53 protein-coding genes and 1 other annotated feature (2 of these 54 only partly in view) are annotated in these 57,671 nt (G+C 42.7%); of the genes, 2 read left to right on the forward strand and 51 right to left on the reverse strand.

Features of this window, described 5'->3' with window-relative positions:
• The 16 genes from DFO73_RS16020 to DFO73_RS16095 form a co-directional block, all read right to left on the reverse strand.
• Positions 1–178: the 5' portion of a thiamine diphosphokinase gene (locus DFO73_RS16020; RefSeq protein WP_110065732.1), read on the reverse strand. It extends 470 nt beyond the left edge of the window; only the first 178 of its 648 coding nucleotides appear in the window; the start codon lies at positions 176–178; its stop codon lies off the left edge, out of view.
• A 108-nt stretch (positions 179–286) separates the two neighbouring features.
• Complete coding sequence (rpe, locus tag DFO73_RS16025; RefSeq protein ID WP_110065733.1) at positions 287–937, reverse strand: ribulose-phosphate 3-epimerase; 651 nt, start codon at positions 935–937, stop codon at positions 287–289.
• Between the two features lie 3 nt (positions 938–940).
• Entirely contained in the window at positions 941–1,822 is an 882-nt protein-coding gene (gene rsgA, locus DFO73_RS16030; RefSeq protein ID WP_110065734.1) for a ribosome small subunit-dependent GTPase A, read from the reverse strand.
• Positions 1,823–1,837: 15 nt separating this feature from the next.
• Positions 1,838–3,808 (reverse strand): Stk1 family PASTA domain-containing Ser/Thr kinase, encoded by a 1,971-nt coding sequence (gene pknB, locus DFO73_RS16035; RefSeq protein ID WP_110065735.1) that lies wholly within the window; start codon positions 3,806–3,808, stop codon positions 1,838–1,840.
• Between the two features lie 6 nt (positions 3,809–3,814).
• Complete coding sequence (locus DFO73_RS16040) at positions 3,815–4,564, reverse strand: Stp1/IreP family PP2C-type Ser/Thr phosphatase (RefSeq protein ID WP_110065811.1); 750 nt, start codon at positions 4,562–4,564, stop codon at positions 3,815–3,817.
• A gap of 5 nt (positions 4,565–4,569) precedes the next feature.
• Complete coding sequence (gene rlmN / locus DFO73_RS16045) at positions 4,570–5,655, reverse strand: 23S rRNA (adenine(2503)-C(2))-methyltransferase RlmN (protein ID WP_110065736.1); 1,086 nt, start codon at positions 5,653–5,655, stop codon at positions 4,570–4,572.
• On the reverse strand, positions 5,656–7,011 hold the full coding sequence (gene rsmB, locus DFO73_RS16050) for a 16S rRNA (cytosine(967)-C(5))-methyltransferase RsmB (RefSeq protein ID WP_110065737.1): 1,356 nt from the start codon (positions 7,009–7,011) through the stop codon (positions 5,656–5,658). It lies immediately after the preceding gene.
• The gene (fmt, locus tag DFO73_RS16055; RefSeq protein WP_110065738.1) at positions 7,008–7,958 is read right to left on the reverse strand and encodes a methionyl-tRNA formyltransferase; all 951 of its coding nucleotides are present in this window, start codon (positions 7,956–7,958) and stop codon (positions 7,008–7,010) included. The genes rsmB and fmt overlap by 4 nt, the downstream gene beginning before the upstream one ends.
• Positions 7,955–8,440, reverse strand: a complete 486-nt coding sequence (def, locus tag DFO73_RS16060) for a peptide deformylase (RefSeq protein WP_110065739.1) — start codon at positions 8,438–8,440, stop codon at positions 7,955–7,957. Before def ends, fmt begins: the two co-directional genes overlap by 4 nt.
• Before the next feature lie 73 nt (positions 8,441–8,513).
• The gene (gene priA / locus DFO73_RS16065; protein ID WP_110065740.1) at positions 8,514–10,928 is read right to left on the reverse strand and encodes a primosomal protein N'; all 2,415 of its coding nucleotides are present in this window, start codon (positions 10,926–10,928) and stop codon (positions 8,514–8,516) included.
• Complete coding sequence (gene coaBC, locus DFO73_RS16070) at positions 10,925–12,133, reverse strand: bifunctional phosphopantothenoylcysteine decarboxylase/phosphopantothenate--cysteine ligase CoaBC (protein WP_110065741.1); 1,209 nt, start codon at positions 12,131–12,133, stop codon at positions 10,925–10,927. The genes priA and coaBC overlap by 4 nt, the downstream gene beginning before the upstream one ends.
• Before the next feature lie 509 nt (positions 12,134–12,642).
• Positions 12,643–12,864: a DNA-directed RNA polymerase subunit omega gene (rpoZ, locus tag DFO73_RS16075; RefSeq protein WP_110065742.1), complete on the reverse strand. Its 222-nt coding sequence runs from the start codon at positions 12,862–12,864 to the stop codon at positions 12,643–12,645.
• 2 nt (positions 12,865–12,866) lie between these two features.
• Positions 12,867–13,481 carry a guanylate kinase gene (gene gmk, locus DFO73_RS16080; RefSeq protein ID WP_110065743.1) on the reverse strand — a complete coding sequence of 205 codons (615 nt, stop codon included), beginning with the start codon at positions 13,479–13,481 and terminating at the stop codon, positions 12,867–12,869.
• A gap of 10 nt (positions 13,482–13,491) precedes the next feature.
• Positions 13,492–13,755: an extracellular matrix/biofilm regulator RemA gene (remA, locus tag DFO73_RS16085; protein WP_026585597.1), complete on the reverse strand. Its 264-nt coding sequence runs from the start codon at positions 13,753–13,755 to the stop codon at positions 13,492–13,494.
• Positions 13,756–13,815: 60 nt separating this feature from the next.
• Positions 13,816–14,688 (reverse strand): YicC/YloC family endoribonuclease, encoded by an 873-nt coding sequence (locus DFO73_RS16090; RefSeq protein ID WP_110065744.1) that lies wholly within the window; start codon positions 14,686–14,688, stop codon positions 13,816–13,818.
• A 223-nt stretch (positions 14,689–14,911) separates the two neighbouring features.
• Positions 14,912–17,590, reverse strand: coding sequence for a calcium-translocating P-type ATPase, SERCA-type (locus DFO73_RS16095; protein WP_110065745.1), 2,679 nt, complete (start codon positions 17,588–17,590; stop codon positions 14,912–14,914).
• An 828-nt stretch (positions 17,591–18,418) separates the two neighbouring features.
• Here DFO73_RS16095 and DFO73_RS16100 point away from each other — a divergent pair.
• Positions 18,419–20,131: an Rqc2 family fibronectin-binding protein gene (locus DFO73_RS16100; protein WP_110065746.1), complete on the forward strand. Its 1,713-nt coding sequence runs from the start codon at positions 18,419–18,421 to the stop codon at positions 20,129–20,131.
• Between the two features lie 58 nt (positions 20,132–20,189).
• Here DFO73_RS16100 and pyrE read toward each other — a convergent pair whose 3' ends face one another.
• The 24 genes from pyrE to spoIIGA form a co-directional block, all read right to left on the reverse strand.
• Positions 20,190–20,822: an orotate phosphoribosyltransferase gene (gene pyrE, locus DFO73_RS16105; RefSeq protein ID WP_110065747.1), complete on the reverse strand. Its 633-nt coding sequence runs from the start codon at positions 20,820–20,822 to the stop codon at positions 20,190–20,192.
• Entirely contained in the window at positions 20,812–21,531 is a 720-nt protein-coding gene (pyrF, locus tag DFO73_RS16110) for an orotidine-5'-phosphate decarboxylase (RefSeq protein ID WP_110065748.1), read from the reverse strand. The genes pyrE and pyrF overlap by 11 nt, the downstream gene beginning before the upstream one ends.
• Positions 21,503–22,444 (reverse strand): dihydroorotate dehydrogenase, encoded by a 942-nt coding sequence (locus DFO73_RS16115; RefSeq protein WP_110065749.1) that lies wholly within the window; start codon positions 22,442–22,444, stop codon positions 21,503–21,505. Before DFO73_RS16115 ends, pyrF begins: the two co-directional genes overlap by 29 nt.
• A complete protein-coding gene (locus DFO73_RS16120; RefSeq protein ID WP_181396036.1) occupies positions 22,441–23,217 on the reverse strand; it encodes a dihydroorotate dehydrogenase electron transfer subunit in 777 nt (258 codons plus the stop codon). Before DFO73_RS16120 ends, DFO73_RS16115 begins: the two co-directional genes overlap by 4 nt.
• A complete protein-coding gene (gene carB, locus DFO73_RS16125) occupies positions 23,217–26,429 on the reverse strand; it encodes a carbamoyl-phosphate synthase large subunit (RefSeq protein ID WP_110065751.1) in 3,213 nt (1,070 codons plus the stop codon). The genes DFO73_RS16120 and carB overlap by 1 nt, the downstream gene beginning before the upstream one ends.
• The gene (locus DFO73_RS16130) at positions 26,408–27,514 is read right to left on the reverse strand and encodes a carbamoyl phosphate synthase small subunit (protein WP_110065752.1); all 1,107 of its coding nucleotides are present in this window, start codon (positions 27,512–27,514) and stop codon (positions 26,408–26,410) included. The genes carB and DFO73_RS16130 overlap by 22 nt, the downstream gene beginning before the upstream one ends.
• The gene (locus DFO73_RS16135) at positions 27,511–28,797 is read right to left on the reverse strand and encodes a dihydroorotase (RefSeq protein ID WP_110065753.1); all 1,287 of its coding nucleotides are present in this window, start codon (positions 28,795–28,797) and stop codon (positions 27,511–27,513) included. Before DFO73_RS16135 ends, DFO73_RS16130 begins: the two co-directional genes overlap by 4 nt.
• Positions 28,760–29,698, reverse strand: coding sequence for an aspartate carbamoyltransferase catalytic subunit (locus tag DFO73_RS16140; protein ID WP_110065754.1), 939 nt, complete (start codon positions 29,696–29,698; stop codon positions 28,760–28,762). Before DFO73_RS16140 ends, DFO73_RS16135 begins: the two co-directional genes overlap by 38 nt.
• Positions 29,699–30,050: 352 nt before the next feature.
• Positions 30,051–31,355 carry a solute carrier family 23 protein gene (locus DFO73_RS16145; RefSeq protein ID WP_110065755.1) on the reverse strand — a complete coding sequence of 435 codons (1,305 nt, stop codon included), beginning with the start codon at positions 31,353–31,355 and terminating at the stop codon, positions 30,051–30,053.
• Between the two features lie 141 nt (positions 31,356–31,496).
• Positions 31,497–32,039, reverse strand: coding sequence for a bifunctional pyr operon transcriptional regulator/uracil phosphoribosyltransferase PyrR (pyrR, locus tag DFO73_RS16150; protein ID WP_110065756.1), 543 nt, complete (start codon positions 32,037–32,039; stop codon positions 31,497–31,499).
• A gap of 235 nt (positions 32,040–32,274) precedes the next feature.
• A complete protein-coding gene (locus DFO73_RS16155; RefSeq protein WP_110065757.1) occupies positions 32,275–33,186 on the reverse strand; it encodes an RluA family pseudouridine synthase in 912 nt (303 codons plus the stop codon).
• Positions 33,158–33,652 (reverse strand): signal peptidase II, encoded by a 495-nt coding sequence (lspA, locus tag DFO73_RS16160; protein WP_110065758.1) that lies wholly within the window; start codon positions 33,650–33,652, stop codon positions 33,158–33,160. Before lspA ends, DFO73_RS16155 begins: the two co-directional genes overlap by 29 nt.
• Positions 33,653–33,731: 79 nt before the next feature.
• Entirely contained in the window at positions 33,732–34,019 is a 288-nt protein-coding gene (locus DFO73_RS16165) for a hypothetical protein (RefSeq protein WP_110065759.1), read from the reverse strand.
• A gap of 316 nt (positions 34,020–34,335) precedes the next feature.
• On the reverse strand, positions 34,336–37,107 hold the full coding sequence (ileS, locus tag DFO73_RS16170; RefSeq protein WP_110065812.1) for an isoleucine--tRNA ligase: 2,772 nt from the start codon (positions 37,105–37,107) through the stop codon (positions 34,336–34,338).
• A 244-nt stretch (positions 37,108–37,351) separates the two neighbouring features.
• Positions 37,352–37,613: a binding site (T-box leader), on the reverse strand.
• A 232-nt stretch (positions 37,614–37,845) separates the two neighbouring features.
• A complete protein-coding gene (locus tag DFO73_RS16175) occupies positions 37,846–38,364 on the reverse strand; it encodes a DivIVA domain-containing protein (RefSeq protein ID WP_110065760.1) in 519 nt (172 codons plus the stop codon).
• A gap of 137 nt (positions 38,365–38,501) precedes the next feature.
• Positions 38,502–39,275, reverse strand: a complete 774-nt coding sequence (locus tag DFO73_RS16180) for a YlmH family RNA-binding protein (RefSeq protein ID WP_110065761.1) — start codon at positions 39,273–39,275, stop codon at positions 38,502–38,504.
• 64 nt (positions 39,276–39,339) lie between these two features.
• Positions 39,340–39,603: a YggT family protein gene (locus DFO73_RS16185; RefSeq protein ID WP_110065762.1), complete on the reverse strand. Its 264-nt coding sequence runs from the start codon at positions 39,601–39,603 to the stop codon at positions 39,340–39,342.
• 6 nt (positions 39,604–39,609) lie between these two features.
• Positions 39,610–40,056 carry a cell division protein SepF gene (locus tag DFO73_RS16190; RefSeq protein WP_110065763.1) on the reverse strand — a complete coding sequence of 149 codons (447 nt, stop codon included), beginning with the start codon at positions 40,054–40,056 and terminating at the stop codon, positions 39,610–39,612.
• 1 nt (position 40,057) lies between these two features.
• Positions 40,058–40,747 (reverse strand): YggS family pyridoxal phosphate-dependent enzyme, encoded by a 690-nt coding sequence (locus DFO73_RS16195; RefSeq protein WP_110065764.1) that lies wholly within the window; start codon positions 40,745–40,747, stop codon positions 40,058–40,060.
• Between the two features lie 6 nt (positions 40,748–40,753).
• Positions 40,754–41,575 carry a peptidoglycan editing factor PgeF gene (gene pgeF / locus DFO73_RS16200; protein WP_110065765.1) on the reverse strand — a complete coding sequence of 274 codons (822 nt, stop codon included), beginning with the start codon at positions 41,573–41,575 and terminating at the stop codon, positions 40,754–40,756.
• A 70-nt stretch (positions 41,576–41,645) separates the two neighbouring features.
• Entirely contained in the window at positions 41,646–41,915 is a 270-nt protein-coding gene (locus DFO73_RS16205) for a YlmC/YmxH family sporulation protein (RefSeq protein WP_110065766.1), read from the reverse strand.
• A 128-nt stretch (positions 41,916–42,043) separates the two neighbouring features.
• Complete coding sequence (gene sigG, locus DFO73_RS16210) at positions 42,044–42,823, reverse strand: RNA polymerase sporulation sigma factor SigG (protein WP_026041699.1); 780 nt, start codon at positions 42,821–42,823, stop codon at positions 42,044–42,046.
• A gap of 187 nt (positions 42,824–43,010) precedes the next feature.
• Positions 43,011–43,730 carry an RNA polymerase sporulation sigma factor SigE gene (gene sigE / locus DFO73_RS16215; RefSeq protein WP_009330857.1) on the reverse strand — a complete coding sequence of 240 codons (720 nt, stop codon included), beginning with the start codon at positions 43,728–43,730 and terminating at the stop codon, positions 43,011–43,013.
• Between the two features lie 44 nt (positions 43,731–43,774).
• The gene (spoIIGA, locus tag DFO73_RS16220; RefSeq protein WP_110065767.1) at positions 43,775–44,713 is read right to left on the reverse strand and encodes a sigma-E processing peptidase SpoIIGA; all 939 of its coding nucleotides are present in this window, start codon (positions 44,711–44,713) and stop codon (positions 43,775–43,777) included.
• Positions 44,714–45,023: 310 nt separating this feature from the next.
• Between spoIIGA and hmpA the strand changes: the two genes are divergently transcribed.
• Positions 45,024–46,253: an NO-inducible flavohemoprotein gene (gene hmpA / locus DFO73_RS16225; protein ID WP_110065768.1), complete on the forward strand. Its 1,230-nt coding sequence runs from the start codon at positions 45,024–45,026 to the stop codon at positions 46,251–46,253.
• Between the two features lie 313 nt (positions 46,254–46,566).
• Here the strand turns inward: hmpA and ftsZ are convergent, their stop codons facing one another.
• From ftsZ to mraY, 11 genes are all read right to left on the reverse strand, one after another.
• The gene (ftsZ, locus tag DFO73_RS16230) at positions 46,567–47,709 is read right to left on the reverse strand and encodes a cell division protein FtsZ (protein WP_110065769.1); all 1,143 of its coding nucleotides are present in this window, start codon (positions 47,707–47,709) and stop codon (positions 46,567–46,569) included.
• 170 nt (positions 47,710–47,879) lie between these two features.
• Positions 47,880–49,166, reverse strand: coding sequence for a cell division protein FtsA (gene ftsA / locus DFO73_RS16235; RefSeq protein ID WP_110065770.1), 1,287 nt, complete (start codon positions 49,164–49,166; stop codon positions 47,880–47,882).
• A 127-nt stretch (positions 49,167–49,293) separates the two neighbouring features.
• Positions 49,294–49,656: a small basic family protein gene (locus tag DFO73_RS16240; protein ID WP_110065771.1), complete on the reverse strand. Its 363-nt coding sequence runs from the start codon at positions 49,654–49,656 to the stop codon at positions 49,294–49,296.
• On the reverse strand, positions 49,656–50,387 hold the full coding sequence (locus tag DFO73_RS16245) for a DUF881 domain-containing protein (RefSeq protein WP_110065772.1): 732 nt from the start codon (positions 50,385–50,387) through the stop codon (positions 49,656–49,658). Before DFO73_RS16245 ends, DFO73_RS16240 begins: the two co-directional genes overlap by 1 nt.
• Before the next feature lie 84 nt (positions 50,388–50,471).
• Positions 50,472–51,203 carry a DUF881 domain-containing protein gene (locus DFO73_RS16250; RefSeq protein ID WP_110065773.1) on the reverse strand — a complete coding sequence of 244 codons (732 nt, stop codon included), beginning with the start codon at positions 51,201–51,203 and terminating at the stop codon, positions 50,472–50,474.
• The gene (locus DFO73_RS16255; RefSeq protein WP_110065774.1) at positions 51,151–51,942 is read right to left on the reverse strand and encodes a cell division protein FtsQ/DivIB; all 792 of its coding nucleotides are present in this window, start codon (positions 51,940–51,942) and stop codon (positions 51,151–51,153) included. Before DFO73_RS16255 ends, DFO73_RS16250 begins: the two co-directional genes overlap by 53 nt.
• Positions 51,943–52,336: 394 nt before the next feature.
• The gene (gene murB / locus DFO73_RS16260; RefSeq protein WP_110065775.1) at positions 52,337–53,245 is read right to left on the reverse strand and encodes a UDP-N-acetylmuramate dehydrogenase; all 909 of its coding nucleotides are present in this window, start codon (positions 53,243–53,245) and stop codon (positions 52,337–52,339) included.
• A 68-nt stretch (positions 53,246–53,313) separates the two neighbouring features.
• The gene (gene murG, locus DFO73_RS16265) at positions 53,314–54,402 is read right to left on the reverse strand and encodes an undecaprenyldiphospho-muramoylpentapeptide beta-N-acetylglucosaminyltransferase (protein WP_110065813.1); all 1,089 of its coding nucleotides are present in this window, start codon (positions 54,400–54,402) and stop codon (positions 53,314–53,316) included.
• Positions 54,403–54,951: 549 nt separating this feature from the next.
• Positions 54,952–56,052: a stage V sporulation protein E gene (spoVE, locus tag DFO73_RS16270; RefSeq protein ID WP_110065776.1), complete on the reverse strand. Its 1,101-nt coding sequence runs from the start codon at positions 56,050–56,052 to the stop codon at positions 54,952–54,954.
• A 168-nt stretch (positions 56,053–56,220) separates the two neighbouring features.
• On the reverse strand, positions 56,221–57,573 hold the full coding sequence (murD, locus tag DFO73_RS16275; RefSeq protein ID WP_110065777.1) for a UDP-N-acetylmuramoyl-L-alanine--D-glutamate ligase: 1,353 nt from the start codon (positions 57,571–57,573) through the stop codon (positions 56,221–56,223).
• Positions 57,574–57,671, reverse strand: partial view of a phospho-N-acetylmuramoyl-pentapeptide-transferase gene (mraY, locus tag DFO73_RS16280; protein ID WP_110065778.1) — the end only. It continues 877 nt past the right edge of the window; the window shows 98 of its 975 coding nt (coding positions 878–975); the start codon falls outside the window, past its right edge — the gene reads right to left on this strand; it ends in the stop codon at positions 57,574–57,576.

The raw sequence follows: 57,671 nt of genomic DNA on the forward strand, positions 1-57,671 counted from the left end.
ACAATTCCTCCGGTGTCACTGAATCAAAATCGCCAAATGCAAGTTGTGGCTGAATGCCATTTTGGATCAGTGTCAGGACTCCCCTATCTACACCGACCCACATGTCGATATCTTTTTCATAAAGTGACAGCTCCGGAAGCAGGTCCTCCGGTCCCCCTGCCAGAATATTTATCTTCATTAATTATTCACTCCAATTTTAAACGCTGCATCAAGAGGCGCTCACAGCTGCTCTAAGAACTTTTCTTATGTTTGCAAAAAAGCCAGCTGCTGCACAGCTGGCTTCTTTTTATCTTGAACCTTTTAAAGCTGCAATCGCCTTGGCTCTGTCTGTTTGATTATAAATAGCAGATCCGGCAACCAGGACATTGGCTCCTGCATCGATACATTGCTTGGCTGTTTCTTCGTTTACGCCGCCGTCAACCTCGATTTCAATTTCAAGCCCTTTAGAATCTGCCATCTCCTTAACTGCTGCAATTTTCGAAAGGACGGAAGGAATGAATTTCTGGCCTCCAAAGCCAGGATTAACGGACATCAGCAGAACCATATCGATATCTTCGATGATATGCTCTATTGTATTTACCGGAGTAGCCGGATTTAGGACCACACCTGCTTTTACACCAAAAGACTTTATAAAATGGACGGTTCTGTGCAGGTGACGGGATGCTTCTACATGTACTGTTATATAGTCGGCTCCTGCTTTTGCAAATGCCTCAATATATGCATCCGGGTTTTCAATCATCAGGTGGACATCCAATGGAAGCTTCGTGACTGGACGAATAGCATCCACAATTAAAGGACCAATCGTGATATTGGGAACAAAATGGCCGTCCATCACATCCACATGGATATAATCTGCTCCTCCCCGTTCTACATCCTTTATCTCTTCCCCTAAGTTGGAAAAATCGGCTGATAAAATAGAAGGTGCGATTTTAACCATAAATTAATACCTCGGCTTTCTTTCTTTTATTTCCTGCAAAAACGTTTTGTAATGCTCATATCGATAGGAAGGTATTTCGCCGTTTTCGCTTGCTGTCTTTACTGCGCACTTCGGCTCTGCCATATGAAGGCATCCCCTGAATTTGCATTCCTCGCTTTTCACCTGAATTTCAGGAAAGCAAAAGTTCAGTTCCTCCATTTCAATATCAGTGAAATCCAGAGAACTGAATCCTGGAGTGTCAGCAACAAGCCCCTTGCCTACCTCGATAAGTTCTACATGCCTTGTCGTGTGCTTCCCCCTGCCCAGATGTGAAGATATATCATTGGTTTTTAGCTCCAAATCTGGCCTTAACACATTTAACAGAGAGGATTTTCCGACACCTGACTGCCCGGCAAACACCGAGATCTCACCTTCCAAATATGGCATAAGGTCCTTGACTCCTTCTTCCGTTTCGGAGGAAGCGAGCAGGACATCATATCCAGCCTGGCGGTAATCTGCTGCATATTGCTGAATCTGTTTATATTCCTTTTGATTTGTCAGGTCAATTTTTGTAATACAAATAATTGGCTTAATATGGTTATATTCAACCAGGACAAGGAACCGATCCAAAAGCGTTGTGCTAAACCCGGGCTCCACTGCGGAAAATACAAGAATAGCCTGGTCCACATTTGCAATCGGAGGCCGGATCAGTTCATTTTTCCGGTCCTTCACTTCCAGAATATAACCTTCGGTATTATTCTCGGCCTGGAAAACCACTTCATCACCGACGAGCGGGGTTACCTTATTTTTGCGGAAAACGCCGCGTCCGCGGCACTGGATCGTTTCATCACCGCTTAACACATAATAAAACCCGCTTAAGGCTTTAATAATTTTGCCCTCAGGCATAGCAACACTCCTTACTTAAGATTCTTCAGGATAAGGTACTTCATTTTGTTCATAAACCTGGCCATCTATTTGTACTTTATAGAAGCCATTTTGTTCCGGAGCAATAGTCATATCTATAGTTATGATTGTATCTTCCTCAATAAACTGATCCACTGCCGGTGCATCCCCAGTATTATTCATATCCCTAAAAAATATTTGAACATGCTGAGGCTCTCCCTCTACAGCAGGCTGGTATGGGACGTTTATATCCACATTCACCGTTTTTGGCGGGAGTTCTTCTTTACCTTTTGAAAGTACCACAGTAACCTTTTGGCCTCTTGTCAGGTTTGTTCCAGGTGCAGGATCTTGTTTTATAACCAGACCTTCTGGTACTTCATCATGGTACTCAGCTTCGGCATATTCTATTTTTAAGCCTGAAGACTCTTCATATTCCTGGAGGCCTTTTTCATTATATCCCTGTAAATTCTTCAATGAGATTGGAGCAGGGCCCTTGCTGACGGTAAATACCAATTCTGTTTCCTCAGGCACGACTAGATCGCCTTTTGAAAAGTTTTGGTCGAGGATGGTGCCTGCCGGCTCGCTTTCATTATTTTCTTCGGTCTTTTCTATGCTTTTAAAATTTTTGCCTTCAAGCAATCGAACCACTTCATCAAATTCGCGGCCCTGGTAGTCGGATAGTTCAAACTTTTCCTTGCCAGTGCTTTCATAGATGTCTATGGAGGTTCCTTCTTTAACGGTTCTACCAGCTTTCGGATCCGTTTTAACCACAAATCCTTCTTCTATTTCAGGGTCGCTGATCGGAATGGATTCATTGACGGTAAACCCTGCAGCAACAAGCTCTGCTACGGCATCTTCCACTTCTTTTCCAGATACATCGGGAACCTGGACATCCTTCGGCTCCAGGAGGTCTGGAAGAACAGTTACTGCCAGAACCCCTAATACAATAAGTGTCAGGAACATTGATACCAAAATGATCGGCCATTTCTTTTTCTTTTTCTTTTTTTCCGGCTTTTGCTTGGCAACCGGCTGGGTATCAGCCTTGGGATCTTTTGCGTGGACAAGCGTCTCATCCATATTTTGATATGGCCTGTCATCTGTAATGACAGGGATTGCTTTAGTGGCGTCATCATCAATCGGAGCCATAAATTTTTCTTCATGGAGCCGCTCTGGATCCAGCGCAGTTCTTATATCCTCTTCCATATCATCCACCGTATCATACCGGTGGAAAGGATCTTTGGCCGTTGCTTTTAAAACAATATTTTCGACGCTCTGCGGTATAGACGGATTCCACCTTTTTAGTGATGGTGTCTCCGATTGCAGATGCTTTAGGGCAATCGACACAGCAGATTCACCTGAAAAAGGCAACCTGCCAGTCAGCAGCTCGAACATTACAATTCCAAGGGAGTAGATATCCGACTTTCTGTTTGCCATTCCTCCCCTTGCCTGTTCAGGAGAAAGGTAATGAACAGATCCCAAAACAGAATTGGTCTGGGTTATACTTGTAGCACTTAAAGCCATTGCAATGCCAAAATCTGTGATTTTAACATTTCCATGCCTGTCTACTAAAATATTATGCGGTTTAATATCCCGGTGGATAATATGGTTTTGGTGGGCATGAGATATAGCGGAAGTGAGCTGTTTCATAATCTCCAGCGCTTCATCAATTCGCACCGGGCTGTTTTGCTGTATGTATTGCTTTAAGGTTTGTCCATCTACATATTCCATCACAATATAATAGATCGAATCCTCTTCGCCAACATCATAAATATTTACTATATTCGGGTGGGCTAAGCTGGTAGCAGATTGGGCTTCACGATGAAAACGGCGGATAAATTCTTCATCTTCGGCAAAGTCCAGCCGGAGTACTTTGACGGCTACATCGCGGTCAAGAATCATATCATGGGCCAGGTAGACATTTGCCATGCCCCCTCCGCCAATCATATCGAGAATTTTATAGCGGCCGCTTATTCTTCTGCCTTTAATCATTTTTTATCACCCGCTCTCACTGCCATCATAAAACTCGACAATCACGAGTGTAATGTTATCCTCGCCGCCATTATTGTTAGCCTGTTCGATAAGCACTGTGGCTTTTTCCTCAAGATTTCGTCCACTCTTGAGAATTTCGTCCATTTCCGATACTGTGACCTTGTTGGATAGGCCGTCAGAGCATAGCAATAATAAGTCGCCTTCTTCAAAAGTGATGGTTTTGATATCCATTTCAACCGATGATTCCGTTCCCAATGCCCTGAGAAGGACATTTTTTCTTGGGTGATGCTCGGCATCCTCCTTTGTAATTTGCCCTGAACGAACAAGTTCGTTCACAAGAGAATGATCTTCCGTCAGCTGCTGGAAACCTAATTCGTTTAGGATATAGCAGCGGCTATCCCCTATATTGGCAATGGTTGAGAAACGGTCCGTACAGATAGCCGCAACAATGGTTGTACCCATCCCCTCACACTCTGCGTTCTCATTCGAATGTTCAAAAAGGATTTTGTTCACCTGGTCAATATGCTGCCTCAGCCAATCTTCGGCTTGTTCAGCTGTTTGGATTTCTTCCGATTGTTCCCAGAACCCCTTTAGACTGGTTAAGGTCATTTCACTGGCAACATCGCCAGCGCGGTGGCCGCCCATGCCATCTGCGACGATGGCAAGGCGCTGCCCGCTGCTGTTCATAAAGATGCCGCCATTATCTTCATTATGCTGTCTGACTTTCCCACGGTCTGTCATAAAAACAGCTCTCATTAATGTCACCTCGTCTCCTCTTTTCGCTCCTTTGCACGAAGTTGTCCACATGCTGCATCTATATCATGACCGTGCTCGCGGCGAATCGTTACATTAACGCCATGTTTCTTTAATGTTTTTTCAAACGCAAAGATTTGATCCTTTGGTGTTCGCACATAATCCCTTTCAGGCACATAGTTTACCGGAATCAGATTGACATGGCACTTAACATCCTTGATGAGTTTTGCCAGTTCCTCTGCGTGCTCAACCTGGTCATTGACACCACCGAATAAACCATATTCGAAGCTGACACGCCTTCCTGTCTTATTAATATAATACCTGATGGATTCCATAAGATCAGGTAACTTATAAGCCCGGTTTATCGGCATCAGGCGGCTTCTGATTTCTGTATTCGGGGCATGGAGGGATATAGCAAAGTTGATCTGCATATTCTCATCCGCAAATTTATAAATTTTAGGGATGATGCCGCTTGTGGAAACAGTAATATGGCGCGCACCGATATTAAGGCCTTTGTCATGGTTGATGATTTTTAAGAACGAAAGCATATGATCATAGTTATCAAAAGGCTCGCCGATTCCCATTATTACAACCGAGCTGACACGTTCATTTGTTTCATCGAGTGCCTGTTGTACTTTTACGACCTGGGCAACGATTTCTCCTGCTTCCAGGTTGCGTTTTAATCCGCCTAATGTGGAAGCGCAGAAAGTACAGCCGATTCGGCAGCCTACTTGAGTTGTAACACATACAGAATTTCCATAATCATGCCTCATCAGCACGGTTTCTATCGAATACCCATCGTGAAGTTCAAAAAGAAATTTGATTGTTCCGTCAGCTGATTCCTGCTGGATAATGGTTTTGAGAGTTGTCAAAGAAAAATTCTCAGACAATAAATCCCTTAATCCTTTTGACAAGTTTGTCATTTCTTCAAAGGATGAGACTCTTTTTATATATAGCCAATCAAATATTTGTTCCGCACGGAAAGCTTTCTCATTATTTTCTTTAAGCCAGTTCTTCAACTCATGAAGCTGTAAAGTGTAAATGGATGGCTTTTGTTCGGCTGTTGCTGTTTTCTCAGTTGCTGTTTGTTCCATTTATTGCACCTTCTTTCTCAGACAGGCAATGTAAAACCCATCCGAACCTATATCTTGCGGCAAAATTTGCAGTTCATATCCGTCTATAAACGGAGCAATAGCTTTGGGTATTCGCTCCTGCACTGATATATCTCCTTCAAAGTCCGCATTTTCATTTAAAAATGACTGTACGACATGCTGGTTTTCTTCCTTGTCAACTGTACACGTACTATAAACTAGAATACCACCTTTTTTCAGCAAAGGCGAAACCGCAGCCAATAGATTTCCCTGAACCTCATGAAGATGGTATAAATCCTCTTCCTTTTTCGTGTATTTCATATCAGGTTTTCTTCTCATAACACCAAGGCCCGAACATGGAGCATCCACTAAAATCCGGTCAAAAGATTCTTTTTCATAATGCTCTTGCACTTTCCTGCTGTCAAGTGCATTTGTCTTTATGTTGGATAATCCCAGTCTCATGGCATTATCATTAATCAGCTTAACCTTATGCTCGTGAAGATCCAGCGAGATAACCTGTCCAGTATTTTGCAGCTTTTCCGCAATATGCGTTGATTTACCGCCAGGAGCAGCGCAGGCATCCAATATGGTTTCATTCTGATTTCCGCCAAGCGCATAGGCAACGAGCATGGAGCTCTCGTCCTGTATCGTTATCAGCCCTTTTTTAAAGGCCTGGGAGTTTGCCAAATTACCTCTCAAGCACTTAATGGCTACAGGAATAAACGGGCTCGCTTCCGCCTCATAGCCCTCTTCCTCAAGAAGCGATAAGCATTCCTCTCTTGAGGCCTTAACCTCATTGACCCTTGCAGTCTGCAGGGGCGCAGTCAAATTGATTTCGCACATTTTCTTCGTCTCTTCATAGCCAAGCTGATCAACCCATCTTCTTACGAGCCACAAGGGATGGCTGGTTTCAATGGAAAGCCGCTCTACCGGATCCTCAATTTGTTCAAGAGATGGCAGCCCTTGCCTTTGAATATTTCTCAGCACACCGTTAACCATGCCGGAAATTCCTTTATGTCCCTTCCGCTTGGCAATTTCCACTGCCTCGAAAATAGCTGCACGGTCAGGGATCTTATCCAGGTAAACCATCTGATAAAGGGTCACCCTTAACAGCTGCTTAACCCAGCTCTCGACTTTTTTATTTCCTTTTAAAAAGGGGTTCAAAAAGAAATCAAGGGTCATCCGGCGCTGAAGCGTGCCATAAGTTAATTCTGTAAGAAGTCCAATATCTTTCTGGCTGATTTCATTCTTTTTTATGGCGTTATTCAGCAAAAGATTGCTGTAGGACTGATTTTTTTCAATGGTTTCAAGCAGTTCTAATGCAGTTTCCCTGACATTTTTAGTCTTGTTATTCTTCATTCGCTCTCTCCCAGGCGGCCACCGGCGGAAAGATGGGAGCCTCCCCCTCTTAAAAATTGTTCTGCAGGCATCTTTCTCTTGCCCGAAGGCTGCAGCTCTGTTATTTTGATAGCTGTATCATTTCCGGTTGCAACTACTAACCCATCTTCTTCTAGCCGGATGATCGTCCCAGGTGCCTCGCTGCCTGCTAATTTAGTCTTTTCTGAACCCCAAACTTTAATCACTTTGCCATCAAATGTTGTATAAGCAACTGGCCATGGGTTCAAACCCCTGATATGATTGTAAATTTCCTCTCCAGTTTTGCTCCAGTCGATTTTTTCCTGCTGACGTTTAATGTTATAAGCGAAAGTGGCTTCCTCATCATTTTGCTTTATAGGTGTCAGCTCGCCTTTCAGCAGCTTTGGCAATGTTTCAGACAAAAGCTTTGAACCAGCTGCGCTTAATTTATCATGCAGGGTGCCTACTGTATCTGTCTCAGTAATAGGCACTTCCTCCTGTGTTAAAATATCGCCTGCGTCAAGCTTCTCAGCCATATACATGATTGTAATGCCCGTCTTATTCTTTCCCTGTAAAATGGAATAGTGGATCGGTGCCCCGCCGCGCAGTTCTGGAAGAAGCGAAGCGTGGACATTGATGCAGCCATGTTTTGGCGCTTCCAAAAGCTCTTTCGGCAAAATTTGGCCAAAAGCAGCAGTCACAATCAAATCAGGCTTAAGCGATAGAATTTTTTCCAGTTCCTCAGGCTGGCGGATTTTCTCAGGCTGGTACACAGGTATGCCCTGCTTTTGAGCTTCCACTTTGACAGGCGGAGGAGTGAGGACTTTCTTTCTTCCCACGGGCCTGTCAGGCTGGGTAACGACTCCAATCACATCATAGCCATCCTTTATTATTTGCTGCAATACCGGTACAGAAAAATCGGGTGTTCCCATAAATACAATCTTTGTCATTCAGCTTCCAATCCTTCCAACTCTTCTTCATTCAAATACTTGGTCACTTTTGATGTAAATAAAACTCCGTGCAAATGATCAATTTCATGCAGGATCGCTCTTGCCAGAAAGTCTTCAGCTTCAAGCGTATAGAATTTCCCTTTGCGGTCCTGGGCCTTTATTTTTACATAATCAGGCCTCGTAACTTCACCATATAAACCTGGAAAGCTTAAGCATCCTTCAGGTCCTGTCTGATTTCCGTCTGTTTCAAGAACTTCCGGATTAATCATCTCGATAGTGCCAAATTCATCATCTATATCAACGATGGCTATTTGCTTGCCAAGGCCGATTTGCGGAGCAGCCAGCCCGACACCGTCAAATTCAATCATCGTATCGTACATATCATTTAATAATTTGCCCAGCTTTTTATCAAAAACCTGTACAGGTTCGCATTCTGCCTCCAGGATTTCAGCCGGGTACGTTACTATTTTTTTAACCGCCAAAACATTTCCTCCATTTTTATCTATTTTCAACCATTTTTTGATTAATCATAACCGGATTTCCCAGCATAAATATTTACATTAAAATATATGGATTCAAGTCCACTGAAATGGCAAGGCCTCCTGCAGCAATTTCATGCTGATAATTATCAAGGACCTTTTTCAGTGCCTGACCAAGCTCAGGTTCCCGCTTGTATTTTATCAGACATTGATAGCGATATCTATTATTGATCCGCGGAATTGGCGATGCAACCGGGCCAAGTACAATGCTTTCCGCCGATAGGCGCGACTGAATATACTGTGTTATTTTTTCAGTTACGGAAACGGCCATCATTAATTCTTCATGGCTGACGGTAACAAGGGAGATATAGTAGAAAGGAGGGTATCTATGAATTTTACGGACCATCATTTCCCTTTCATAGAACTTATCGTAATCCTGCTCTCCTGCAAGCTCGACACTGTAATGTTCAGGTGTATAGGTTTGGATAATAACCTCACCCTCAAGCTCATGCCTCCCTGCGCGCCCGCTGACCTGGGTCAAAAGCTGGAAGGTTTTTTCCGAAGAACGAAAATCAGGCAGATGGAGCATTGTATCGGCTGAGAGCACACCTACTAAGGTAATATTGGGAAAATCAAGGCCCTTTGCAATCATTTGCGTACCAAGGAGAATATCCGCATGACCTTCCTGAAATTGGTCCAACAGCTTTTCATGGGATCCCTTTCTGCTGGTAGTGTCCACATCCATCCTGATGACCTTCGCTTCCGGCAAAACCTTTGCCAGCTCTTCTTCAACCTTCTGTGTCCCGGTTCCAAAATAACGGATATGTTCACTTTCACATTCCGGGCATGTATTTGGGACTGATGCTTCATACCCGCAATAATGACATTTCATTTGCTGGTTAAACCGGTGATAAGTTAAGGAGATGTCACAGTGCGGACAATTAATGACATAGCCGCAATCCCTGCACATAACAAAAGAAGAGTGCCCTCTTTTATTGAGAAATAATACAATCTGTTCCTTCTTTTCCAGCCGGTCTTTTATTTTATCAAGGAGCACCCTGGAGAACATGGAACGATTGCCTTCCCGGAGCTCTTCTCTCATGTCAACGATTTCAACTGACGGCAAAGACTGGTTATTCATCCTTTTAGGCAGGGACAGGAGCTGATATACTCCTTTGTGGGCTCTTGCAAACGATTCAAGCGAAGGAGTTGCACTGCCTAGAACGACTGGACATTTATACTTTCCAGCCCTTTCGATCGCCACATCCCTTGCATGGTACCTTGGGTTTTCCTCCTGTTTGTAGCTTGTCTCGTGCTCTTCATCAATAATGACAATCCCCAGGTTTTCAAAAGGAGCAAAGATTGCGGATCGCGCTCCGACAACCACCTTTACTTCCTTCCTTTGAATCTTTCTCCATTCATCATACTTTTCCCCTGCAGAAAGGCCGCTGTGCATAACGGCAACCTGATCGCCGAATCTTCCTTTAAAGCGATTAACCATTTGCGGAGTTAACGAAATTTCGGGAACCAGGACAATCGCTTCTTTTCCGTCCTGAAGAACCCTTTGAATCGATTGAAGATATACCTCTGTTTTGCCGCTACCTGTCACTCCATACAGCAAAAACGTTTCATGCCTTTTTTCCTCTATGGAATTCAGGATGGGGATAATTGCTTTTCTCTGCTCTTCGGTTAAGGGCAGTGGTTCTGTTCTTTTAAACTCCCGGTCCCCAAAAGGATTGCGATAAATCTCCACTTCTTTTTGACCAAGCAACCCTTTTTGAATGAGCCCTTTTATTGTTGACGAGGTTATTCCTAGGAAGGAGAATAGCTCTTTTTGTTCGACCGGACTGTCATCCTGAAGGAAGTATTCAAGCACCTCTTTTTGCTTGGTTGCATTAGCAGGCAGCTTTTCAATGTATTCCCCAAGGACATTTCGGTCTGCGGCGGGAAATACCTGCTTTACTTTTTTCTTTTTTACACGTTCTTTTACTTGATAGATAATGTCAATATTCCCATTGGAAGCTTCTTTCTGTAAAAGCGACAGAGTTCCATCCTTCACTGCTTCATCCCAGGTGATTGTCTCTGTATTTTCAAAAAGAGTTTGCACCTTTTCGGGAAGCGCCACACGGTCTGCCTTTTCCGCCAATACCAGTTTTTTTTCATATTTTGCCTTAAGGGCAGCTGGCAGCATTGCCTGGTAGGCTGATATTTTATAGCATAGTGTTTTCTGCGTCAGCCAATCTCCCAGAGACAGAAGCTCCTGATTCAGGACAGGATTTAAATCCATTGGTGCTGCAATAGACTTTAATTGACTGAATTCCGATTCTGTTTTCAGGCCCGTTACAAAACCTTGGATCTTCCTTGGTCCGAATGGAACGATGACCCTCATGCCAGGCTGAATTACACCTGCCAAATGGTCAGGTATTTTATAGTCAAACGCTCGGTCTGTCTGCTTGGCAGGTACATCAACAATTACACTGGCAATATTCATTTCTGCTCATCCTTTAGTAAAATCGCAGCTTCCTCAAGAATTTTTGCAGCAACATCTTTTTTGCTCATAAGAGGGAGCTCTTCTGAGGTTCCATCTTTTTTAAACAAGGTAACAATATTGGTGTCTGTCCCAAAGCCGGCACCTTCAGAAGTTACATTATTGGCAACGATCATATCGGCATTTTTCTTCTTCAGCTTGCCTTGTGCATATACATCAACCCGTTCCGTTTCAGCAGCAAAGCCTATTAAAATCTGGCCCTTCTTTTTCTGCCCGAGTTCAAACAATATATCTTTTGTTCTTTCAAGCTCCAATACTTCGTCTCCAGGCTGCTTCTTCATTTTTTGACTATAGCTCACTTTAGGACGATAATCGGAAACAGCAGCTGTTTTTATAACAATATCGGCATTTCCGTATTCTTCCATAGCGGCGTGATACATTTCTTCGGCGCTTTCAACTTTTATAAGCTTTAGGCCAGCTGGGGCTTTAATGGACACAGGTCCGGAAATTAAAGTTACTTCTGCACCTGCAGCAACTGCTTCTTCTGCAATCGCATAGCCCATTTTTCCCGAAGAATGGTTGGTGATGTATCGGACCGGATCAATTTTCTCCCTCGTTGGGCCTGCTGTAATCACAATTTTTCTGCCTGCAAGATCTTGTTTGGGCTTGCTGAAAAACAGGCTGATCGTCTCTGTAATCTTCTCAGGCTCTTCCAATCTGCCTTTGCCAACGTACCCGCAGGCAAGATAACCTTCAGAAGGTTCGATAAACCTGCAGCCAAAGCTATATAACGTTTCAATATTTTTCTGGACTGCCGGATGGCTATACATATGTACATTCATTGCAGGAGCAATCCAAATAGGCGATGTTGCAGCCAATAAGGTTGTTGTGATCATGTTATCCGCTATTCCGTTCGCCAGCTTTCCAATCACATTAGCTGTGGCCGGAGCAACAAGAATCAAATCTGCCCAGTCCGCCAAATCAATATGGGCAATCACCTTTGAATCTTTTTCATCAAAGGTGTCAGTATAAACATCGTTTCTTGACAAAGCCTGAAATGTTAGGGGAGCCACAAATTTTGCGGCAGAGTCACTTAATATAACTTTTACATTAGCTCCCGCCTGGGTAAGCTTGCTCGTCAATGCTGCTGCTTTATAAACAGCAATTCCCCCCGTAACGCATAGTAATATTTTTTTGCCTGTCAGCATTATTAGACCCCACCAATCTTAGCTAAAATAATCATATTTATTCAAAGGCCTGACGCTTCCTTGAAAAAGCTTTATAAAATGCTATTTTCTTTAAATGGTCAGTGCCGGACGTGTGATTGTATTTGTTGGCAAGAAAATGCCACGCTAGTTTTATTATGCAAGAAGTTCAGTCATTTTTCATCTATTAAAACCGAAGACCTTTAGTTAATGGAATTCTTTTCAATTTGCCTGTTGATTTCCGCGCAAACAGCTCAGCGGACCGGTGGGTGACCCAAGAGCCTCCTTAAGCATTAAGCCCGCGGGGTCTCCCTTTGATTCCCACTCCCGCAGGACATTAATTAAGCATCCATGAATAAACTCCGCACGAAGAAAATGCGAAAGCATTTGCGGGGATCCCGCGTATTCCGTTTCAATCAACAAAGTCCAAAATCAACATAAAGCTATACAAAGCTTAATAATTAAAAGAAATAAAAATAACAACCTTTTTGAAAGGTTGTTATTCAGCGATTTTACTCGTATGATTCATTAGCCTTTTTCTCGCCCAGACGGTAATGAAGCTGGTCTGCATGGATTTCTTCCAGGGCTTTGCCGACATTTTTATGTGATTTATAGCTTTCAAGCTGCAGCCTTGCGTTTAATTGCAGCTTACGTGCACGTTTGGCAGCAACGGAAACAAGTGAATATTTGGAATCAATCTTAGTCATTAAAGAATCAATAGAAGGATAAAGCATCTTTAATCAGCCTCCAGCATCTTTTTATATTTCGGTTCTACACGTTCCCTGCGGCAGTGTTCAGCTACCACAATGGATTTAATTCTCTCGCAGGCAAGGTCAATTTGATCATTTTCCACCACATAATCGTAGAGGTTCATCATTTCAATTTCTTCTTTTGCCACACTCATGCGATTGTTAATAATATCTTCCGTCTCTGTCCCTCTTGTGACAATACGGTTCTTAAGCTCTGATAAACTTGGAGGCACAAGGAAAATAAACAACCCATCAGGGAATTTCTCACGGACCTGGCGGGCTCCTTGAACTTCTATTTCCAGGAATACGTCTTTACCGCGGTCCAGAGTCTCTCTTACATAATCTACCGGCGTACCGTAATAATTCCCTACAAACTCGGCATATTCAAGCAGTTTGTCCTGACGGATCAGTTCTTCAAATTCCTCACGGGTTTTGAAAAAATAATCAACCCCGTTTACTTCTCCCTCTCTTGGCGCTCTCGTTGTCATTGAAATAGAATACTCAAACGAGGTATCAGGCTGTGAAAATATTTCTTTTCTAACAGTTCCTTTTCCTACACCTGAGGGTCCGGATAGAACTATTAATAACCCTTTTTCTTTCATTTAAACAATCCTACCCTTCCTCAATAATTTCATCACGGTCGTTTAATCGGTGCGCGACAGTTTCCGGCTGGACCGCAGACAATATGACGTGGTCACTATCCATTACGATAACTGCCCGGGTCCGTCTCCCGTATGTCGCATCAATTAAAGAGCCCCGGTCACGCGCGTCCTGAATAATCCGTTTGATTGGGGCAGATTCGGGACTAACTATAGATATTATCCGGTTGGCAGAAACGATATTGCCAAAGCCGATATTGATCAGTTTAATTGACATTTGGGTCCTCCAATCATCAGTTATTTATTTTGACCCCCAGAGCCGCAATCTAAACAACTGCTATTCAATATTTTGAATTTGTTCCTTCATTTTTTCTAATAGACTCTTTATTTCAACCACTTCTGCAGCTATCGCCGCGTCATTCGCCTTGGAACCAATCGTATTCGCTTCCCTGTTCATCTCCTGCAAAATGAAATCGAGCTTCCTTCCAACTGGTTCTGTAAGCTGAAGCGTTTTTTCAAATTGGCCAATATGGCTTTGCAGCCTTGTCACTTCCTCATTAATATCCGCTTTATCAGCAAACACCGCAACCTCTGTTAATATCCGCGGCTCATCAATCTGGCCATCCAGATAATCCTTTATACGCTTTTCCAATCTTTCCCGGTATTGCTGAACTACTTTTGGAGAGAACTCGCGCAGCAGGAGTACTCTTTTGCTTAATAGACTAAGATGGCTGCGGACATCTTTTTCCATCTCAAGCCCCTCAGCTTGCCGCATCTGAGTTAAATGCAAGCATGCTTCCTCAGCTGCTGAAAGGACATGCTGGCTCAATTCCTCATTGCCAGCATCCTTTTCTTCTACGCCAATCAGCTCTTCCCGAATAAGGTCCTGGATAGAGAGATCATTTTGGATATTGTACTTTGTTTTAATTGCAGTTATGTATTGATAATATTCATCTAAAAGTTCCCAGTCAACATTTACTTTTCGGCTGGCCAAACCATCGCCCTCAATTGTGACATAAACTTCTATTCTTCCTCTTTTAATATGCTCACCAAGCTTTTTCTTAATTTTATCTTCCATGTGCATCAGCTGCCTGGGCATACGCATATGAAACTCGGAAAAACGATGGTTTACAGTCCTAATTTCGACAGTAATGGAAAATTGCCCGGAATCTTTCTTGCTTCTGCCAAAGCCAGTCATACTTACAACCATTTTCTTACACTTCCTTTTGGAAAAAGCACAGCTTTTAAAAGAAGCTATCGTCTGAACAGTTCACCCTTCAAAAAAGAACAACAGACTTAGCTCACTTTGAAGACTGTGCAATCTATGGATAAAGATATAGTAATTTAATGGGGATTATAACTTGCAGTTATTTTTGCGCAAAAAAGAAAGGTAATAGAGTTCAGCTCTACTACCTTAAGGATTATAACATATTTTATTTTGTTTTTCTTGCCAAAAATGTACCGGCAAGCAAAAATGTTGGAATAGCCGACAGTCCGGTGATCATAAACCAGTCGCGCAGTTCAATCGGAACTGTGTGGAAGATAGGCTGCAGCGGCGGATAGTAAATAACAACGAGCACTAAAAGGAGGGATGAGATAACTGCCCACACCAAATACTTATTGCCGAAAGGATTCCTTGAAAAGACCGATTTTTCACTCCGGCAATCAAACACATGGATCAGCTGTGCCATAACCAAAGTGGCAAAAGCAACAGTCTGGGCATATGCCAGATGGTCAGGGTGTGCTTTATAGGCAAAAATAAACGCAAGCAATGTGACAAGACCGATTAAAAATCCTCTCGATACAACCTTCCAGCCCAGCCCCCTGGAGAAAACTCCTTCCTTTGGGCTTCTCGGTTTTCGTTTCATCACATTCTCTTCCGGCTGGTCAAGGCCGAGCGCCATCGCCGGCAGACCGTCGGTTACAAGGTTCACCCAGAGAATCTGGATTGGCACTAAAGGCAGCGGAAGCGCAAGCAGCATAGCGAAAAGCATAACCAAAATTTCACCAACATTTGAGGCAAGCAAATATCTGATAAACTTTCGGATGTTTTCGTAAATATTTCTTCCTTCTTTTATGGCGGCTTTTATCGTAGCAAAATTGTCATCAAGGAGAACGAGGGCAGATGCCTCTTTAGCAACGTCTGTTCCGGTAATGCCCATCGAGATGCCGATATCTGCCGCTTTTATCGCAGGAGCATCATTGACTCCGTCCCCGGTCATGGCAACAATATGGCCTCTATTTTGAAGCGCCTTAACAATCTTTAACTTATGCTCCGGTGATACCCTTGCAAAAACGGCCACATCTTCAACCACATCTTCAAGATCTTCGACCGACATCTCGGCAAGGTCTTTACCTTGCAGAACTTTGGATCCCTTTGTTAAAATGCCTAACTGTTTGGCAATCGCCTGGGCTGTAATGACATGGTCGCCAGTAATCATTACCGTTTTAATGCCTGCTTCCTTGCATTCCTTGACAGCTTCCCTGACTTCAGGTCTTGGAGGATCGATCATCCCCTGCAGGCCAATAAAGGTAAGCCCCTGTTCTGCTTCTTTTTCGTCAAGAATGACATTTTTTGAAGGAATTTCTTTATAGCCAATCGCAATAGTTCTTAAAGCTTGAGAAGCCAGTTCCTCAATGGCTCCCTGAATTTTGCCTGTAAGCTCCCTGGATAATATCTGGCGTTTCCCCTCCCAGAGAACCGCTTCACTCTTGCCGGCTAAAACATCAGGCGCACCTTTAGTTACGATAAATTGCCTGCCATTATGGTCCTTAACGACAACACTCATCATTTTCCGGGCAGAATCAAAGGGAAACTCATTAATGATCCGGAACTGATTTAACAAACTGCTTCGGTTATAGCCCGCTTTCATAGCAGCTACCAGCAATGCTCCTTCAGTCGGATCCCCTTCAATTACAAATTCATTATTTTTCTGCTGTATTTCCGCATGGTTGCAAAGCATCCCAAACATGAGCATCTGCTGAAGCGCCTTATCATTTTTAGGTTCAATTTGTTTATCATTTCGGTAAAATTGCCCTTGTGGCTCATAGCCGATTCCATCGACTCTCCACTCTTTTCCGCCGCTCCAGAGATGGGTAACAGTCATCTTATTTTGTGTCATCGTTCCAGTTTTATCTGAGCAGATAACGGAAGCACACCCAAGTGTTTCGACTGCCGGAAGTTTGCGGACAATCGCCTTTTTCTTTATCATCCTTTGGACACCAAGTGACAGGGCTACTGTAACTATGGCTGGAAGCCCTTCTGGAATGGCAGCAACTGCCAGTGATACACCCGCAAGGAACATTGTATATAACTCCTGGCCTTGCACCACCCCAGCTACAACAACTAGCACTGTTAGTAAAATTGCGGCAGTAATCAGAATCTTGCCGAGCTGTTCCAGCCTTCGCTGCAATGGCGTAACCATTGTTTCCGCATTTTGCAGCAGGTCAGCAATCTGTCCCATTGCAGTATTCATTCCTGTACCTACTACAACACCCAATCCATTGCCACGGGTCACCATCGTACCCATAAAAGCCATATTTTCCATATCGCCTATTGCCAGATTGGTAGTTTTTAAAGAACCGGTCGATTTCTGGACAGGCAGAGATTCACCTGTTAAAGCGGACTCCTCAATTTCCAGGCTATTCGACTCTATTATTCTCACATCTGCCCCAATTCTGTCACCCGTAGCAAATTTCAGAAGATCGCCGACCACAACTTCTTTCGAAGGGATCTTCTTCCACTGGCCATCCCTAAGCGCAATTACTTGGGGAGCTGATAATTCCTTAAGTGCATGAAGCGACTTTTCTGCTTTCCTCTCCTGGAAAAAACCTAAAAAACCATTTATGACCACAATTGCAATAATTGCTATCGCATCAATATATTCACCAAGCAGCCCTGAAATCAAGGTAGCGGCTAATAAGACAAGGACCATGAAATCTTTAAATTGACTAAAAAATAAGAGCAAAGCCGACTGCTTTTCTCCCTCTTTTAACTCGTTATAGCCATATTGTTTGAGCCGTTTCTTTACATTATCTTCCGTTAAGCCCGCCTTAATATCTGTATTTAATGCTTGCTCGACCTCTCTTTCATTCATTTCATGGAACTTCATCCGGACATCACACTTCCTCCTTTGTGGTTTGAGAAAAGCGGAGAGCGGCTTTGGACATCGGAATTAATTAAATTCTTGCTTGCTAAAATCAAGCATCCATCCTTTCCAGCAGCGCTCACAGCTAAACATTAAAGAGAATCCGCCAGGCGGCAGACCGTCCTGCTTCTTTTGCTAAATTCAAGTGAAGCAGAGTTGTCCAATCTCACTCTAAAGAAAGCTTATTCAGCCCCGTCCAAAAAAATGCTATTATTAATTAGAAAAGCGGAATTGGTTTGTCTATTAAGGGATTACCTGGTAAAATCGCTTCTTTGTAAAGATTAACTAGCATATCTTCCCTTTAGTTTGGGTAGTCGTCATTAATCGGGGGATTATCTGCCTTTTCCGATCCCGGTTCAGATTATGGTCGTTATTCAGTGGGATTAACTACCTTTTTCGCTCCCCGGTTCGGATTATCGTCGTTATTCAGTGGGATTAACTGCCTTTTCCGATCCCGGTTCGGATTATCGTCGCTAATCGGCGGGACTAACTACCTTTTCCACTCCCCGGTTCGGATTATCGTCGTTAATCGGCGGGATTAACTACCTTTTTTACCCTCTGGTCCGGTTATTCGTCGTTAATCGGCGGGATTAACGCCTGCATACACATTTCAAAAAGCTTTCGACCGTTACCCAGCGGATAAAAATCGTCAGTGATCTTAAACAGCTCAAAATAGAATCGGGCCTTTAGACTTGATTTTTATCATTTTAATGAAAGAATAATTCTATAACTTTAAATAAAAATTCCAGAAAAGCTAATAAAGCTATTTTTAAAAGAAGAGGATGTTCCAATATGTCATTTGATGGTTTATTTACAAGAGCTATGACTAAAGAGCTTATCAACACTTTAAAAGGCGGAAGAATCAATAAGATTCAACAGCCCTATAAAAATGAAATCATTGTGGTTGTGCGGGCGAACGGCAAAAACCACAAGCTTTTGCTGTCCGCCCATCCAAGCTATGCCAGAGTACAGCTTACTAAGGAATCGCACGAAAACCCTTCAGAACCTCCAATGTTCTGCATGCTTTTAAGGAAGCACTTAGAGGGATATATACTTGAAGATGTCCATCAAATTGAATTGGACCGGATTATTGTATTTGAAGTCAAAGGAAGAAATGAGATTGGCGATACGTCCTATAAGCAGTTAATCGTTGAAATCATGGGCCGGCACAGCAACATCACACTAGTGGATAAAACTCGTAACATTATCCTGGACAGCATCAAACATGTGTCGTTTGCGGTTAATAGCCATCGAGCAATTTTGCCGGGCCAGGAGTATGTACTTCCGCCGTCACAGGACAAACATAATCCGTTTGAAGCAGATGAACAGGAAGTGTTACGTAAAATTGATTTTAACAGCGGGAAAATTGATAAACAGCTGGTCGCCAATTTTGCAGGAGTTTCTCCGCTTTTTGCGAAGGAAGTTATTCATCATGCAGGGCTTGCCAATCGAACAACCGTTCCAAATAGCTTTTTGCATTTTATTAACCTGGTGAAAAACCATTCCATACAACCGTCTATTACATCCGGAGAGCAAAAAGAAAGCTTTTACTTATTTCCGCTCGAGCATTTAAAAGGCGAAAACAGGGAGTTCAATTCACTCAGTGAAATGCTTGACCGCTACTATTTTGGAAAAGCGGAAAGAGACCGGGTCAAACAGCAATCAAATGACCTGGAGCGCTTCATTGTGAATGAAAAAGAAAAAAATGAAAAGAAAATCGAAAAGCTGAAAAGAACTTTGAAGGAAGCAGAAAATGCCGATAAGCATCAATTATTCGGCGAACTGATTACGGCTAATATATACGCGATCCAAAAAGGAATGAAGGAAGTTGAAGTCATCAATTATTACGATGAAGATGGCGGAACCGTTGTTATTCCATTGGATCCTCGTAAGTCACCATCCGAGAATGCACAAAAATACTTTACAAGATATCAAAAGGCGAAGAACGCCATAATTGTTGTGAAAGAGCAAATTAAAAAAGCTGAAGAAGAAGCAGCCTACTTCGACTCTCTCCTGCAGCAGGTGGAAACTGCTTCAACAAGAGATATTGCCGAAATTAGAGAAGAGCTTGTTGAGGGCGGTTATATAAGGGAAAGACAAAAGCGCGGGAACAAGAAACAGCAAAACCTGAAGCCAAATCTCGATCGGTACATCGCCACAGACGGCACAGAAATATTGGTTGGAAAAAATAATAAGCAAAATGATTATTTAACCAACAAGGTGGCAGCGCGGGATGAAATTTGGCTGCATACAAAAGATATTCCGGGGTCACATGTTGTTATCCGCAGCAAGGAGCCAGACGAGAAAACTATACTTGAAGCAGCTTCCCTTGCGGCTTATTTCAGCAAAGCCCGCAATTCAAGCTCAGTACCGGTGGACTTCACCCAGGTTAGGCATGTGAAGAAACCAAGCGGTGCTAAGCCGGGATTTGTGATTTATGACCATCAGCAAACGGTGTATGTTACACCGGATGAAGAGACAGTCCTATTTTTAAAACAAAATTAAATAATTAAAAGAAAAAAGCAAGCGAAGATGCTTGCTTTTTTCTTTTTCGCAAAACAGGTTATTGTTTAACCTTCCCCCACTCAGCAGGATCTTTTCGCCACTCCATTAATTTCTCCATATCTTCTTCCTGAATATAGCCCTTTTCGATGGCAACCTCTGTTAGAGCTTCGAAATCTGTCAAAGTGAATGCCTCAATATTCTCTTCAGCAAGCATTTCTTTGCCTTTTTCAAGCTGGTATGTAAAGATCGCTGCCATACCCAATACTTCGCAGCCTGCTTCTCTTAGAGCCTTGACCGCAGTTATGGCGCTTCCCCCAGTTGAAATCAGGTCCTCTACAACGACTACCTTCTGTCCTGCTTCAGCTTTTCCTTCAATTTGTTTGCCTTTGCCATGCCCTTTTGCCTTGGAGCGGACATAGCACATTGGCAGATCCATCAAGTCACTTGCCCAGGCTGCATGTGGAATGCCGGCTGTGGCCGTTCCAGCGATGAGCTCGGCACCAGGAAACTTCTCATTAATGATTTCCTGAAGGCCCGCAGCAATTTCTTTCCTTACAGCAGGGTAGGATAATGTCAAACGATTATCGCAATAAATTGGGGCAAGCAGCCCTGATGACCATATAAATGGATCGTTTGGGTTTAAGGCAACGGCTTTGATGTCCAGTAATCTTTCTGCTATTTTACGCTTCATTGAGTACACCCTCCCATGATTGCTTGCATTGTATATATTTCTCAAATGGATTCTCCGATTTGGTAATTGAGCGTCCTACCACAATAGCTGATGCCCCTTCCGCTCTTGCGAACGTCGGAGTCGCAACCCGCTTTTGATCGCCAGCATCATCTGTTAACAACCGGATACCCGGTGTAACCGTTAAAAAGGATTCTCCTAAACGGGCGCTGATCTCCCTTGCTTCAAAACTTGAACATACCACACCATCAAGCCCTGCCTCTTTGGCCAGACTGGCATAATGCAGAACCGATTCATTCAGTGTGACAGGTATTAACTGCTCTGATTTCATTTGCTGCTCCGAAGTGCTTGTAAGCTGTGTAACTGCAATACAGAAGGGCCTTTTGCCCGAGCAGCGGCCTGCTTCTAAGCCTTCCAGAGCGGCTTCCATCATGGCTTTTCCACCGGCCGCATGAACATTGACCATATCGCAGCCTAGTCCTGCAAGGCCTTTCATCGCACTCTTTACTGTATTCGGAATGTCATGAAGTTTAAGGTCCAGGAAAATCTCATGCCCTTTTTCTTTTAATTCGGAAATAATGGATGGCCCCTCCTGGTAAAATAACTCCATCCCAACTTTCAAAAATAGTTTCTCATTCTCAAAGTGTGTTAGAAAACGATTTACCTCCTCTTTTCCTGCAAAATCAAGAGCAATAATAAGCGGCTTTTTCATGTTTCTTCCAGCTCCTTCCTGTGCACTCTGAAATATGTTCATACCCGAGTCTCTTTAAAAGTCCAGGCAGTTCATCAATAATTCTCGGGCAGACAAACGGGTCTACGAAATTCGCTGTACCGACTGCCACTGCGCTTGCTCCTGCATAATAGTACTCTATTACATCCTCGGCAGATTCGATTCCGCCCATGCCGATAATCGGAAGGGATACCTGCTGGCTGACTTCATAAATCATTCTTAGTGCAACCGGCTTTATCGCAGGTCCGGAAAGGCCGCCTGTTTTATTTGCTAGAATAGGGTTGCCAGTTTTAAGGTCCAGTCTCATGCCAATTAGCGTGTTGATCATCGTTAATCCGTCTGCACCGCCATCCTCAACCGCTTTTGCCATTTCTACGATATTTGTGACATTTGGAGAAAGCTTTACATATACGGGAACTTCTGAAACTTCTTTTACTTTTTTTGTTAAGTTCCTGGCTGTTTCTGGAATCGTTCCAAAGGCAATTCCGCCTGTTTTGACGTTCGGGCAGGAGATGTTGAGTTCAAGTGCATGTACATTCTTGGCAGCTGAAATTCTTTTTGCCACCGCAACATAATCTTCCTCCTGTGATCCGGCTACATTAGCAATGATGGGTACTTCAAATTGTTCAAGCCACACTAACTCCTCATTCACAACTTTTTCGAGACCGGGGTTTTGCAGCCCGATCGCGTTCAGCATACCTGCTGAAGTTTCTGCAACTCTTGGGGTTGGATTTCCAAATCGCGGCTCAGAAGTTGTCGCTTTAATCATAATTGCTCCCAGCTTACTCAAATCGTAGAGCTGGCTAAATTCTCTTCCGAATCCAAAACATCCTGAGGCCGGCATAATTGGATTTTTTAAATCAAGCCCTGGAAGGCTAATATTTAATGAGCTCATAGGACAACCTCCCCTGCTTTAAATACTGGACCGTCACTGCAAACCTTTTTATAGCTGTAACCTTCAGGATCATCCCCGGTATGGCAGACACATGCAAAGCATGCGCCGATTCCGCAGCCCATCCTTTCTTCAAGTGACAGATACACGTTTTTATGTCGATACTGACTTTCCAGCGCCTTAAGCATTGGTGTTGGGCCGCAGGAATAAAGAATATCGAAATCCAGTTTTAATTCATCTATTACATTCGTTACAAAGCCCTTTGTCCCGAGGCTGCCATCGGCTGTGGCAATATAGGTTTCTCCGAGCTGCGAAAATTTTTCTTCATAAAAGGCAGCACTTTCTGTTTGAAAGCCTAGTATATGAACTACCTTTACTCCCTGCTTAACAAGCTGCTTGGACAACTCATAAAGCGGTGGTACACCAATCCCTCCGCCAACTAGAAGGGCAGTATCCCCTTGTTTTGCTTCGTGGACAGGGAAACCATTTCCTAAAGGGCCCAGCACATCGACAGTATCACCAGCTTTTTTTTCTGAAAGCTTAACCGTGCCTCTGCCTTCAGCCCTGTAAATCATCTTAAATTGACTCAGGCCAGGAGCGATTTCAGCAATGCTGATCGGCCTTCTAAGCATGGGATCATAGCCCTCTGATACTTTTAAATGGACGAATTGGCCTGGCTCGGTCATTTCATGAACAAGCTCACCTTGAAGGGTGAGCTCGTAAATGTTATTTGCAATTTTATTTTGAGCGATTACTGTGCATAATTCCTGCTTGATCAAGATAGAACCGCCTCCCGAATTTGTTCTGGTTTATCCATCGCATCCGCGGAGAAATTCATAGATTCAATCACTCGAAGGATTGCTTCAGCAGTATCCAGTGAAGTTAAGCATGGCACGCCATTTTCAACAGATTCACGGCGGATCCGGAAGCCGTCCCGGGCTGGCTGTTTGCCTTTTGTTAAAGTATTTATGACAAACTGCGCTTCGCCATTTCTAATTACATCCAGAAGGTTTTGCCCTTCAGAGCCGATTTTCCCGGTCACTTTAACAGGTATGCCGGCAGATTGAAGGAATAGAGCCGTTCCGCTTGTCGCCATCAGTCTGTAGCCGATGGACACAAACCGTTTCGCAAGCTGCAGTGCTTCTTCTTTATCTTTGTCTGCCACTGTCATAAGTACAGTTCCGAATGGCTGGATTTTCATGCCGGAAGCAACAAGGCCTTTATAAAGGGCTTTTTCTAGTGTTGTGTCTTTCCCCATAACTTCCCCGGTTGATTTCATTTCCGGCCCTAAAGTGATGTCCACTCTTCTTAACTTGGCAAAGGAGAAGACCGGAACTTTTACAAAAACGCCGCTTCTTTCTGGAAGAAGGCCTGATCCGTACCCTTGTTGAGCTAATGACTGTCCTAAAATAACCTTCGTAGCTATTTTGGCCATCGGTACATTTGTAATTTTGCTCAAGAAAGGCACTGTCCGGCTTGAGCGCGGATTAACTTCAAGCACATATACCTCCCCTTTAGCGATTACGTACTGGATATTAAGAAGGCCGATAATTCCCAGCCCTTTAGCCATCTTTTGTGTGTATTCAACCAGCTTTTCTTTGATTCCCTCTGATATGTTTTGCGGCGGATAGACCGCGATTGAATCCCCAGAGTGGACGCCGGCTCTTTCAATATGCTCCATAATGCCCGGGATGAGGACATTCTCGCCATCAGAAATCGCATCCACTTCAATTTCTTTTCCGGTCAGGTAACGATCTATTAATACCGGGTGCTCCGGGTTAACTTTAACCGCATTTTCCATATAGTGAAGCAGCTCTTCTTCTTTGTAAACAATCTCCATGGCTCTTCCGCCAAGTACATAAGATGGACGAACCACAACAGGATAGCCGATTTCAGTTGCTATCGTGACAGCCTGTTCCACCGATAAAGCTGTCTTTCCTTTTGGCATTGGAATATCCAATTCAGTAAGAGCATGCTCGAATTTATCGCGGTCTTCTGCGCGGTCAAGGTTCTCAAGGGAAGTTCCGAGAATTTTCACTCCTCTTTCCACCAGCTTTGCAGCCAGGTTGATGGCGGTCTGTCCGCCAAACTGTACAACTACTCCTTCAGGCTTCTCCAAATCAATAATATGCATTACATCTTCAATCGTCAGCGGTTCAAAGTAGAGCTTATCGGAAATACTGAAGTCTGTTGAAACAGTTTCAGGATTATTATTTATAATGATTGCTTCGTAGCCTGCTTCCTTAATTGCCCATACCGCGTGAACTGTTGAGTAATCGAATTCTACTCCCTGGCCAATCCGGATTGGGCCTGATCCCAGGACAACAACACTTTTGCGGTTTGTTACTATTGATTCGTTTTCTTCTTCATAAGTTCCATAGAAATAAGGCGTTTCTGATTCAAACTCGGCTGCACATGTATCTACCATTTTATAAACCGGCAGAATAGCGTTAGACTTTCTCCAGCTGTAAACTTCCATTTCGCTCGTTTTCCAGAGCTTGGCTATAACCGAATCGGCAAATCCCATTTCTTTTGCCATTTTTCCTTTTTCCTCGTCAAATGGATTTTCTGCTAACACACGCTCAAAGTCTATTATTTTATTTATCTTGTGCAGGAAGAACAAGTCAATCTTGCTCCACTCATGGATTGCATCAATGGTTACTCCCCTGCGAATGGCTTCCCCTATATAAAACAGGCGCTCGTCTCCTGCTTTTCTTATCCGTTTTTCAATCAATTCATCTGAAATCAGTTCAGCATCTTTCAGTTCAATATGGTGGATATTTGCCTCAAGTGACCGGACTGCTTTTAAAAGGGATTCTTCCAGCGTACGTCCAATCGCCATTACTTCTCCAGTTGCCTTCATCTGTGTTCCAAGTGAACGGTTGGCAGATTCAAATTTATCGAACGGCCAGCGCGGTATTTTTGAAACGATATAATCCAGGGCAGGTTCGAAGCAGGCATATGTTTTTCCTGTAACAGGGTTCATCATTTCGTCAAGTGTCAGTCCTACTGCAATCTTCGCTGCAAGTTTCGCGATCGGATAACCTGTTGCTTTTGATGCAAGCGCTGAGGAACGGCTGACACGAGGATTTACTTCAATGATGTAGTAATTGAAGCTGTGTGGATCCAACGCGAGCTGAACATTACAGCCTCCCTCAATCTCTAGTGCGCGAATAATTTTTAATGAAGTGTTTCTTAGCAGCTGGTACTCGCGGTCACTGAGAGTCTGGCTTGGAGCCACAACTATCGAATCGCCTGTATGAATCCCAACCGGATCAAAGTTTTCCATATTACAGACAACAATTGCATTGTCATTGGAATCTCTCATTACTTCATATTCGATTTCCTTGAAGCCTGCGATGCTTTTTTCAAGCAGACACTGGGTAACAGGGCTGTTCTTCAAGCCGCTTGCCACAATTTCAATTAATTCTTCTTCGTCATGGCAGATTCCCCCGCCTGTTCCTCCGAGAGTGAAAGCAGGGCGCACAATTACCGGATATCCGATTCTATTTACAAATTCGAATGCTTCATCCAGGTTATGGATAATTTCACTTTCAGGTACAGGCTCGCCAAGCTCATTCATTAAACTGCGGAAAAGATCCCGATCTTCCGCTTTTTGAATTGCAGATAATTTTGTTCCAAGAATCTCTACACCGCATTCCTCCAAAACACCGGATTCAGCCAGCTCTACAGCCAGATTCAAGCCAGTCTGGCCACCCAGTGTCGGAACAAGGGCATCCGGACGCTCTTTCCGGATGATGCGGCTGACAAATTCGAGCGTCAGCGGTTCTATGTATACCGCGTCAGCAATTTCCGTATCTGTCATAATCGTTGCCGGGTTTGAGTTGACAAGGATCACACGATAGCCTTCTTCTTTCAGGGCGATGCAGGCCTGTGTGCCCGCATAGTCAAATTCCGCCGCCTGGCCGATCACAATAGGTCCCGATCCGATTACTAAAATACTTTTTATATCTGTACGCTTTGGCATGCTGCAGCACCTTCCTCTTTTTGTGTTTCAATCATTTGCAGGAATTGTTCAAATAACCCGTTTGCATCTTCCGGTCCTGGTGAAGCTTCCGGGTGGTATTGTACGGTAAAAGCTGGTACTTCTTTATGCTTCAATCCTTCGATCGTTCCATCATTTAACGCAATATGTGTAATTTCAAGCGGTGTGCCCGCAATCGAATTTTCTTCAACTGAATAACCATGGTTCTGAGAAGTTAAAGCTACTTTTCCTGTAAGCAGATCTTTTACAGGATGATTTGAGCCCCGGTGGCCAAATTTCATTTTTTCTGTATTGGCACCGCACGCCAGTGCAAATAGCTGATGGCCCAGGCAAATCCCGAAAATAGGCACATTTCCTAATAGCTCCTTAATCATTATGATGGCTTCCGGCACATCTTTCGGATCTCCGGGTCCATTGGACAGCATGACACCGTCAGGGCTCAAGCTGAGAATTTCTTTAGCTGAAGTATTGTAAGGAACAACGATCACATCGCAATCCCGCTTATTTAGTTCCCTTAAAATCCCGTGCTTCATTCCGAAATCTACTAGGACAACCCTGCTCCCGCGCCCTGGGCTTGGATAAGGTGTCTTTGTGGAAACCTGCTTTACCTGGTCGTTTCGCAGCTTTGTTGCACGCAATTTTTCAATGATCGTTTCAGGGTTTTCATTAATGCTGCAGATAGCCCCTTTCAGTGTTCCATGCTGGCGGATGATTCTTGTTAATTTTCTTGTATCAATTCCGGCAATACCCGGAATATTCTTCATCCTGAAATATTCGTCCAATGACTGCTCATTTCTCCAGTTGGAAGGATACTCGCTTGCTTCTTTTACAATAAACCCTGAAATCGCCGGGGAAATGGATTCAAAATCATCCCGATTGATTCCGTAGTTTCCGATTAATGGATAGGTAAGAGTAATAATTTGCCCGCAATAGGAAGGGTCTGACAATATTTCCTGATACCCTGTCATCCCTGTATTGAATACAACCTCTCCGATTGAATTCACATCACTTCCAAACCCTTTTCCGATAAAAATAGTTCCATCTTCCAGAATCAGCTGTTTTTTCATGCTTTTACACTCCCTCTGTTCCAGGCAATTTTTCCGTTAACCATTGTTAATACTGGCCAGCCTTTACAATCCCAGCCTGAGAATGGCGTATTTTTTCCTTTTGATAAAAACTGTGCAGGGTTAATTTTTTCCTGATGGTTCAAGTCCAGAAGAACCAAGTCAGCCTTTGCTCCAGTTTCTATTCTTCCTGACTGAAGGCTGAATGCCTCTGCAGGTTTAACTGTTAAGTAATCGATCAGTTGCTTTAGTGTAAAAATTTCTTTCTCTACAAAATGGGTGTAAAGAAGCGGAAAGGCTGTTTCCAAGCCGACAATTCCGAAAGGAGCCAGCACCATGCCCTCGCCTTTTTCTTCTGCTGTATGTGGAGCGTGGTCGGTTGCAATAAAATCAATCGTACCATCCAGCAGCCCATCGATTAAGGCGTCTCTGTCATCTGCACCTCTTAACGGCGGGTTCATTTTAAAGTTTGGATCCAGACCTGGAATGTCCTCCTCACAAAGCAGGAGGTGATGAGGGGTTACTTCCGCAGTGACCTTGATCCCCGCGCGCTTTGCATCTCTTACCACTCTTACAGATTCCTTCGTGCTGATGTGGCAGACATGATAATGGCAGCCTGCTGCTTCAGCAAGCAGAACGTCCCTTGCAATTTGTACAGACTCACAGACGGAAGGAATACCGTTCAGCCCATGCTCTTTAGCAAAAACTCCATCATGTACAGAACCTTTGTTAATGAGGGTATTTTCTTCACAGTGGGCGACAATCGGCATATTGATTTCTGCTGCTTGCTTCATTGCGTCAAGCATCATTGCTGCTGACTGAACTCCCACACCATCATCTGTAAAAGCAAATGCTCCAGCTTCTTTTAGCGCTTTAAAATCTGTTAATTCCTGGCCAAGCTCCCGAATGGTTATGGAAGCATATGGAAGTACCCGGACAGCAGCTTTCTCTTCAATGCGCTTATTCAGCTTTTCCATTTGTTCCTTTGTATCAGGAACCGGCCTTGTATTCGGCATCGCCGCAACAGTTGTAAAACCCCCTTTGGCTGCAGCCTTAGTCCCGGTTTCAATCGTTTCCTTCCTTTCTCCGCCCGGCTCACGCAAGTGTATATGCAGGTCAATAAAGCCAGGAGCAACAAGCAGGCCTTCTGCATCAATAATTTCCTGTGCTTCTCTTTCAATATTCGTGTCAATTTCGGCGATCTTTCCTGATTCAATGTAAATATCAGCTTTTTGGAATTCCCCTTTATTAGTAAGCAACTGGCCATTTTTGATTAATGTTGACATAATTAGCTCCCCCTTCAATTTGTTCAATGGATCTTTTCAAAACTGCCATCCGGATGAATACTCCATTTTGCATCTGTTTGAAGATTCTAGAACGCTCGCATTCTACCAAACTATCTGCAATCTCTACGCCTCGATTTACCGGGGCAGGATGCATGATTATGCTGTTCGGCTTCATTTTTTTCTCGCGTTCTTCTGTTAATCCGTAAGTAAGGTGATACTCTTCAGAAGTGCGGTTTGCTTTCGAATGGTGCCGTTCATGCTGAATTCTTAAAAGCATTACGACATCCGAGGTTTCGATGGCTGTGTCTATATCTTCATACACGCCATTTTCAAGCATTTCTTCATCAAACCATTCTTTAGGGCCCGAGAAAACCACTTTTGCTCCAAGCCGGACAAGTGCATCCGCATTGGATCTAGCCACCCGGCTATGTGAAATATCTCCAATAATTGAGACTTTTAATCCTTCAAAAGATCCGAATTCCTGCTTGATTGTCAGCAAATCAAGCAATGATTGTGTAGGATGGTGTCCGCATCCGTCCCCGGCATTCAGAATGGAAACCCCGCCTTTGCCTGTCAGTTCATCAAAATATCGATCCTTGCTATGACGGATGACTACTGCATGGACACCGATGGCTTCAAGCGTTTTTACCGTATCGTATAGTGACTCTCCCTTTGATACGCTTGAAGTGCTTACTTCAAAAGGGATTATATCCAGCCCAAGCCGCCTTTCTGCCACTTCAAAGCTGCATTTTGTTCTGGTGCTATTTTCAAAAAAGAGGTTGGCGACAAATACCTTGTTTTCAGGTGTCCATGTTCCTCCGTTTAAAAAGTACTGTGCATCTCCCAGAATTTTATTAATTTCTTCAATCTCTAAATCTGAGGTAGTAAGCAAATGTTTCATGTTTTCCCTCCTCTTTTATTCTAGGCTGTTACTTTGGCCTGTTGATTTCCGCTCCGGGTGCTCGTTTCCGCTTGGCATTTAGGGATCCTCCTCTGCTTGCGTCTGCGGGGTCTCCCTTCGACTCGCTTCTCCCGCTGGAGTCTCGCACCCTCCGCTTCATTCAACAGGGTGCAAAAATTAATAATTAGCTTTTTCACAGCCTTTTTTTAGCCCTATTTTTCAAAAAAGCACCCTGCCAATTTGGTCAGGGTGCTGAAAAGTTGAGGCCACCTGGCATTTGGGTACACTGGTCCCGTTTAGCCAAATTGCCGCCAACACCCTTTTAAGTCTCTCAGGACCTAGTTAAAAAGTGTTATGCTACATTAGTTTTTTTTTCGTTTTCACCTTCAAACATATCTTCCTTAGATTCTTCTCTGCCTGGAAGAATCAGGTTTAGGAGGACGCCGCTGATCGCAGCCAGGGCCATTCCTTCAAGTTTAAATGCCCAGATTTCAATATGCGCTCCGCCAATTCCCAGTACAAGGATGACTGATGCGATAACCAGGTTGCGGTTGTTTCCGAAGTCCACTTTGCTGTCAACAAGCATTCTTAAGCCGGAGGATGCGATGATACCGAATAGCAGGATGGATACTCCGCCCATTACTGGTGTAGGAATAGAGCTGATTAGGGCTGTAACCTTACCTATGAATCCGAAGATAATCGCAATGACTGCGGCACCTGCCAGTACATAGACACTGTATATTTTAGTGATGGCCAATACGCCGATATTTTCACCGTAAGTTGTTTTTGGCGGTCCGCCGATTAATGCTGAGATCATAGTTCCTGTTCCATCTGCAAGAATGGAACGGTGCAATCCAGGTTCCTTAATATAATCTTTTCCGACTACTTTTCCAAGTACAAGCTGATGGCCGATATGCTCTGAAATTGTTACTACAGCTACCGGAACCATTAGAAGTGCCAAATCAAGCGTTACCCTTACTTCATAATCTGCGAAAGGAAACAAGAACTCAGGCATTTCAAACCAGGCTGCCTGCTGAACTAATGAGAAGTCGATGATGCCCATTGCCAGTGAGTAAACATATCCGATTATGATTCCAGCCAGAATTGGCACCATGCTGAGCATGCCCTTTGCATAGATGGAGAAGATGATGGTAGCTGACAGCGTTACAAGCGCTGCCGAGAAATGCAGCATGCTGTATTCACCTGTTTCAGGGTTATTCATTGCCATGCCGACTGCTGTGCCTGCAAGTGCCAGCCCAATTACGATTATGACTGGGCCTACTACAATTGGCGGAAGCAGGTTCATGATCCAGCGATAGCCAGCTTTTTTAATGATTAATGCAACAGCTCCGTATACAAGGCCTGCCATGAAGCTTCCTATCATGGCTGCGCCAGGGCCGCCGGCTGCTTTTGCAGCGATGATTGGAGCGATAAAAGCGAAAGATGACCCGAGGTATGCCGGTACCTGCCATTTTGTGATGATTAGAAAGGCAATGGTTGCAAGTCCGCTGGAAATCAAGGCAATCGCAGGGTTTAACCCGACCAAGTATGGTACTAAAATGGTTGCTCCGAACATTGCGAATAAGTGCTGTAAGCTTAATGTCAGCCAGTGGGCCGGTGATGGGATGTCTTTTATATCTAAAATGGGTTTGTTCATTCAAATCTCTCCTCTTTGTTTTATTAAAAAACCCTCTTTGCTATTGAGACGCAAAGAGGGTGCAAGAGGGCAGCAAAAGACAGACTGCTTCTGCTGGGTTCCCCTTTGTCAGCCTCTCTGGACTGCATTTAAAAGGACTATTTATTTTTCGTATATACTTACTTGATCGTTTTCATCTACTTCCTTCAGCTTGACAACGATTTTCTCAGAGCTTGAAGTCGGTATGTTTTTCCCTACATAATCAGCTCTGATCGGAAGCTCTCTATGGCCCCGGTCAACTAGGACTGCAAGCTGAATTTGTGACGGCCGCCCGATGTCAATCAGGGCATCAAGAGCAGCTCTAACCGTTCTTCCTGTATAAAGGACATCATCCACCAAAATAACCTTTTGATCATTGATATCTTTTTGGATATCAGAACCTTTCACAAGCGGCTCTTGATTCTCAGTTTTTTTAGTAAGGTCATCTCTGTATAAAGTAATATCGAGCTCGCCAACCGCGATTTTTGCTCCTTCAATCTGTTCGATCCGTTCCGCTAAGCGGTTTGCCAGGTATATCCCCCTGGTCCGAATCCCAATCAGGATGCAATTCTCGATTCCTTTGTTTTTCTCAATGATTTCATGGGCAATCCTTGTCAGTGCTCTCCTGATTGCTTGTTCGTCCAGGACGATTGCTTTTTGCTGCATTCTGATCACCTCTTTTATTAACTCTGCCTGAGCTTGTCTGTTTATTTCCGTTCCACTTAGCATAATTTATAATAAAAAACCCTCTCACCGATATGGCGAGAGGGTAAACGAAGTCGTTTGCTGCAGAATGAGGACACTGTATCCCCTATTCTAATCCGTTTCCTTCCCAGCCTCTCGGGACTGTTTTAAAGGACTTATTCAACTAAAGTCATCTTATATTATATTTGGACAGCTGTCAACGATTATTTGCAAGATTATCTAAGAGCTCTTGAAAATAAGCAGGAAGCGATGCTTCAAATTCCAGGTACTCACCAGTCCTTGGATGGTCAAATCCAAGCACTCCAGCATGAAGGGCTTGTCCTCCCAGATCAAGGGTCTTCCTAGGCCCGTATTTGGGATCTCCTGCAAGCGGATAACCGATATATTTCATATGAACACGGATTTGATGGGTTCTGCCTGTTTCCAGCTGGCATTCAACAAACGTAAAATCTTTAAAGCGTTCGAGGACATGAAAATGAGTGACTGCATGTTTGCCATTGTCCACTACAGTCATGCTTTGACGGTCCTTGGGGTCTCTGGCAATCGGTGCATCAATGGTACCGTAATCATGAGGGATAACGCCATGAACGATGGCACGGTATTTACGAGTAACCGTTTTATTCATGAGCTGGTTAACAAGGCTTTCATGAGCCATATCATTTTTTGCGACCATTAGAAGTCCTGAAGTATCTTTATCTATACGATGAACGATCCCAGGTCTCATAACACCATTTATCCCCGAAAGATCTTTACAGTGGGCCATCAGGCCGTTTACAAGGGTCCCGGTTCCATGCCCAGCTGCAGGATGGACGACCATTCCTTTAGGTTTATTCACAACAAGGACATCCTGATCCTCATAATAAATATCCAAATCCATTTCTTCAGGTACAACATCCAATTCTGCGGGTTCAGGTATAGTGACCTCAATCTGATCATTTACCGTGCATTTATAATTTGTTTTCGGCTTTTGTCCATTTACAAGAACATTGCCATCCTTAATCCATTGCTGAACCTGGGTTCTTGACCACTCTGCATTCAGCGTGGATAATACTTTATCTATTCTTTCTCCTGCCTGTTCCTCAGGAATGATGTGTTCCATTTTCTCCATAAGATTTCTCCTTCTTTGCTTCTCTCTCTTCTAGCAGCATTTGGACCATCAGCATACCTACTCCAATCACCAATGCCGAGTCAGCGATATTGAAAACGGGGAAGTCATAGCCAAAAATATAGGTATTGATAAAATCAACAACTTCTTTCCGATATACCCTGTCAATAAAGTTTCCAATCGCTCCGCCCAGCATTAATCCCAAAGAGAGCCCCAGAAGCATTTTACCTTTAGCGGCTTTTTGAATGTAATAAATAATTCCAATTATGACAATGACGGTTATCACGTAGAAAAACCACATTTGACCCTGCAGGATGCCCCAGGCAGCGCCACGGTTGCGGTGCGATGTAATATAGAGAAAGTCTTCAATAACCTTAACACTTTCCCCCAATTCGAAGTTCTTTACAATCAGCCATTTTGTCAGCTGGTCAAGAGCAATCACAAACAAAGCAATTATGTAATAAAACACAAAGGCAACCCCCATATCTCATATCATTACCTTTGCATTTTAGCACAAACTGAATAAAAAACACAGCACACGCTTAAACTCAATGGTAGATTGATTTTCGGTAATACTTCCCGAGTTTGCTGCAATCCTCCATCGTTTTTAAAGTGGGCACCATTTCCAGCAAATCTGCCGGGAGCAGTTCACCTGAAATTTCACATTTCCCATAATCGCCATTTTCAATTTTTTTAAGCGCCTGCTCAATGTCATGCAGCTCTTCTAATAAAATTGGCTTAATTAAAGCGGAACTATTGCCTTCCATCAGCCTTTCCAATATTTCCTGTCTTGTATTACGGAGTTCTGAACAGAGCCCTTCTGCTTTTGCATCCATGCCTTTTCCTCCGTTCTATTGGTGTTTCCTTTATTATTTCTCGGAGGCGATTTCAGACACGGGCAAACTTTTAGCAAACGGCACAACATTTAACGAAGGTGGAATTATTTATTAAAACCCTTGGAACAATTCTCTAGGTATTACTTTATTATAAATTTGGCTTTCCTATTATAAGGCTGGAAGCCTTCCTTTCGTTCCTTTCTCGGACTTGAGGCAAAGTTAGGCAAGCCTTCACCTCTCTAAATGCAAATCCCGGCATGTGAAACATCCCCATAAATAAAAGCAGTCCCCCTAAAAGTTGGGGACCGCTCCATTATTAGGCCAAATGGCTATAATTATTTTTTACAACATCAGCACAGCGAGGGCAAAGTGTGTCGTAGCCCTCTGTCTGGCCAACTTCAGGTGTTACTGTCCAGCAGCGCTCGCAAGTTTCGCCTTCTGCTTTGGTAACAACAATTGCCGTATTTTCGAATTTCATGGCATTTTCAGGAGCATCTCCCAGGCTTCCTGCTACTTCAAAGCCTGAAACGATAAAGAGCTGCTGAAGGTTTTCCTGGATAGAATCCAGAAGGTTTTTAGCATGATCGTTAACATACAGAGTGATTTTTGCTGTCAGCGATTTGCCGATAACTTTTTCATTGCGTGCTTCTTCCAATGCCTTTAAAACATCATCGCGAAGCTTCATAAACGCCGTCCACTTTTCTTCAAGCTGCTTGGCATTTGGAAGCTCTTGATATTCCGGCATATCAGTTAATTGTACACTCTCTTCTTCTACATTTGGGATAAAGCTCCAAACTTCATCTGCTGTATGGGAAAGAATTGGCGCCACAAGTTTTGTAAGAGCAATCAAGCTCTCATAAAGTACTGTTTGGATTGCGCGGCGTTCTGCATTATCTTTTGCTTCAATATAAAGAACATCTTTTGCAAAATCAAGATAAAACGCACTCAGATCCAATGTACAGAAATTATTAACTGCGTGGTAGATGCCGGCAAATTCATAGCGGTCATAAGACTCACGAACGCTCTTGATCAATTTATTAAGCTTTACAAGCATGAACTGATCAACTTCGCGCAGGTTCTCAAATGAAACGGAATCGGCTCCCGGGTTAAAGTCAGCAAGATTCCCAAGCAAGAAACGGAAAGTGTTGCGGATCTTCCGGTAAACTTCAGCAACCTGTTTGAGTATTGCATCAGAAACACGGACATCCGCTTGGTAATCAACGGATGCAACCCATAAACGAAGGATGTCAGCACCAAGCTGGTTCATAACTTTGGCTGGTACGACAACGTTGCCGATTGACTTACTCATTTTTCTGCCTTCACCGTCCAGGGTAAAACCATGACTTAGGACCCCTTTATAAGGAGCTTTTCCTGTAACAGCTACTGCAGTGGATAACGAGGAGTTGAACCAACCGCGATACTGGTCGGATCCCTCAAGGTATAAGTCTGCAGGACGCTGCAAATCATCGCGTTCTAAAAGAACCGCCTGGTGGGAAGAACCGGAATCAAACCAAACGTCCATGATATCCGTTTCTTTTGTGAATTGGCCGTTCGGGCTTCCAGGATGAGTAAACCCTTCAGGAAGCAACTCCTTAGCTTCTTTTTCAAACCAAATATTTGAACCATTTTTACGGAAAAGACCTGATACATGTTCGATTGTCTCATCTGTAATAATTTCTTCTCCATTTTCCGCATAAAAGACAGGAATTGGCACACCCCACACACGCTGGCGGGAAATACACCAATCTCCGCGGTCGCGGACCATGTTGAACAGTCTCGTTTCACCCCATGCAGGATACCAATTGGTTTCCTTAACAGCTTCTAAAAGCTCATTGCGGAAATCCTTAATGGATGCAAACCACTGTGCAGTGGCACGGAAAATTACCGGTTTTTTTGTTCTCCAGTCATGAGGATAAGAGTGAGTAATGAATGTTAGCTTTAACAAAGCGCCAACTTCAGAAAGCTTTTCCGTAATTGGTTTGTTGGCAGCATCATAGAACAAGCCTTCAAATCCCGGCGCTTCATTTGTCATGTTTCCTTTATCATCTACCGGGCATAATACGTCCAATCCGTATTTCATACCAACATGGAAATCGTCTTCCCCATGGCCGGGAGCTGTGTGAACACAGCCAGTACCTGCGTCTGTAGTTACATGCTCGCCCAGCATAACAAGGGAGTCACGCCCATATAGAGGGTGCTCAGCAATTACATGCTCAAGCTCGCTTCCGTTAATTGTTTTAACAATATTATGGTCTTCCCATTCGAACTCTTTTGCTACTGACGACAATAAATCTTCAGCAACAAGGTATTTTTGGCCGCTTGCTTCAACTACAGCATAATTGAGCTCCGGATGAACAGAAATTCCAAGGTTGGCAGGAATCGTCCAAGGAGTTGTTGTCCAAATGATAATTTTCGTATCGTTATCCAATACGTTCTTTCCGTCTTTTACTTTAAATCCAACATATATTGATGGTGAACGTTTATCTTTATATTCAATTTCGGCTTCAGCCAATGCAGATTCAGATGACGGAGACCAATAAACAGGCTTTTTGCCTTTGTAAATATAACCCTTTTTAGCCATATCTCCAAACACTTTAATTTGCTGTGCCTCGTATTCAGGCTTCAGTGTGATATATGGGTTCTCCCAATCACCTCGAACGCCCAATCGCTTAAATTGTCCCCGCTGGCTGTCAATTTGCTCATAAGCATACTCTTCGCAAAGTTTGCGGAATTCCGCAACACTCATTTCTTTCCTCTTAACCCCTTTATTTGTCAAAGCCTGCTCAATCGGCAAACCATGTGTGTCCCATCCGGGAACATATGGGGCATTGTATCCCGACATAGACTTGGAACGGACAATGAAATCCTTAAGGATTTTGTTCAGGGCATGGCCGATATGAATATCGCCATTTGCATATGGAGGGCCATCGTGCAGCACAAACATCGGACGGCCTTTAGTGCGTTCCTGAACCTTTTCATAAATATTCATTTCTTCCCACTTTGCCTGAACTTCAGGTTCGCGCTTTGGCAGATTGCCGCGCATCGGGAATTCTGTTTTCGGCATTAATAAACTATCTTTGTAATCCATTCCATTTCCTCCTGTATAAAGTGAAACTTCAATCAGTGGGGCTTCCTTCATCCCCATTGATTGTTAGTTGAACCAATCGGGCCTCTATGGTCAGTTTGACTCCCGCTTATCCCCCTTCGATTCCTCTGAGTCTTGAAGTGGGAGTCTTACTGCCCGTTAGACTGCGACAAACTCATTAAATACCATGATTGCCAATGTGAGAGCAGATAAATCAACGGAAAACACAAAAAACCCTCTCATCCCTAAAAGGGACGAGAAGGTTTTATTCTCCCGCGGTACCACCCTTGTAGACGGAATTACTCAATTCCATCCGCTCAAAGCATTCTTAACGTGAATGATTCGCCTTGGCCTACTCGTTCTAAAGAATGTTCGGCAAGGAACTCAAGGGTGATTTTCCAATTTTCTGCTTATCCCCGGGCTTCCACCGTCCCCGGCTCGCTAGCAGAGTTCATATGCACTCTGCACTTAAGCTAAAAAAACTGTACTGTCCCTCTCATCGTTTATAAACAAGGTATTTACTTTGTTATAGGCTCTGTTAACCTTGGGTGTTGATTTCCACTGCAGACACTCGCTTTCCGCGGGCGGTCCGGGAGCCTCCTCGACGACGCCTTGCGCCTGCGGGGTCTACGTTTGACACGCTTCTCCCGCAGGAGTCTCGCGTCTTCCGCTCCAATCAACAAAATACTAATCTTTAACACAGCTTTGTTTTAAAATTATATGCGATATCTCCAGCTTTCGTCAAGCCAGTGATTCTTCCTCTTCTTTTAATGATTTAAGATCTGTAGAGTCAAGCTTATACTCCATTAGATGATCCCAGTCATCATTGTTCAGCATATCAAGCTGTGCTTCAACGAGCATTTTGAAACGGGTTCTGAATACTTTGGATTGTTTCTTCAGGTCTTCAATATCCAAAGCTATTTTTCTGGCTTTCGATAACGACTCATTAACAATCCTGTCAGCATTCTTTTCCGCTTCTTTAATGATCAGCTTTGCTTCCTTATGGGCATTGCGTTTAACTTCTTCTGCAGCTTCCTGTGCCACCACAATGGATTTATTCAAAGTCTCTTCAATTGTAGTAAAGTGGCCAATGCGATCGTTAACTTCATTAAGCTTTTCTTCAAGCTCCTTTTTCTCCCTAATCAGGATTTCATAATCTTTAATGATTTGGTCGAGGAACTCATTTACTTCATCTTCATCATATCCACGGAATCCTTTGCTGAATTCCTTGTTATGAATATCTAACGGTGTTAATGGCATAGGTGCCACCTCCCAGGTCTGTTGTTCTTATGTAAAAATTTGTCTGAGCCTGCTGGTTCTTTTTCATTATAACAGACTCCGCTATCTTTTGATTTATTTATTCGACAGGTTGCATCAATTTCCTGCATTATTTTAAATTATTTTTGTCTTCCTGCGATAATTCTCCATTTTTCCTTCTTGGTTTTCCCTTCAATCCCCATGATTTTGGAACGCCCATGCCCCCTGACTGAAATTATATCTCCTTCTTTGCATTCAAAGGAGGGGTTTTCAATTAATGTCCAATTGACTTTAACCAACCCCTGCTGGAGAAAAAGCTGTGATTTTTGCCTGGAGATATTATAAACAGCTGAAATGACTGTATCAAGCCTTAAGGAGGATGATGTGACAGAACATTCCCGCCATTCCTCACTGGTTTGGATCGCTTCAGCAAAGGGCAGCTTGCTAAGAGTTACAGAAGCTCTGCCGATTGACTCCAGCTGCAGGCGAATATAGTCCTCAACTTCTTCAGAAACAAAGAATTGGATCCTGTCGTCTTCGAAAAGAATATCCCCGAATTTCCCCCGCTTCAATCCAAGGGACATCAGGCTGCCTAAAACCTGGGGATGTTCGAGTGTAATAAACTTTTTTGGATATTCAACTTCATATAAACAAATCTGAAAATCATCCTTATCACTTTCGTAATAATCAGGGAATATAAGAGCCCTTTTCCTTTCTGCATTAGCTGTACCTCCAAATAAATCCCACTTTATCCCTAAATGCTGGCCTATTATGCTTATAAGAATATGCTGCTCCCTCGGATCAAGAAAATCGGTAAGCTTTGGAGCATATGTATTTTCCACCTGATCCTTCCAATTGAGGACCTGGTCAATAAACTCTTTTTCTTCCGGACGGAAGTGCTGATAGATGCTCATTTATTTGCAAATCCTCCTTTTATACAAAATAAAAAAGGGACCTTTGATAGCCCCATTTTTACGCTTATGCAATCCAGTAATAAAGCTGCTGCAATCCACCTGTAGCGAATCGCAAAACTAGGATGGCGACGATTGGCGAAATATCGATCATGCCTAGCGGAGGAATAATTTTGCGGAACGGTTCAAGATATGGCTCGCAAATTCTAGCAAGAAATTGGCCGAAAACTGATTCCCTCGCATTTGGAAACCATGACAGCAGAATATAAATAATCAATGCCCATGAGTAATAATAAATTGCAGATGACAAAATCCCAAATATTAATTCCATTAAAAGTTACCACCTCGTATTTTCGAATTCTTGTTCCTTCATCAATTGAGAAATGCTTCCCGAAACTTCAACGTTATCAGGCGTGCATAAGAAAATATCTGTCCCGACCTTTTGAATATCTCCGCCGATGGCATAAACAGTTCCGCTTAAAAAATCAACGATCCGTTTAGCCTGGTCCTTATCAATTCTTTGCAGGTTCACCACAACGGCCCTTCTATTTTTTAGCTGATCAGCAATATCCTGTGCTTCCGCATACACACGCGGTTCAACAAGGACTACTTTAGAAGATTTCTGCACACTTTGCAGGCTGACAATATTTTGTTTTTGAACTGGCTGCTGCTGTTTTTGCACCTGCTTTACCGGTTCTCTTTCTTCTTCGATGATTTCCTCTTCCTTATAGTCATATTCATCATCCAGGAAGAAAAATGTTTTAAATTTTGATTTTATACTCATTTTATTGAACCTCCTGATCCTTTTCGCCTACTAAAGCAGTTCCAATTCTCACCATGGTAGCCCCTTCTTCAATGGCGATGCCAAAATCGTTGGACATGCCCATTGAAAGTTCTGTGCATGGAGCAAAATCGTAATTAAGATCCCTCACCTCTGCTTGAAGGTCTTTCAGCTTCCGGAAACAGGAACGCAGCTGATCTTCGTCGGAAGTGAACGGCGCCATCGTCATAAGACCGATGATGTTCAGGTTCTTAAACTCTCCCATGCTTGAAATGAATTCAGCTACGTCTTCAGGATTAATTCCCTGTTTGGACTCTTCCCCAGAAACATTGACCTGAACAAAACAATTTATTTTTTTTGATGCCCGCTTATCAATTTCCTTTGCAAGGGAAATCCGGTCCAGTGAATGAATAAAATCAACCTTATCTATAATGTTTTTTACCTTCCGGGTTTGAAGTGTGCCGATAAAGTGCCAGGTCGGCTTGTCCTTTAAAACTTCCCACTTGGCAAGGAGTCCATCATCTCTGTTTTCACCTAAATGATCAATCCCGGCCTCAACGGCTTCCAGGGCCCTTTCTGTTGAAACATATTTGGTAACCGCAATAACTGTTATATCCTCAGGATTACGTTCCACTTTTTCGCACGCTTCCAGAATGGCAGACTTTATTTGGTTTAAATTCTCTTCAACTTTCATTTAGCTTCAGACTTCCTCCTTCCATCCGATAAAGCTCATCATTCTGCCTGTTCTCCCTTTATCTCTTCGATGGGAGAAGAAATAGTCCTGATGGCAGCTTGTACAATATTCCGTAATTGTAATATTAGCTTCAAAAATACCAGCATTCAAAAGGATTTGCTTATTCAGCTCTTTCAAGTCTAGATGGTACTGATTGTCATTAATTAAATTATATGGCTTTATCTCGACATCTTCTAGTATTTTTTGCACTTTTGAAATGACACGCTCATCAACAATGTAACAACTTTCACAAATGGACGGCCCTATAACCGCTCGAACCTCAGCTAAATCAATTCCTTCATTGCTGTAAAACTTTGCCATTTCTCTGCCAATTCCCCCGACTGTACCCTTCCAGCCTGCATGGGCAATACCAATTGCTCCAGTTTTTTCGTGCAAAAAATAAAGCGGCACACAATCTGCATAACAGAGAGTTAATAGCACACCTTTTTCATATGTAAAAAACCCGTCAGTGCCAGAAAAAGAATCCTCATATAGAAGCGCGCCCTTTCCCTGGTCACCCTTGGATATCTTTTGGATTCTTACTTCATGTGTTTGTTCCGCACCAACCCATTTATCTGGAGAAAAACCAAGCAAGCCAGCCACATGCTTGCGATTTTGGCTGACCGCTTCATAGCTGTCATTCACATGCAGCCCTACATTGAGAGCATTGAACTCATTTTGGCTGCAGCCTCCATTCTTGGTTGTGAATCCTGCAGTTATATTAGGAAAACGATCTGTCCATTCTTTTATCATAAAATACTCTTTATTTCTAAGAGAAAATGGCTCCATACTTTTAACCCCATTTTATTTTTCTATAGTTTACCATAGAGTTAGCCCCGTTTACAGCTATAACAGCTCGTTACGCCTTTTCCTCGATATATTTCAGCTCAGTTGTATCTTTGTAGCGAACCAATATGACATCTTCGCCGATTTTCAATATGTTTTTCCACGGAATGACAATGTCCTCATCCTTACCGAAAAAGCCTAATACTTTACCAGCTCCGCCTATAACAACAGCTTCGATTTTTCCAGTGTTTATATTGATGTCAATATCCCCAATATTCCCAAGCTTTCTTCCATCCGCAACATTTACAACATCCTTCATCTGAAATTCAGATATTTTCACCATCGAGACTTCACTCCCAATTTTATGTTCTTATTAAATATATGTTTGCTGCTATAGGAAAAATGTTAGAAAAGGAGCGAAAAGTATAAAAGCTAAAGGCTGGTAAAGCAAAAAGCAGCCAAAATGGCTGCTCAGCTTTGAATATTTTTATTCATTTGTTTAATGGCTGCTTTTTCCAGCCTGGAGACTTGTGCCTGGGAAATTCCAATTTCCTCGGCCACTTCCATTTGGGTTTTTCCCTGGAAGAACCGTTTCCTTAGTATAAGCTTTTCTCTTTCATTCAGCCTCCGCATACCTTCTTTTAATGCTATTTCTTCAATCCATTGAATATCCTTGTTTCGTTCATCGCTCAATTGATCCATCACGTAAATCGGATCTCCGCCATCATTATAGATCGGTTCAAATAAGGAGACAGGATCCTGGATGGCATCCAATGCGAAAACAATTTCTTCATGCGGAACATCTAGCTCTTTGGCAATTTCTTCAGCTGTCGGTTCTCTTGAGGTTTTACTCATCAAGCGTTCTCGCACTTGCAGCGCTTTATAAGCAATATCCCTTAATGACCGAGATACGCGTATAGGGTTATTATCCCGCAGATACCTTCGGATTTCCCCTATAATCATTGGGACTGCATAGGTGGAAAACTTAACGTTTTGACTTAAATCAAAATTATCAATAGATTTCATGAGACCGATACAGCCGACCTGGAACAGGTCATCAACAAATTCGCCTCTGTTATTAAATCGCTGGATCACACTTAAGACGAGACGCAGGTTGCCGTTGACGAGTTTTTCCCGTGCGGTTATATCCCCCTTATGCATTTGCTTGAAGAGCTCTCTCATTTCTTCGTTTTTTAAAACTGGAAGCTTTGAAGTATCAACACCGCAAATTTCTACTTTATTTCGAGTCAATCCATTTCCCTCCTCACAGGAGCTGCTGTACAAAAAACAGTATCTCCTTGAGCAGGAAAAATATGCACCGGCTATTCTGCCCAACGGATGGGCAAATGCTCAAAACATCATGAACACTAGGTTTTTCACTTGCAAATTTTTGTAAAAAAATTATTAATAGGATTCCTTAAAAACTGTTCTGAATTTTCTATACCATCTTATTAAATTCCTTCTTCAATCTTTTAATGATCCTTTTTTCCAGGCGGGATATATAAGACTGGGAAATCCCAAGCATATCTGCTACGTCTTTTTGGGTTTTTTCTTCCCCAGACCCAAGCCCAAACCTCAGCTCCATGATCTGCTTCTCCCTGTCTGAAAGCTGGTGCAAAGCCTTTAGCAGCAGCTTTTTATCAACATTGGCCTCCAGGTCTTTGGTAATAATGTCATCCTCAGTGCCAAGAACATCGGAAAGCAGCAATTCATTCCCATCCCAATCTATATTTAATGGTTCATCGAAGGAGACTTCAGAGCGAATTTTATTATTTCTTCTTAAGTACATAAGAATCTCATTCTCAATACAGCGGGAAGCGTATGTAGCCAGCTTAATTTTTTTCTCAGGATTAAAGGTATTTACCGCTTTAATCAGACCGATTGTTCCAATGCTGATCAAATCCTCAATATTAATGCCCGTGTTTTCGAACTTTCTCGCAATATAAACAACTAACCTGAGGTTTCTTTCAATCAGAATGGATCTTGCTGCTTTATCCCCTTTCGGAAGCTTAATTAACAGCATTTCTTCTTCTTCCTTGCTGAGAGGAGGAGGGAGTGCTTCGCTGCCGCCTATATAATAAACTTCATCTGTTTTGATCCCCAGCTTAATTAATAATTTATACCAATAATAGGATAAGCGAAGTTTTAACTTTTTCATGAATTGTCCTCCTTCTAATTTATGTTTTTGCTGAGTATAGTATATTAACTTACCTTTGCATCCGGATTTATTTTACTTGTACCAGTAAGCATTTTAGGATGAACGATACATTGGAAAGCATCATCAGCGGAAAGCTGCTGCATGGAAAAGGAGACCAATCCCCTTTCTACTTCGATTATTTCATTTTCTTTTCCAAGAACTATGCGGTCAGGTTTAAAAGCAATGATAAGCTGATGTTCTTGTCCAACTACCTTGCATGGAATAACCCTCATTTTATGCTCCCATTCTCCGCCTATCGATTCATTTCCTAGTATTATTTCCTCAGGGTTTCCAGCAATTTTTATTATTTCTTGAGGAAACTGTTCGAGCCTGTCTTTAATCGAAATAAACATGACCGGCATCTTCGAAATAGGATCATAAAGCTGGTTGCCGCTGTCAATCAGGCCTTTAAAACGATATTCCTTTTCCTCAATAACAATTAGTACTTGGACCAAGGAATCATATTGAATTTTGGTCATTTCAATCCCTTCAATATTCCTTTTTGAAAAATGCCAGGCCAGCGGAAAGCCCAGCAGCACGAACAGCCAGCTGATCGGGTCTCCAAACCCTTTAACACTTGCCAGCATAACTGAAGAAGAAAGCTGAAAATCGAATTTAATAAAATAATGGATGCCGATCAAGGATCCTCCAATTAGAAATGTAGAAAAATAAAAAGTCATAAGTCCTTTTAGAAAGTAACGTAACCGCTTAAAGCCAAATGCAGTAAGTACCATGGCAACAGAGAATAATAATTTTGTTATGGGGTGTCCAGAATAGGCATTTAATGGAGTAAAAACTAATAATATAATAACCGAACCTACCAAGCCTCCCGCAAAAACTCTCCAGAGACGAACTTCTCTTTTTAAAATAATGGCTGTCAAATAAAGGAGGAGGCTATCAAACATAAAATTTAATGCCCAGATAATATCCAAATATACCGCCAATTATCTTCCCCCTTAAAAAGCTAAGCACTTAAATAAACCATAGTGAAAGCCTCCAAAATTCTGGGGAAGCTATGATGCTATGATTCTGTTAGAAAAAAGTATAGCGCATATCAGGAGATAAAGTGTGTCACTTTCTGTAAGCAAAACGATAGAAATTTTCCCTATTCCCTTCGGATTTTGTCAGTATTTTTCCTTTTTTAGCTCTTTAAATGTTTTTGTTATTATTCAATAGTGTGATGTACATCACATATTTCCTTTTTTATATGACCTATAATTATAGTGAAAATATAAAAAAAGGAGTTTTGCTGAAATGCTAGACACAAAAACGATTGAAATTATTAAAAGCACTGTACCTGTACTCGAAAAACATGGCGAGGATATTACTAAAACTTTTTATAAGCTAATGTTTACAAATCACCCTGAACTATTAAATATTTTTAACCACGCAAACCAAAAGCAGGGGCGTCAGCAGAAAGCGCTCGCAAACTCTGTTTATGCCGCTGCAAAATACATTGACCAGCTTGAAGTCATCTTGCCGGTTGTAACACAGATCGCCCATAAGCACCGTTCGCTGGGGATTAAACCGGAGCATTATCCAATTGTTGGGGAGCATTTAATCCTTGCAATAAAAGAGGTTCTTAAAGAGGGGGCTACAGACGAAATTATTGAGGCATGGACAAAAGCCTATGGAGTTATTGCAGATGCTTTTATCGGCTTGGAAAAGAGCCTTTATGATGAGGCCTCCCAGAAACCAGGCGGCTGGAAGGATTTCAGGACATTTACCGTTACTAAGAAAGTTAAGGAAAGCGATGTAATCACATCATTCTACTTGAGTCCAGTTGATGGCGGAGATATTGCCGACTATCTGCCAGGCCAATATATAAGTGTGAAGCTAAATATCCAAGGGGAAGAATTTAAACACATCCGTCAATACAGCCTATCTGATTCTCCAGAAAAAGCATACTATCGTATTTCTGTCAAGAAGGAAGAAGGAACGAACGAGAAGCCGGAAGGAAAGATATCCAGCTATCTTCACAATGAATTAAAAGAAGGCGATCAAATAGAAATAAGCGCTCCAGCAGGAGAATTTGTTCTCGAACAGACTGATCAATCAATCATACTCCTAAGCGGCGGCGTTGGGATAACCCCTATGCTAAGCATGCTTCGCCATCTTGATGCATTAGGCATGACTAACGAAACTGCCTTTATCCATGCCGCAATTAATGGAAATGTTCACGCTTTTGCTAAGGAAGTAAAAAATATAGAAGAAAATAATCAGTTGGTAAAAGCGTATTTCTGTTATGAAAATCCATCCGAAAAGGATAAGGAAGAGAAGTCCTACAATAAAGAGGGTTATATAACATCTGAATGGCTAAAAACAATTGTTTCCAATATGGATAGCCTGGTTTATATGTGCGGTCCAGTACCGTTTATGCAAGCCATGTACGAAGCATTGCTTGAAGCAGGTTTCAAAAAAGAAAATATCCGTTATGAATTCTTCGGTCCTTCAATGGAATTAAAAGAACCACAATCTGTATAAAGCAAAAAAGCATGGACCTGATATCAGGTCCATGCTTTTCTCGCAGGCTCAATTAACTTGGGTGGTGATTTTCCCAGCAGGCACTTCCCTTACCGAGTGCTTTCAGGAGCCTCCTTTGCGTTCTATGCCTTTGGTGTACAATTTTCCCCCAGGACTTTGGAAGAACATTCTTTAATAAGCATTTTCGAGGATTCTCGAGCCTTCAGTTCCAATTAACACACTTCTAATCAGCAAATAGCTTAAGCACAGCTTTCTTGAAAAAACACCTGGAATCATAGACTATCTCTGATTCCAGGTGTTTATTTATTTATCATTATCTCCTGCGGTTGCGGTTGCGGAGGAAGGTTGGAATATCCAGAGTTTCTTCTGGCTGGTGAGACTGGTTGCTTCTTACAGGCTCTTGTGGAGCTTCCTCTCTCTTTTGCTCACGTTTGACCGTTCCCATGCTTGGTGCAGCTTTCGGCTGTCCAAATGAAGGTCTGGTTGGTTTAGGCTGGATGACTTCCTCGTTAAATCCGGTTGCAATAACCGTTACAACGATTTCATCCTTAAGATTTTCATTAATAACAGAACCGAAAATCATGTTTACGTCCTGATCTGATGCAGAAGCAACAATATCGGCAGCTTCCTGAACTTCATACAGGCTCAGGTTGGATCCGCCTGTGATATTCATCAGAACCCCCTGGGCTCCGTCAATTGACGTTTCAAGCAATGGTGATGATATGGCTTTTTTCGCCGCTTCAGCAGCACGGTTTTCGCCTGCCGCAACACCTATCCCCATTAATGCTGATCCTTTATTGGACATAATCGTTTTTACATCTGCAAAGTCAAGGTTGATTAGCCCTGGTACGGCAATCAAATCGGAAATACCCTGTACACCTTGGCGAAGAACATTATCCGCTTCCCGGAATGCTTCAAGCATCGGAGTGCTTTTATCAACAATTTCTAAAAGCCTGTCATTAGGAATGACAATCAAAGTATCAACAGCTTCTTTCATGGAAGCAATGCCGCCGGCAGCCTGGGTAGAACGCTTTCTGCCTTCAAACGTAAATGGGCGGGTAACAACTCCAACTGTCAAGGCACCTAAATCACGGGCAATTTGGGCAATTACCGGAGCAGCCCCTGTTCCAGTTCCGCCTCCCATCCCGGCAGTAACGAAAACCATATCCGCGCCTTTTAGAGCTTCTTCAACCTGCTCCTTGCTTTCTTCGGCTGCCTTTTTGCCTACCTCAGGGTTTGCACCAGCACCAAGGCCTCTTGTAAGCTTTCCTCCAATTTGCATTTTCACTTCAGCTTTTGACAGGTTCAACGCCTGGGCGTCTGTGTTAACTGCAATAAACTCGACACCCTGCACACCGTGTTCAATCATTCTATTTACTGCATTGTTACCGCCGCCTCCAACGCCGATTACTTTAATGGTTGCTAATGAATCTAAATTCGTATCAAATTCCAACATGACTAATCCTCCTAATTCGTCGATATTCCTAAGAACACCTTTTTCTGATTCGCTTTTTTATTTGCACCGTGGAAATAGTCTTTGCTGTCTATTTCGCCGTGCTTGTCTTTTTTGCTGATAGCCCAATGGCTGGTTATTCCGTTTCCAAAACCCATGCGAATCAAATCAAGTTATTCGAAAAAGTATCCGAGGAACTTTTTAACTCTTGATGTGATTTTTTCTTCCGGCTGTTTTTCCGGCTTTGTTTTTGGTTGCGGTTGTTGTTTCTGAACTCGTTTCTCTTTTGTTTCCGGAACAGTTACTGGATGCTCCATTCTTCTGCCCTGTATCTTGGCATTCTTGTAAGCAAACTTGATCAGTCCGACAGCTGTTGTATATTGAGGTTCCCTTACACCAATATAATCTGGGATTGCTATGCGCACCCTATTTTGGAAAACGACCTGTGCCAACTCCAGTATTCCCTGGGTATTTGCTACGCCCCCGCTAAGGACATAGCCCCCCGGAAGATCCTTGGCTCCAAGGCGCTTTACCTCGTGCTGGATAAGGTCAAATATCTCTTCCATCCTCGCTTCAATAATGTCCGATATTTCAAGCTGGTTAAATTGCTGATGCTGGTCGCTGCCAATGATCGGAACACTAAATACTTCATCTTCGGATGCATGGTCATAGAATGCATAACCATGCTTTGTCTTAATGTTTTCTGCATCTTCAGTAGATGTACGAAGGCCAATTGATAAATCTTTTGTTATATGGTCCCCGCCGACTGGGAGGACACTGGTTGCCTTCAATACTCCGTTTTCAAACAAGGCGATTGTTGTAGAACCGCCGCCAATGTCCACAAGTGCCACTCCAAGATTCTTTTCATCTTTCGAAAGGGCAAAAGCTCCTGCTGCCAGCGGCTGAAGCGTAATATCCATAATTTCAAGACCGGCACGTTCTACACAGCGCAGTGTGTTATGTAATATTGTTTTGGATCCGGTAATAATGGTGCCTTCCATTTCGAGGCGCACACCGATCATTCCGCGGGGATCGCTAATCTCATCTAATCCGTCAACGATGAACTGTTTAGGGATTACATCAATGATATCTCTTTCAGGAGGGATGGATACGACCTGTGCCGCATCAATAACCCTAGCAACATCCTCGTCTGTAATTTCCCTATTTTCGCTGGAAACAGCTACTACCCCATGTGATGGCTGAAGCATAACATGATTGCCTGTAATACCTACAATCACATTTTTAATCTCCATTCCTATCATTCTCTCAGCCTGTTCAATTGCCTTTTTAATAGAATGAACGGTTTCGTCTATATCAACAATGGAGCCTTTGCGTAACCCTTCAGACTTCACATTGCCCACACCAATAATATTTAAAGAGTCATTGACCATTTCCCCAATGATTACTTTCACACTGGATGTACCGATGTCAAGACTAACATATATTTCATTGCTGTTCATTCTCTGGCACCTCCTTTAGCAATTCCGATTATTATTGAACAACAATCATTTTTTTGTTGTTTGTGTAAAATAAGTAGTTTATCTATAAAATTATTCGTCAAAACTAATATATTCCCTTTTTTAAATATCAATTTTTTTCTGTTTTTTCTTGGTTTTGGGACCATTTTGCAATTAGAATACGCCTTATTACCGCAATATTTTGGAATAGCCTGACTCCAAATGCAAAAACGGCTGCTAAATACAAGTCTACACCAAGATGGACACCCAGAAAAGCTAAACTTGCTGCCAGTAAAATATTAAAAAAGAATCCGGAGACGAAAACTTTTTCATCATAGATATTTTGAAGCTGTGCCCGAATTCCTCCGAATAGAGTGTCCAGTGCAGCAAGGACAGCGATGGATAAATAATTTGAGTATTCCTCAGGGATTGTTATATCCGTTAATAAACCAAGTATAACCCCTATGATTAATCCTAAAATAGGAAGCCACATTATGATTTGCCTCCTTCTTCAGGTTTCACAGGCTCCATATATCTGATTCTGAGTGCTTCGTCATAAGCCGGAACGGTAACAGGACCTTCAGGCTTATGCACCTTTACCCGAAGATTGTCTATGAAGAATTCCTCTGCAGATTTTGATACCTGCATTCGGTTGAACAGCTTCTCGGCAGACTGAGCGTTCTCTGTTATTACTTTTATTTCAATAGGGAGCCGGTTTAGTGCATATCCGTCTATCATTGTTTCCCTGTTGATATCACGGATAACAGTAGTGTTGATGACCCGTCTCTCATCAATGGAAATATGCTGGGCATCATACATATTCAGCTCATTAACAAGCCTTTTAAGTAAATCAGGTGAGATAGAGTCTACTTGTTTCCCTAGAAGCAGTTCTTCATAAACCGGTTCAATGGTCAAAATGATCCCCGGTCCCGTCACTTCACTTAATCCGGCTTCCATTCTTAATTCCTCCAGCGTTTCACGCAGCACTTGCTCCTTGCTTTGTTTGCGCTTTGTTTCATATTGGGCAATTTTCTCTTCGTTTGAACTGATCTCGCGAAGCAGCTTCAATTGCAATTCCTTTTCTTTAAGTAAATCCTCTCTTAGCTGCCATGTATCCCTTGTATCACGAACGACAGGTTCTTTTACAGTTTGAAACTGTACGGCAATCATAAAGCCGATGACTACCGTAATAAAAGTAAAGCTGAGTTTCTTTTTGCTGTCCACTTTAATTCCACCTTACTTTCCCGTATAAATCCTTTTGTGGACACATCGTTAAATTAAAAGGGAAGAATATTGAATTGATCGGCTTTAAGTCCCCAGTAACGGTTCCATGATAATTTCATCATTTTTTTCAAGTGTAAATTGGATGTTTTCATCTACCAATGTATCCTTAACTCCGCCTGTTAAATTGAGAGCTGACGAAAGAACATCTGCATCACCTATAGCCGTGATAACAAAGGGGGCTGGATGCTGGTAGCCGTCTACTTCAATCACTGGCCCGTTGCAAACTACATAGGAGCTGTGGGATAGCCTCTGCCCATTTATAGAGACTGCGGCAGCTCCGGAAATATATAGCTCATTGACAACCTTAAATACATGGTGTTCATGAACTATATAATTATTGATGTTTTCCTCATCTGGATTATAATCCCCATCTGCAAGGGTAACCTCTACACCCTCACCCTTTACTTTAACTTTACCGAGGTGCATCCTATATTTTTCTGCATCCTCAGCCAGGTTAAAATAAACCTGAGCTTCCTGGGACAGCTCTTTTTCAATTTCCAGGACATTTTCCTGCTTCTCATTCAGTTCCTTCTGAAGTGCCCTGTTTTTTTCCTCCAGTTCAACCAGCTGATTTCGAAGTTCCAAATCTCTTTCCCATTGCTTTCCCGTCATTGCGGATTTATCATTTTCCCCCTGGGTTAGGTGGTAGGAAAAGGCCATCATATAACCCAGCACCAGAAAGACCAATGAGAAAATGACATGATTACCCTTCACCTTCATTTTCTTCTTCAACCTTTTCAGCTCCCTCTGTCTCATATTCTTTAAAATAAGAGCCTACTTCCAAGTCGATGATGCCTTTTATTTCAGGATCCAGCTGGCTTACGATAGAGGGATAATGTGCCATTTTTTCTGAAAAACTTCTTAATGTTGCACTAACCTCAAAACCATCATTCATATAAAGAGTAATATGAAAAGAATCAGTATCTTTAGGAGTATGCTGTATCTCGGATATGGAATTTAAGACTTCTTCAGGCAAGGTCTCCAGTTCCCCGATCATCATTTTAAGTATATCCCCTTCTGAAAACCCGCTAAGGATAGGGGCGTTAACAGGAATCTCGGCTACCTTTACATCCTTTAAAATTTTCCCATTCTCCAAAACCGGCAAATAATGTTTCTCTTTTGTTATGTAGGCAATGCGCTTTAGTTCATCCACCTTTATGGCAACCGTGTTTGGCAAATGAATCTTTACATCGGAAGATTTAATTTCGGGCAGCTCTTTAAGCTTACCCTCGATAACCTCTTCTTCAACCTTCCAAATATTTGTTTTTTCAGTAACACCGCTGATTTGTATTATTTCTTCTTTATCATAAATTGAATTTCCGGATACCCTAATTTGCTTAATGTGGCTTAAGGGCGATTGAAAGTATATAACTAAAACAATCAGCGAGAAGAAAAGCAGGAGCAAAAAAATCAGCCTTCTATTCGCTTTTTTCCTCCTCTGCTGTTTCAGTTTTGGTATTCGATCCTCAAGCGAGACAACCTTACTTTTCTCCATTTTAAAATTCACCCCACATAGAAATGCGCAAGGCCCCGCCTATCGGCGACAAACTTAAGACCTCGAGCCGATGGCACCTGGATCTAGACAATTATCCAAGTTTGGAATTTTCCTCCCTTTACTAAAGCAAAAGCGCCGCACCATGTGCTTGAGCCAGACTGTGCCTTGCCTCAAAGAAATAATTTCTTAGAAAATAGGAAAAATGAAAATGGATGGCTCTTCCCCTAATAGCACCCTTTCGAATGGCTTGTCCATTTTTATTGAATTAGGAATACATAAGGGGAGAGAACGGCATGTTTCCCATGCCGTTTCAATTAAAAAACAATAAATTGGTTTGCATGTCTAAGAAATTATTATATCACAATAAATGGAATTCGTAAGGTATTATTCCCCGTTACTTTCGGCCGATTATTTCAACTTCTGTTTCCATTTTCACACCATACAAATCGAAAATTGTATCCTTGGCATGCTGAATTAAAGCAAGCACATCTTCAGCTTTTGCATCCCCTGCATTTACAATAAAATTCCCATGCATATCGGATATTTTTGCTCCGCCTATTGAATGGCCCTTCAAGCCTGCTTTTTCAATCAGCTGGCCCGCATAGTCAGGCAGAGGGTTTCGGAAAATGCTGCCCGCACATGGGTAGTTCCATGGCTGGGTTTCCTTGCGGTAATCCTTGTTTTTCTGCATTGCTGAAGAAATCAGTTCCCTGTCTCCCTCTTTTAGCTGGAATACAGCTTCAGCCACGATCCCAGGCCGTTTTTTCTGCAGGATCGATGTTCTATAGGAAAATTCCATTTCTTCATTTGACAGCCATTCCATCTTCCCATCCTCAAATAGAATATGGGCTTGGGTTAATATTTGGGAAATATCAGATCCATGGGCACCTGCGTTCATATAAACGGCACCGCCGATAGAACCTGGAATACCGCTTGCGAATTCAAGACCTGATAACCCTTTTTTGCTGATGATCGTCGAAAGGGCAACTAAGGAGTATCCCCCCCCTGCCTTTAACTCCGAACCATTAAGCTCCATTTCATCCATGCCGCGGCCCAGTTTAATGACCGCCCCTTCTATTCCCCCATCGGAAACAAGCAAATTTGAGCCTCTTCCAATTGCAGTCCATTTTATGTTATGCTGACGGATCAGATCCATCGTTTTTGCCAGGTTTTCTATGGAAGAAGGCTCTATAAACAAATCGGCAGGACCGCCAATTTTCATTGTTGTATGATTGGCCATTGGCTCGTTTTTTTTGATTGTGCCAATATTCAAATCTCTAAGCTTGCTGATAAATTCGTCCATATATACCTCCCTTTCTCTTTATTACACCTAAATTTATTTATTCTATGCATATCTGGCCTTCAAGGCTACTATTGCAATTCGAGCATTAACCCGTATAGCCTTTTTGCCGCGTCTGGAATTCCTAAATTACGGGAAGCCTTCTTCATGTCATTCATTTTATTTGGATCGAGTATAATTTTGTCAATGCTATCAATAAGTTTTTTGCCTGTTAATTCTTTTTCCAAGAGCAGCTCTGCAGCGCCATGGTCACTTAATGCCCTCGCATTCTTTTCCTGGTGGTTGTTTGTCACATACGGGCTTGGGATTAAGATGCTGGGTATGCCCAAAGAAGTGATTTCTGCCAATGTAGTTGCACCTGCACGGGAAACCACAAGGTCAGCACCTGCAAGAACCTCTGGCATATTATGAATAAATGGCTTGATGATTACATTTTCCGGGCTTCCAACCAGCTCTACTTCTTTCCGGACATCCTCATAGTGGACATCACCGGTAATATATAAAACCTGATAAGGTTTTTCTCCCAGCTCAGCGAGTGTTTTTAGTACCGCATCATTTAGCGGCCTTGCCCCCCTGCTGCCTCCAAAAATTAATACAGCAGGTGTGCCGGTTTTCAAACCTGCGGATAGCCTCCCCTTGATTCCATCCTGCCCCAGTACTTCAGAAGCACGGGGATTGCCTGTTAAAATCGTTTTATTCTCCGGAAAAAAAGCCTTTGCTTCTTCAAAACAGACTGCAATGCGATCTACATATCTGCTAAGAAACTTATTGGTTAACCCCGGAACACTGTTTTGTTCATGGATGATTGTCGGCATGCCAAGTTTTGCCGCAGCATAAACCACAGGGCCGCATACATATCCGCCCGTTCCAATCACAATATCAGCTTTGAAGTCTTTTAGCATTTTTTTGCTTTCACGGACTCCCTTTAAAAACCTTAACACTGTTTTCACATTTTCTAAAGAAATCTTCCTCTTAAAACCGGTTATATGTATAGACTTAAAAGGTATGTTTTCACGTTTGACTATCGTATTTTCCAATCCTTTTTCAGTGCCTATATATAGAAATTCGGCATCTTTATGTTCTTTTTGGATTTCTCTTATGAGCGCAAGGGCCGGATATATATGTCCGCCAGTTCCCCCGCCGCTAACCGCTATTTTCATTCTTTCACCTCTTAAAAGAGTCTTATAAAAAGGCTCTGTTAACTTCCTGTTGATTTCCGCTCCATGCACTCAGCGAACCGCAGGCGGTCCGACGCTCCTCCCGCAGGACTTTGAATAAGCTTCTCCGATTTACACCGCAAGAAGGAAATACGTATGCATTTTTGAGGATTTCACGCCTTCCATTCCCAAACAACGGGTGCTAAAATCATCATTTAGCTTTAACACAGCCCATAAAAAGAAAAGATTCGCATAAACTAGGACTAATGTCCAGCACTGCTCTATTCTTTTTCCGAGATGATGATCCAACGCAAGAGTGAACACTCTCTGTAAAAAAAATCACTCCCCCGCTTTTCCCTATTCTACTATATTTAAAACGAATAGATAGGAACGGATACCATAATGTTAAAGAATTGTAATAATGCAAAGCCTTACATTGCTTGCTTTATTAAATGATAATAGGAGAAAAGGCCGGATTTCCCTTTTTGATGACTCCAAAAAAGAAACCCTGTATGACAGGGTTTCAGAGATAATACATCTTCAGAACAACTTCTAGTACCGTGCATAACGGCTTATATTTAGTAGAACCCCTATAGCCATAAGCATGAGGGTGAGTGATGAGCCTCCATAACTCAAAAAGGGAAGAGTAATGCCGGTAACGGGCATCAAGCCGGTTACAACCCCAATATTGATCATTACCTGAATGGCAACCATGGCAATAATTCCTACAGCCAAAAAACTTCCGTAAAGGTCAGGTGCACCCAATGCAATCCGTATCCCACGCCATAAAAGAAGCGCGAATAATAATATAACAAATGACCCGCCGATAAAACCCAGCTCTTCAGCTAAAATAGCAAATATAAAGTCTGTTTGCGGCTCCGGAAGATAAAAAAACTTCTGTCTGCTTTGGCCAAGCCCCAACCCGAACAATCCTCCCGGCCCAATGGCATAAAGGGATTGGATAATTTGGAATCCGCTTCCTAATGGATCTTCCCACGGATCCAGGAAGGATGTAATCCGCTTAATTCTGTATGGAGCCGACAAAACCAGCGCAACAAATCCCGCCAAACCTGCGACACCAAACCATACAAAATGGCTGATTCTGGCTCCTGCTATAAAGATCATAACCACACAAGTCCCGACCATAACCGTTCCTGTCCCTAAATCAGGCTGAAGCATAATCAATCCAAAAGCCAAAAAAACAAGGCCTAAAGATGGAACAAGTCCTTTTCTGAAGGACGTAATGAGCTTCTGCTTTTCAGATAAGAACTTTGCCATAAAGACGATCATGGCAAGCTTCATGAATTCCGAAGGCTGGACGGAAAATGCGCCAACTCCAATCCAGCTTCTTGAACCATTCCGTACATTTCCGATTCCCGGAATTAGCACCAGCAGCAAAAGCACAAAACAGACAATTATTAATACTTTGGCCCATGTTCTCCACGTCCAGTAATCAACATTCATAATAAAAAACATAGCAATGATTCCAACGCCTGCAAAAAGCATTTGCCTTTTTGCAAAGAAAAAGGAATCATCAAATTTATAGTCTGCCCATATCGCACTTGCGCTATAAACCATGGTCAAGCCTACAGCAAGCAGCATAAACGTGACAATCATTAGTATAAAATCGGGAGTGGTTTTTTTTGTCGGCAACGCAATACACCTCGAATGCAAGTTTTAGGGCTAATCAAGAAAGCAAATCGCCAGCGGTCAGATTTTGACCTTCAGACCTTTTTGCTTAACCGATTAAAAAGCTCTAATTGTACCGCGAAGGAGATGTATGCCTAAGCTGTTCTTTCCTCTAGTCCCGCAGACAAGCCCTTATTTAAGCTTATGCACCGCATCTATAAACATGTCTCCCCGAACCTCAAAAGTTTTATATTGGTCCCAGCTTGCACAAGCCGGAGAAAGCAGAATGACATCTCCAGGCTCAGATAGCTTAAAGGCAGAAGGTACGGCTTTTTCAACATTATCGACACGCTCGATTGTTTTTATTCCGGCTTCCAAGGCTGCCTTCTCAATCTTTTCTGCTGTTTGTCCAAAGGTAACAAGAGCTTTAACCCGTTTTAAAGATGGAATTAACTCATCAAAACCATTTCCGCGGTCTAGCCCTCCAGCCAGAAGAATGATAGGATCGCTAAAAGCTGATAATGCATTTTTCGTTGCCAAAATATTTGTCGCTTTGGAATCATTGTAAAATTTCCTGCTCTGGTATTCGGCCACATATTGAAGACGGTGTTTAACACCGGCAAATGTACCTAAGACGCTAATAATTGCTTCATTTTCAACCCCGGTCAGCTTGGCTGCTGCCATCGAGGATAATATATTCTCAAGGTTATGCGCTCCCGGTAAGGCGACATCTTTTCTTTCCATCACCTTTTCGCCATTGAAGCAAATCCATCCATCTTTAACATAAGCGCCTTCAGACAGCTCTTTTGTTGGTGAAAAAGGGATAATTTTCGCCTTGGACCCTGCTGCAACTTCCATAACTTCCGGTTGGTCGGCATTAACTATGAAGTAATCATTGCTTGTCTGATTCATCGTAATATTCGCTTTGGCAGCATGGTACTCTTCTATCGTTCCATGGTAGTCCAAATGGGCATCATAAAGATTTGTCAATATAGCAATACGTGGCCTGAACTCCTGTATGCCCATAAGCTGAAATGATGATAGTTCAATCACGATATTATTTTCTTCAGCAGCTTCCTGTACAACTTCGGAAGCAACGGTACCGATATTTCCAGCAATCAGCGGCTTTTTGCTGCCTGCCTGAAGCATTTCAAACGCAAGTGTGGTTGTAGTCGTTTTACCATTTGTGCCTGTAATAGCAATAAAAGGAGCTTCAGATACCTGATAGGCAAGCTCTACCTCTGTTATAACGGGTATGCTCTTTTCCTCGGCCCCTTTAATCATAGGATTATGGTATGGAATCCCCGGGTTCTTAACAATAAGCTCAAACCCTTCTTCCAGGAGTTCAATGGGATGGCCGCCGCAAATTACCGTAATTCCCTGCTCAAGCAGCCCCTGGGCTTCAGGGTTTTCCGCCAGAGGCTTAAAATCATTCACAGTAACAAACGCTCCGAGTTTATGTAAAAGGGCAGCTGCACCAACTCCGCTTTTTGCCAGCCCCAACACTAATATTTTTTTATGACGATAGCGATTTATCTCCTTCACTTACACCCACACCTCAATATATATTCCGAGAATTGCAAACAGAAGGCCAACAGTCCAGAAGGTTACAACTACCCGCCATTCAGACCATCCCACCAGTT

Source organism: Cytobacillus oceanisediminis (genome assembly GCF_003182355.1).
In the GTDB taxonomy this organism is placed as follows: domain Bacteria; phylum Bacillota; class Bacilli; order Bacillales; family Cytobacillaceae; genus Cytobacillus; species Cytobacillus oceanisediminis_A.

Bases quoted from the DNA above. Each gene is read 5' to 3' on its own strand.
- hmpA (WP_110065768.1), top strand. From the start codon at position 45,024: ATGCTAGACACAAAAACGATTGAAATTATTAAAAGCACTGTACCTGTA.
- DFO73_RS16095 (WP_110065745.1), bottom strand. From the start codon at position 17,590: ATGAAGTTCCATGAAATGAATGAAAGAGAGGTCGAGCAAGCATTAAAT.
- pgeF (WP_110065765.1), bottom strand. From the start codon at position 41,575: ATGGAGCCATTTTCTCTTAGAAATAAAGAGTATTTTATGATAAAAGAA.
- DFO73_RS16180 (WP_110065761.1), bottom strand. From the start codon at position 39,275: ATGAGCATCTATCAGCACTTCCGTCCGGAAGAAAAAGAGTTTATTGAC.
- DFO73_RS16255 (WP_110065774.1), bottom strand. From the start codon at position 51,942: ATGGAGAAAAGTAAGGTTGTCTCGCTTGAGGATCGAATACCAAAACTG.
- DFO73_RS16115 (WP_110065749.1), bottom strand. From the start codon at position 22,444: ATGAGCTCATTAAATATTAGCCTTCCAGGGCTTGATTTAAAAAATCCA.
- DFO73_RS16250 (WP_110065773.1), bottom strand. From the start codon at position 51,203: ATGAGACAGAGGGAGCTGAAAAGGTTGAAGAAGAAAATGAAGGTGAAG.
- DFO73_RS16240 (WP_110065771.1), bottom strand. From the start codon at position 49,656: ATGTGGCTTCCTATTTTAGGATTAATCATAGGGGTTATACTTGGTTTA.
- carB (WP_110065751.1), bottom strand. From the start codon at position 26,429: ATGCCAAAGCGTACAGATATAAAAAGTATTTTAGTAATCGGATCGGGA.
- DFO73_RS16190 (WP_110065763.1), bottom strand. From the start codon at position 40,056: ATGAGTATAAAATCAAAATTTAAAACATTTTTCTTCCTGGATGATGAA.
- fmt (WP_110065738.1), bottom strand. From the start codon at position 7,958: ATGACAAAGATTGTATTTATGGGAACACCCGATTTTTCTGTACCGGTA.
- DFO73_RS16155 (WP_110065757.1), bottom strand. From the start codon at position 33,186: ATGGAGAAAATGGAACACATCATTCCTGAGGAACAGGCAGGAGAAAGA.
- pknB (WP_110065735.1), bottom strand. From the start codon at position 3,808: ATGATTAAAGGCAGAAGAATAAGCGGCCGCTATAAAATTCTCGATATG.
- DFO73_RS16195 (WP_110065764.1), bottom strand. From the start codon at position 40,747: ATGAAAGTTGAAGAGAATTTAAACCAAATAAAGTCTGCCATTCTGGAA.
- pyrF (WP_110065748.1), bottom strand. From the start codon at position 21,531: ATGAAAAAGCCGCTTATTATTGCTCTTGATTTTGCAGGAAAAGAGGAG.
- DFO73_RS16040 (WP_110065811.1), bottom strand. From the start codon at position 4,564: ATGAGAGCTGTTTTTATGACAGACCGTGGGAAAGTCAGACAGCATAAT.
- DFO73_RS16100 (WP_110065746.1), top strand. From the start codon at position 18,419: ATGTCATTTGATGGTTTATTTACAAGAGCTATGACTAAAGAGCTTATC.
- pyrE (WP_110065747.1), bottom strand. From the start codon at position 20,822: ATGAAGCGTAAAATAGCAGAAAGATTACTGGACATCAAAGCCGTTGCC.
- murB (WP_110065775.1), bottom strand. From the start codon at position 53,245: ATGGACGAATTTATCAGCAAGCTTAGAGATTTGAATATTGGCACAATC.
- DFO73_RS16145 (WP_110065755.1), bottom strand. From the start codon at position 31,355: ATGAACAAACCCATTTTAGATATAAAAGACATCCCATCACCGGCCCAC.
- DFO73_RS16185 (WP_110065762.1), bottom strand. From the start codon at position 39,603: ATGGAATTAATATTTGGGATTTTGTCATCTGCAATTTATTATTACTCA.
- sigE (WP_009330857.1), bottom strand. From the start codon at position 43,730: ATGAAAAAGTTAAAACTTCGCTTATCCTATTATTGGTATAAATTATTA.
- rsmB (WP_110065737.1), bottom strand. From the start codon at position 7,011: ATGAAGAATAACAAGACTAAAAATGTCAGGGAAACTGCATTAGAACTG.
- ftsZ (WP_110065769.1), bottom strand. From the start codon at position 47,709: ATGTTGGAATTTGATACGAATTTAGATTCATTAGCAACCATTAAAGTA.
- DFO73_RS16130 (WP_110065752.1), bottom strand. From the start codon at position 27,514: ATGAAAAAACAGCTGATTCTGGAAGATGGAACTATTTTTATCGGAAAA.
- gmk (WP_110065743.1), bottom strand. From the start codon at position 13,481: ATGAAAGAAAAAGGGTTATTAATAGTTCTATCCGGACCCTCAGGTGTA.
- rlmN (WP_110065736.1), bottom strand. From the start codon at position 5,655: ATGGAACAAACAGCAACTGAGAAAACAGCAACAGCCGAACAAAAGCCA.
- remA (WP_026585597.1), bottom strand. From the start codon at position 13,755: ATGTCAATTAAACTGATCAATATCGGCTTTGGCAATATCGTTTCTGCC.
- DFO73_RS16140 (WP_110065754.1), bottom strand. From the start codon at position 29,698: ATGAAACATTTGCTTACTACCTCAGATTTAGAGATTGAAGAAATTAAT.
- DFO73_RS16135 (WP_110065753.1), bottom strand. From the start codon at position 28,797: ATGTCAACATTAATCAAAAATGGCCAGTTGCTTACTAATAAAGGGGAA.
- murG (WP_110065813.1), bottom strand. From the start codon at position 54,402: ATGAAAATAGCGGTTAGCGGCGGGGGAACTGGCGGACATATATATCCG.
- DFO73_RS16165 (WP_110065759.1), bottom strand. From the start codon at position 34,019: ATGGATGCAAAAGCAGAAGGGCTCTGTTCAGAACTCCGTAATACAAGA.
- rpe (WP_110065733.1), bottom strand. From the start codon at position 937: ATGGTTAAAATCGCACCTTCTATTTTATCAGCCGATTTTTCCAACTTA.
- ileS (WP_110065812.1), bottom strand. From the start codon at position 37,107: ATGGATTACAAAGATAGTTTATTAATGCCGAAAACAGAATTCCCGATG.
- ftsA (WP_110065770.1), bottom strand. From the start codon at position 49,166: ATGAACAGCAATGAAATATATGTTAGTCTTGACATCGGTACATCCAGT.
- priA (WP_110065740.1), bottom strand. From the start codon at position 10,928: ATGAATATTGCCAGTGTAATTGTTGATGTACCTGCCAAGCAGACAGAC.
- pyrR (WP_110065756.1), bottom strand. From the start codon at position 32,039: ATGCAGCAAAAAGCAATCGTCCTGGACGAACAAGCAATCAGGAGAGCA.
- rsgA (WP_110065734.1), bottom strand. From the start codon at position 1,822: ATGCCTGAGGGCAAAATTATTAAAGCCTTAAGCGGGTTTTATTATGTG.
- DFO73_RS16175 (WP_110065760.1), bottom strand. From the start codon at position 38,364: ATGCCATTAACACCGTTAGATATTCATAACAAGGAATTCAGCAAAGGA.
- DFO73_RS16090 (WP_110065744.1), bottom strand. From the start codon at position 14,688: ATGGTTGTAAGTATGACTGGCTTTGGCAGAAGCAAGAAAGATTCCGGG.
- DFO73_RS16205 (WP_110065766.1), bottom strand. From the start codon at position 41,915: ATGGTGAAAATATCTGAATTTCAGATGAAGGATGTTGTAAATGTTGCG.
- coaBC (WP_110065741.1), bottom strand. From the start codon at position 12,133: ATGCTGACAGGCAAAAAAATATTACTATGCGTTACGGGGGGAATTGCT.
- rpoZ (WP_110065742.1), bottom strand. From the start codon at position 12,864: ATGCTTTATCCTTCTATTGATTCTTTAATGACTAAGATTGATTCCAAA.